Annotated in this window: 33 protein-coding genes, 1 tRNA gene and 6 pseudogenes (1 of these 40 running past the window's edge); 12 read left to right on the top strand and 28 right to left on the bottom strand. The window is 71.5% G+C overall.

Annotation, left to right across the window (positions count from 1 at the left end; all coding sequences use genetic code 11):
• Both TU30_RS04520 and TU30_RS36395 read right to left on the bottom strand, forming a co-directional pair.
• A partial coding sequence (locus TU30_RS04520) for an IS701 family transposase (RefSeq protein WP_234307776.1) occupies positions 1-808 on the bottom strand: 808 nt, incomplete at its 3' end.
• 159 nt (positions 809-967) lie between these two features.
• A pseudogene (locus TU30_RS36395) lies at positions 968-1081 on the bottom strand (IS630 family transposase); the annotation flags it as partial.
• Between the two features lie 1152 nt (positions 1082-2233).
• Between TU30_RS36395 and TU30_RS35915 the strand changes: the two are divergent.
• The 4 genes and pseudogenes from TU30_RS35915 to TU30_RS33655 form a co-directional block, all read left to right on the top strand.
• Positions 2234-3184 carry a hypothetical protein gene (locus TU30_RS35915; RefSeq protein WP_158719301.1) on the top strand — a complete coding sequence of 317 codons (951 nt, stop codon included), beginning with the start codon at positions 2234-2236 and terminating at the stop codon, positions 3182-3184.
• Between the two features lie 85 nt (positions 3185-3269).
• Positions 3270-3812, top strand: a complete 543-nt coding sequence (locus TU30_RS36895) for a DUF6461 domain-containing protein (RefSeq protein ID WP_234307769.1) — start codon at positions 3270-3272, stop codon at positions 3810-3812.
• Positions 3813-4023: 211 nt separating this feature from the next.
• Positions 4024-5112 (top strand): ISAs1 family transposase, encoded by a 1089-nt coding sequence (locus TU30_RS04505; protein ID WP_078878105.1) that lies wholly within the window; start codon positions 4024-4026, stop codon positions 5110-5112.
• Between the two features lie 372 nt (positions 5113-5484).
• A pseudogene (locus tag TU30_RS33655) lies at positions 5485-6435 on the top strand (DEAD/DEAH box helicase); the annotation flags it as partial.
• Positions 6436-6559: 124 nt separating this feature from the next.
• Here TU30_RS33655 and TU30_RS04495 read toward each other — a convergent pair.
• From TU30_RS04495 to TU30_RS04410, 19 genes and pseudogenes are all read right to left on the bottom strand, one after another.
• Positions 6560-6644: transfer RNA gene (locus TU30_RS04495), tRNA-Leu, on the bottom strand.
• A gap of 313 nt (positions 6645-6957) precedes the next feature.
• Positions 6958-8199 carry a sugar phosphate isomerase/epimerase family protein gene (locus TU30_RS04490; RefSeq protein WP_078878104.1) on the bottom strand — a complete coding sequence of 414 codons (1242 nt, stop codon included), beginning with the start codon at positions 8197-8199 and terminating at the stop codon, positions 6958-6960.
• 125 nt (positions 8200-8324) lie between these two features.
• A complete protein-coding gene (locus tag TU30_RS04485) occupies positions 8325-9977 on the bottom strand; it encodes a nucleotide pyrophosphatase/phosphodiesterase family protein (RefSeq protein ID WP_234307768.1) in 1653 nt (550 codons plus the stop codon).
• On the bottom strand, positions 9974-11143 hold the full coding sequence (eboE, locus tag TU30_RS04480) for a metabolite traffic protein EboE (RefSeq protein WP_042164716.1): 1170 nt from the start codon (positions 11141-11143) through the stop codon (positions 9974-9976). Before eboE ends, TU30_RS04485 begins: the two co-directional genes overlap by 4 nt.
• Positions 11144-11146: 3 nt before the next feature.
• Complete coding sequence (locus tag TU30_RS04475; protein ID WP_042164713.1) at positions 11147-12040, bottom strand: TatD family hydrolase; 894 nt, start codon at positions 12038-12040, stop codon at positions 11147-11149.
• Complete coding sequence (locus TU30_RS36890) at positions 12040-12621, bottom strand: EboA domain-containing protein (protein ID WP_042164710.1); 582 nt, start codon at positions 12619-12621, stop codon at positions 12040-12042. The genes TU30_RS04475 and TU30_RS36890 overlap by 1 nt, the downstream gene beginning before the upstream one ends.
• 129 nt (positions 12622-12750) lie before the next feature.
• Positions 12751-13659, bottom strand: a pseudogene (locus TU30_RS36885) (sugar phosphate isomerase/epimerase family protein); the annotation flags it as partial.
• Positions 13656-14762 carry an SCO3242 family prenyltransferase gene (locus tag TU30_RS04460; RefSeq protein ID WP_042164707.1) on the bottom strand — a complete coding sequence of 369 codons (1107 nt, stop codon included), beginning with the start codon at positions 14760-14762 and terminating at the stop codon, positions 13656-13658. The pseudogene TU30_RS36885 and the gene TU30_RS04460, both read right to left, overlap by 4 nt.
• Positions 14759-15934, bottom strand: a complete 1176-nt coding sequence (locus TU30_RS04455; RefSeq protein WP_042164704.1) for an inositol-3-phosphate synthase — start codon at positions 15932-15934, stop codon at positions 14759-14761. The genes TU30_RS04460 and TU30_RS04455 overlap by 4 nt, the downstream gene beginning before the upstream one ends.
• 690 nt (positions 15935-16624) lie before the next feature.
• Positions 16625-17623, bottom strand: coding sequence for a sugar phosphate isomerase/epimerase (locus TU30_RS04450; RefSeq protein ID WP_042164699.1), 999 nt, complete (start codon positions 17621-17623; stop codon positions 16625-16627).
• 16 nt (positions 17624-17639) lie between these two features.
• Complete coding sequence (locus TU30_RS04445) at positions 17640-18857, bottom strand: Gfo/Idh/MocA family protein (protein ID WP_176726319.1); 1218 nt, start codon at positions 18855-18857, stop codon at positions 17640-17642.
• Between the two features lie 80 nt (positions 18858-18937).
• Positions 18938-19987 carry a substrate-binding domain-containing protein gene (locus tag TU30_RS04440; protein ID WP_042164695.1) on the bottom strand — a complete coding sequence of 350 codons (1050 nt, stop codon included), beginning with the start codon at positions 19985-19987 and terminating at the stop codon, positions 18938-18940.
• 17 nt (positions 19988-20004) lie between these two features.
• On the bottom strand, positions 20005-21024 hold the full coding sequence (locus TU30_RS04435; protein WP_042164693.1) for an ABC transporter permease: 1020 nt from the start codon (positions 21022-21024) through the stop codon (positions 20005-20007).
• Entirely contained in the window at positions 21021-22538 is a 1518-nt protein-coding gene (locus tag TU30_RS04430; RefSeq protein WP_042164692.1) for a sugar ABC transporter ATP-binding protein, read from the bottom strand. The genes TU30_RS04435 and TU30_RS04430 overlap by 4 nt, the downstream gene beginning before the upstream one ends.
• Positions 22539-22883: 345 nt before the next feature.
• The gene (locus TU30_RS04425; RefSeq protein WP_042164690.1) at positions 22884-24065 is read right to left on the bottom strand and encodes an ROK family protein; all 1182 of its coding nucleotides are present in this window, start codon (positions 24063-24065) and stop codon (positions 22884-22886) included.
• A 194-nt stretch (positions 24066-24259) separates the two neighbouring features.
• Positions 24260-24505, bottom strand: coding sequence for a hypothetical protein (locus tag TU30_RS04420; protein WP_141713795.1), 246 nt, complete (start codon positions 24503-24505; stop codon positions 24260-24262).
• 97 nt (positions 24506-24602) lie between these two features.
• Positions 24603-25550 (bottom strand): beta-ketoacyl-ACP synthase III, encoded by a 948-nt coding sequence (locus TU30_RS04415; RefSeq protein ID WP_042164686.1) that lies wholly within the window; start codon positions 25548-25550, stop codon positions 24603-24605.
• A gap of 143 nt (positions 25551-25693) precedes the next feature.
• Positions 25694-25849 (bottom strand): hypothetical protein, encoded by a 156-nt coding sequence (locus TU30_RS36380; RefSeq protein WP_199816821.1) that lies wholly within the window; start codon positions 25847-25849, stop codon positions 25694-25696.
• Positions 25818-26171, bottom strand: a pseudogene (locus TU30_RS04410) (MFS transporter); the annotation flags it as partial. The pseudogene TU30_RS04410 and the gene TU30_RS36380, both read right to left, overlap by 32 nt.
• Positions 26172-26440: 269 nt before the next feature.
• Between TU30_RS04410 and TU30_RS36880 the strand changes: the two are divergent.
• From TU30_RS36880 to TU30_RS04395, 4 genes and pseudogenes are all read left to right on the top strand, one after another.
• Positions 26441-26587, top strand: a pseudogene (locus TU30_RS36880) (Fe-S-binding domain-containing protein); the annotation flags it as partial.
• Between the two features lie 29 nt (positions 26588-26616).
• Positions 26617-27465, top strand: coding sequence for a formate dehydrogenase accessory sulfurtransferase FdhD (gene fdhD, locus TU30_RS04405; RefSeq protein ID WP_042164683.1), 849 nt, complete (start codon positions 26617-26619; stop codon positions 27463-27465).
• A 269-nt stretch (positions 27466-27734) separates the two neighbouring features.
• On the top strand, positions 27735-28904 hold the full coding sequence (locus TU30_RS04400) for a DUF4185 domain-containing protein (protein WP_370626553.1): 1170 nt from the start codon (positions 27735-27737) through the stop codon (positions 28902-28904).
• 444 nt (positions 28905-29348) lie between these two features.
• A complete protein-coding gene (locus TU30_RS04395) occupies positions 29349-30170 on the top strand; it encodes an aldo/keto reductase (RefSeq protein WP_176726323.1) in 822 nt (273 codons plus the stop codon).
• 115 nt (positions 30171-30285) lie between these two features.
• Here TU30_RS04395 and TU30_RS04390 read toward each other — a convergent pair whose 3' ends face one another.
• Positions 30286-31191: a trans-aconitate 2-methyltransferase gene (locus TU30_RS04390; protein ID WP_042164679.1), complete on the bottom strand. Its 906-nt coding sequence runs from the start codon at positions 31189-31191 to the stop codon at positions 30286-30288.
• Positions 31192-31368: 177 nt separating this feature from the next.
• The gene (locus TU30_RS04385) at positions 31369-33081 is read right to left on the bottom strand and encodes a glycoside hydrolase family 6 protein (RefSeq protein WP_042164677.1); all 1713 of its coding nucleotides are present in this window, start codon (positions 33079-33081) and stop codon (positions 31369-31371) included.
• A gap of 699 nt (positions 33082-33780) precedes the next feature.
• Between TU30_RS04385 and TU30_RS04380 the strand changes: the two genes are divergently transcribed.
• Together TU30_RS04380 and TU30_RS04375 are read left to right on the top strand one after the other, a co-directional pair.
• Positions 33781-36699 carry a glycoside hydrolase family 48 protein gene (locus TU30_RS04380; protein ID WP_042164675.1) on the top strand — a complete coding sequence of 973 codons (2919 nt, stop codon included), beginning with the start codon at positions 33781-33783 and terminating at the stop codon, positions 36697-36699.
• A gap of 154 nt (positions 36700-36853) precedes the next feature.
• A complete protein-coding gene (locus TU30_RS04375; protein ID WP_042164673.1) occupies positions 36854-39547 on the top strand; it encodes a cellulose binding domain-containing protein in 2694 nt (897 codons plus the stop codon).
• A gap of 68 nt (positions 39548-39615) precedes the next feature.
• Here TU30_RS04375 and TU30_RS04370 read toward each other — a convergent pair whose 3' ends face one another.
• From TU30_RS04370 to TU30_RS04360, 3 genes are all read right to left on the bottom strand, one after another.
• On the bottom strand, positions 39616-41511 hold the full coding sequence (locus TU30_RS04370) for a rhamnogalacturonan lyase (RefSeq protein WP_042164671.1): 1896 nt from the start codon (positions 41509-41511) through the stop codon (positions 39616-39618).
• A 68-nt stretch (positions 41512-41579) separates the two neighbouring features.
• Entirely contained in the window at positions 41580-42365 is a 786-nt protein-coding gene (locus TU30_RS04365; RefSeq protein ID WP_042164668.1) for a class I SAM-dependent methyltransferase, read from the bottom strand.
• Between the two features lie 5 nt (positions 42366-42370).
• Positions 42371-42685, bottom strand: a complete 315-nt coding sequence (locus TU30_RS04360; protein WP_042164665.1) for a 4a-hydroxytetrahydrobiopterin dehydratase — start codon at positions 42683-42685, stop codon at positions 42371-42373.
• A gap of 160 nt (positions 42686-42845) precedes the next feature.
• Here TU30_RS04360 and TU30_RS04355 point away from each other — a divergent pair, with 160 nt between their 5' ends.
• Positions 42846-43703: a helix-turn-helix domain-containing protein gene (locus TU30_RS04355; RefSeq protein WP_042164860.1), complete on the top strand. Its 858-nt coding sequence runs from the start codon at positions 42846-42848 to the stop codon at positions 43701-43703.
• Here TU30_RS04355 and TU30_RS04350 read toward each other — a convergent pair.
• A complete protein-coding gene (locus TU30_RS04350; protein WP_042164662.1) occupies positions 43682-44110 on the bottom strand; it encodes a hypothetical protein in 429 nt (142 codons plus the stop codon). The two genes, TU30_RS04355 and TU30_RS04350, sit on opposite strands and share 22 nt — an antisense overlap.
• A 377-nt stretch (positions 44111-44487) precedes the next feature.
• On the opposite strand from TU30_RS04350, the gene TU30_RS04345 reads away from it, so the two are divergent.
• Positions 44488-45351 (top strand): helix-turn-helix transcriptional regulator, encoded by an 864-nt coding sequence (locus tag TU30_RS04345; protein WP_042164660.1) that lies wholly within the window; start codon positions 44488-44490, stop codon positions 45349-45351.
• Here TU30_RS04345 and TU30_RS04340 read toward each other — a convergent pair.
• Positions 45345-45909, bottom strand: a pseudogene (locus TU30_RS04340) (Hsp70 family protein) (its annotated part continues 420 nt past the right edge of the window); the annotation flags it as partial. The gene TU30_RS04345 and the pseudogene TU30_RS04340 overlap by 7 nt on opposite strands.

Genomic DNA, 45909 nt, shown 5'->3' with positions numbered 1-45909 from the left:
GGACGAGGAGGTGCCGGTGGCCGGGACGCTCGTCGGTGACATGGGCCAGGGCCCAGTCGTAGTGACGGTGGCCCTTGGCTCCGGCTCCTGCGGACAGCTTCTGCCAGGCCCGTTTCGGGATCCGCCGGGCCAGGAGGTCGGCGCGGATCTTTCCGGCAGCGGTGGTGATGTGGTGCCGGCAGGAGACGGCGAGGACGTAGTTCTGGCCGCGTTGCTCCAGGGTGGTCCGCAGGTGGGTGTTGTTGCCGTAGACCTCGTCGCCGGTGACCCAGTCGGCGGTGGTCCCGGCGTCCAGGGCGCGTTCGATCATCCGGGCGGCGAGCTGGGGTTTCGTCGCGAAGGTGTGGGTGTCGGGGATGCCGGCCGAGCGGCAGCGGTCCGGATCGTCGGTCCAGGAGCGGGGGATGTAGAGCTCGCGGTCGATCGCCGTGTGCCCGCGTGGGGCGGAGTAGGCGAGGTAGACGGCGACCTGGCTGTTCTCGATGCGTCCGGCGGTGCCGGTGTACTGGCGCTGGACGCCGACGGTGTGGGTGCCCTTCTTCAGGTCGCCGGTCTCGTCGACGACCAGGACGACGTCGTCGGTGCCGAGGTGATCGGCGACGAAGCCGCGCAGGTCGTCCCGGACTGCGTCGGCGTCCCACTTCGCCCGCGCGAGGAGGTGCTGGAAGCGGTCCGGGGTGGCGTGGCCCGTGTGCTCGGCAAGGGTCCAGCAATTCTTGCGGGGCAGGCCCGCCAGCAGGCCGAGGACGAACTCCCGGGCGTGCCTGCGCGGTTCGACCCGGGCGAACCGGCCGGCGATACCGCCCATCAGGACCTCGAAGGTCTCCCGCCAGCGGGCAGGCTCTATGCTGTGACCCGCGGCCACCAGCTGTTCTTCTGTCTTCACACACCGATGATCACTGGTGGCCGTACGCGTGCCCGCGGCACCCCCTACCAGCAAGATCACGATCTACGGCTGGAGTATTAGTCAGACTGCGGTGCTGAAGGGGCGTCCGCCCCAGCGGATGCCCTTTTCGCTGCGGATGCGGGCGCGTTCCTTGCGTTGGGCGGCGAGTACGTCGGGGTGGCGGGCGTTGGTGCTGCCCCGGCGCACGATCTGCTGCAGCTTCTGTCCCTCCTGGTCGGTCAGTCTGCGTACACGGACAGGCTCAGCCACCGCGCCTCCAGCGATCGGATCGGACGTCACCGCACATCCAACCGTCGCGACCACCAACCCGGCGAACCTTCCCGGCCAGAGCACTAGACAGCGAATCCGCCCCCCGATCCGGTGAAACGCGGAGACGTCCTTCAGGTTGATTCTCCCCGTCACACGATCGACGGGACGGCGGACGGTCTGGACGGCCTGACGACCCGCTGAGGAACGCAGGCCGCCGACCGCACAGACCTTCGGCCTGAGATTCTCCGAGCATCGGCGACCGGTCGCGCATGTCCGGCCTTGGAGCGCCATCTGCTTCCAGGTAAGGGATTTCAGCTGTGTACGGAGCGCTTGCTCATCTCGCGCTCCACGATCACGATGCAGCGGGTGCCTCGTCCGCGCAGGCGTGTGGCGTGGCCGTAGCGGAGTGCGTGGCGTCGCCGCTCACGACGGTGCCGGGCAGGGGTCCAGGGGCCGGAATCGCGTGATCCCGCCGTCGTCCTCCCACCGACGTCCGTCTGCGCGACAACCAGGTCTTGTGAAGGCAATGAATTGTAAACCCCCTGCGACATCATCAGTTCAGTTTCGGTAGCTGTATGCAGCATTGACTGTCCGAAATCAATCGTTGACGCGATGATCGTACCGTGATTGCCTACCACCACCCGAATCACAACCATCCGCTCAAGGAACGGGAAATCGGTGGACAGCAGGCGCAGAATTTAGTTAGCGCTGGCGGTGGCATCAATATTTTTGCTCTTCCCCGTGCAGGCAATGGCCGACAGTCCACTACAGAACAGCGCACCGGCACTCCATTCCCTGGATACGGGTCCGGATGTGGGACCACAAGAAGAAAAGAGGCCGTCGGAGTCTCTTGAGGTGAAACCAGTCGAGGAGTCCTGTACTCCGACGCCTCCGGATTCCCCTGAACGGCACGCGGGAGTCGCGGAGACGTGTACGGCCGTTCTGCCTTCCACATCACAGTCTCCCCGCTCGGCCAAGAAGACCCGCACCTCCGCCGTAGAGGCATTCGGAAGTGTTTGCACCATCACGGATCCGGGATACTGGCATTTCGAAAGGCTGGGCTACCGCCTACGCGAGATGACGGTTGATTTTACTCTTCGCGGTGAGCAACAGCAGGTGCTGGGGACAGCCATCCTCTACGTCAGCTCAAGCGCGACTCGCAACCCTCGTTCAGGTGTGTGGAGCGAAGAGATAATGGTTGAGGCCACTCAGTACACACAACAAGTGAAGAGCCTCAACATTGCGGCCACCATGTCTTGCACCTCGACCTGCAAAGCAACGGATGAGCATCCATGGGATGGTAATTGGACCCTCACCGACGGGCAGACGGCTTTCGGTTCGGTCGCTTATTCCGACGTCCCTTCCGTCGGAGTGGCCGACTCTTCGACCGTCAAGTACAACCTCTACATAACACAGCCGGGAACGATACCGACGCTTCCCAATGTCAACTGGTCGAATCCCCGTGCGGTCCGCTGCGACTCCGCCCTGACCGGAGGCGGCAACACCAGCACCGGCTGCGTACTGCCCAGCATCACGCCCCGGCTGGAACTGCCGGTCAGCCAGTACGGCGCCGCAGCCGTTACGTACGGATGGGCGCAGTGGAATCTCCCGAACAAGTGGGGTCTCTACAGCGGATCCCCGATGACTCGGGCCCTGGACGGCGATGCCAGGAGAAAGTTCACTTGCGAGGAGAAGAGCTCAGTCCCTTTCGTCGCGAAACCTGACGACGTTGCCCTGAAGGACTCGTGTGATGAATTCCCCTTCGCCTCGACCGAGCAAGGGGGGACCGACGGTGGCAAGTGCGCCGAGATCGTACCTCTCTTCGAGGGCGACGGACAATGGAGGGTTTATGAGGCCGACCCTTCCAGACCGGTCACCGGAACAGAGCCCTGTGCACGCGGTCACGTCAATCTTGATCAGAACAAGCTGGCCGGCACCGCGTACAGCAATCTCATACAGAACATGCGTCTGATCGAGAAGGATCCTTTCTACCTCACCGTGCCGGACTACTTCGACGCAGTGGAGTAGCAGTCCCAGTGCACTCTCGTTCATTCAGGGAGATCCATCCGTGAATGAACGAGAGCGGATGTGACGACACTCCCCGGGAGACCGAATGCCCAATCCCTGGCAATGGGAGAAAGCGGAGCAATTCTGCTTGAGCCTTTCCCTTGACAGAACCCCGGAAGAAATAATCGACATCTACGGAGCTGACGTTGAAAAGGCCCGCCGGCTACCTCTGAATACAGCTCCCAGCTCACCCGCCCAGGGCGTTACACTGCGGGCGGGATCACTGGGAAGATGGGCTTTCTGTATGGAGTTCGACAACCCGATCGGCTGCACGGAAAGAATCATGCGCGACCTGTCAGAGCGTACCGAATCGATCACCCTTCTCCGGACAGCGAAAGCACTGAAGACGTTCCACTATGCCGCGAACGGGAAAGTTCACGAATGGTTCGAGCCAGGATATCCACCCAGCGTTCGAGGCCGGAGTCGGTACAACTTCGCACGCAAAGTCCATGCTCTCACCTCGGCAGGTGCGGATACGATCACGGCGTGCTCGCAGGTCATCTCTCTGCACATCGGACAGGAACTCACCACGGAAACCCTTGAAGCAGGGTCTTTGAGAAGTGGCGAAGTGGGCTGGTTCGCCTACTGAGTTCCGGATGTAACGGCTTGTCGACTTCTGTCGGAGGCGACCCTGGACGCAGAACAGGCATGGCCGCTGGTGATCATGTGGGTGTCGAGTCCGTATGAGCACCGAGCGAGTCCATGCCTGCGAACCCATCTTCCCGCATGCCGTCATGCCTCCAGCGACTGGGGGACGCCTCCGGCTCAATCCCGCTGGAGACAGCCGCTGACCTGGGGAGATTCCTGACCCGCGGGCCCGTCGTGGCATCCGCCATCCCTGGCCGGCCCTGCTTACCGCTTCGGCCGCCGCCGTTCTGGCCGGCGCCGCCTCGGTCACGGCGATCGGCGAGTGGATCGCTGACGCGCCGCAGCGCGTCCTGGCCCTGCTCGGGTTCCGCCCCGACCCACTGACCGGACTGATTCGCCCGCCCCATGCCACCACCGTCCGCCTCGTCCTCGCCGTAGCAGACGGCGACGCTCTCGACCGTGCCATCGGCGACTTCCTACAGGAACGCAAGGCCCCGGCCCCGGCCCCGGCCCCGTCCTCGGAACGGAAGGCGATCGCTGTCGACGGGAAAACACTCCGCGGCACCCGGACCGCCAACCGGGCCGCCACCGCTTTGATCGCCGCGATGACCCACAACGGCGAGGTCCTCGCGCAACGGCAGATCGACGGGAAGAGCAACGAGATCCCGGCTTTCGCCCCGCTCCTGGACGGCATCGACCTGACCGGCGCCGTCATCACCGCCGACGCCCTGCACACCCAGCACGACCACGCCGCTTACCTGCACGAACGCGGGGCTCACTACCTGGCCGTCGTCAAACGGAACCATCCCGGACTGCACGAGCGCATCCGCGGCCTGCCCTGGCGCGACATCCGCCTGGACCACGTCGAACGCGCCCGGGCCCATCACCGCGACGAGATCCGCCGCCTGAAGACCGCCGCCTTCGCCCACATCGACCACCCACACGCCCGACAGGCCCTCCAAGTCGTTCGCCGGAGACGCGATCTGGGCACAGGCAAGCTGACGATCGAGCGGATCTACCTGGTCACGAGTCTGCCGCCCGGCGCGGCCGACGGCAGCGAACTCGCCGCCTGGATCCGCGGCCACTGGCGCATCGAGAACCAGCTCCACCACGTCCGCGACCGCACCTTCCACGAGGACGCCTCGCACATCCGCACCCGCCACCTGCCCCGCGTCATGGCCGGCCTGCGCAACCTCGCCATCGGCGTCCACCGCCAGGACGGCCACACCAACATCGCAGCCGCCCTTCGCCACACCGCCCGCGACCACCTACGGCCCCTCACCGCCCTCGGCCTCACATGACAAACCAGGACACAAGATCACTTCTCAAAGACCCTGACCCTTGAAGGCCCCCTGCTGTCCGCGGTTGTCGCCGAGATCGACCGAGCCGGCCTGGATCACCCGGATCCTCTTCTGCGGTATCCGTCATCTCCCCTGAGGAGTTCCGGTCACCTGGGGCGACGGCTGTAGCAGGTGGGTGGCGCTATCCGGGCTTCGACCTCATGACGCCTCTTCGTCACCCAGCGGGGCGGCCGGCCTCCGGGATTCGACCAGGTGGGTGTCGTCGTCCGAGGCGGGCGTTACTTTGGATGCTGATCGTCACAGTGCCTTCGCCTCCTGTCACGGCGCGGCGCGCCCGGCAGTCGCGGTAACCGTCCTGTCCGAAAGGTCCTCGTGAAGCCCACCCCGGCCGCCGCGCAGCTCCGCGGCAGTCTGACGCAGTACCTCACGACGACGTACGCGCTGGCCGACGAGGACACCCGGCTCGCGCTGGAGCGATTCCTCGGGGATCCGGAGACGGGCATCTTCCGGGGCCGTACCTGCGGATCAGGACGCCGTTCCATCCCGCCGACGACGGGTGGGCGGTCGGCGCTGGAGTGGCAGCCGTCGTTCACTGCGTGGCGGCACCGGGCGAAGGCGTGGGAGCAGCTGAGCACGTACAAGGGTGCGGCCGGGCCGACGCTCGTGACGACCGGCACCGGGTCCGGCAAGACCGAGTCGTTCCTGATCCCCGTCCTCGACCACTGCCGGCGGCAGAAGGCGCTGGGCCGGCGCGGGGTGAAGGCCGTGCTGCTGTACCCGATGAACGCGCTCGCCACCGACCAGGCCGGCCGGATCGGCGACTACCTCGCGCAGCCGGAGCTGGCGCAGGTGACGGCCGGTCTCTCCATCGGCGACAAGCCGGACACGGACTTCCGTCGGGTGATGACGCGGCGCGAGGAGATGCGCCAGTCGCCGCCGGACGTGCTGATCACCAACTACAAGATGCTGGACCTGCTGCTGCAGCGGGCCGAGGACCGCCCGCTGTGGGAGAGGGCGGCCCCGGCGTGCGTCGTCCTGGACGAGTTCCACACCTACGACGGCGCTCAGGGCACCGACGTGGCGATGCTGCTGCGGCGGCTGGCGTCCGCCGTGGGCGCCTCGAAGCCGGAGCGGCCGCTCGGGTCGATCTGCCCGGTGGCGACCTCGGCGACCCTCGGTGAGGGCGGGGGCGACGGCAGCGGCATCCTCGCCGTCGCCGAGCAGGTGTTCGGTGTGCCGTTCGGTGCGGACGCGGTGACCGGTGAGGAGCGGCTCAGCGCCGACGACTTCGTCGGCGGCATCAACTACGAGCGGGTGGGTCCGGCGAGTGGTGCAACTCGCCGAACACCCCCTCCAAGAGATCACGCATCACCCTCGGTAACGCAAAAGCAATCGATGGCCTCTACCGAAACGGTAGAGGCCATCGATTGCCTACTGTTGAGCGATGTGTCCGAGGGGGGACTTGAACCCCCACGCCCGATAAAGGGCACTAGCACCTCAAGCTAGCGCGTCTGCCATTCCGCCACCCGGACCAGGTGTACGCCGCCCTGTCAGGGGTGATCCCTGCGGCGACGTGGACAACCATACCAAGGTTTCGCAGCGCCTTTCACCTGCGTTTCCGTGCCTCCGGACGCGGGGCCGGACCGCGGCGGGACCGGCCCTCCCGCCCTCGTCACGGCGTGGGCCGGCACTCCGGGAAACCGCCCGGCAGCCACTCCCCCGCCGGGCCCCGGGGCACGGCGCGGCGGATCCCGGTACGAGGGCTTCGTCCGCACGGGCCGGGCGGTCCCACCCACGGTTCTGCGGGTGGGACCGCCCGGTCCGTGTTCCCGGCCCTGTCCCCGGTCAGCAGCGCCGCTTGCGCAGGGCCGCCAGGTTGTCGTAGCTGATCTTGGCCTCGCGCAGCGACTGCGCGGGGTCGGTGGCGCTCGGGGCGGTGTCGTCCTCGACCATCGGGTTGTGGTGGTTCCGCTGCCCGACCCGGGAGAAGAACGTGGTGTAGTCGATGACGCCGGTTCCGAAGGGCACCATCTCGTAGCCCATGCCGTTGGTCGTGCTGACGACGCCGTCCTTGGCGTGGAACAGCGGGTAGCGCTTGTTGTTGCGGGCGACCAGGCCGGCCGGGTCGAAGACCTTCTTCCGCGTGGAGCCGTCGTGGGCGGTGTACGTGTGGAACTTGTACTGGGCGACATGCGCCCAGAAGATGTCCATCTCCAGCCAGACGGCCTGGGGGTCGGTGACCTCGAGGAAGTACTCCAGCTTCCGGATGCCCGAACTGCGGGTCGGCCGGCCCTGGTCGTCCAGGGGGCCGCCGTCGAGCAGGAAGCCGTAGGCGCCGTCGTGGTTGTGGGTGTAGAGCTTGATGCCCTCGCGGCGGGCGACCGCGCCGAGCGCGTTCCACTTGTCGGCGGCCACGTCCCAGTCGGCGCGGTGGGAGCTGCCGGTGGGGTCGCCGCCGGTGCCCATGTGGTCCAGGCCGAGGATGTTGGCGATCTCGAGGTGCTTCTTGAAGGTGTCCAGGTCGGCTGTGGTCAGCGGCCAGGAGGACGGGATGAAGCCGTGGTTGCCCTGGGCGCGCAGGCCGTAGTCGTCGAGCCAGGAGCGCAGCAGCCTGGCGCCCGCGACGGATTCCAGACCGGCGCCGCCGGGCGCGTTCGCGTGCTGGTGGTAGCCGGCGAACTCCACCTGGCGGTAGCCGTGGCGGGCCAGCTGCTGGAACACCTCGCGGAAGCCCGAGGGCAGGTCGGTGGACAGGGGGTCGCGGCCGGTGGCGTCGCGGACGGTGTAGAGGATGATGCCGCGCTTGTGCGGCGGGACGAGTGTCCGCCCGCGGTGGTCAGGGCCGTGCCCGTGCCCGTGGTCGTGGTCGTGGTCTCTGCCGCGGTCCTGGGCCAGGGCGGGGGCGGCGCCGAAGACGGGGGCCGCGACGGCTCCGGCGGCCACGGCGGTGCAGGTGCTGAGGAAACGGCGCCGGCGCACGCCCAGGGAGCGGCGCAGCGCCTCGTCCGGGGCGTCGGCGGCCGGGATGGGGGTGGGGGTGGGGGTGGGGGTGGCCTCGGTGCGGGAGGGGTCGGAGTGCGAGGTCACGGGGGCCTGCCTTCTGGGTCGTGGCCGGTTCCGGTGCCGCCCGGACCGGCCGTTGATGTCAGTGCCGTGTGTTTCACTCTCGGTAGCTGGATGCCGGCTCTCGTCGGGGCGTGCGTGGTGGTGCGTCAGCCGAGTCCGGCGAGGTGGAGCAGGAGTTGCTTGACATCGGTGGCCGCGACGCGGTCTCCGACGACACGGGGGGTGGAGCAGATGAGGAGCGGACCGTCGTCGTCGCTCGCCGGGAGGCGGCCGTGGCTGCCCCGAACAGGCGACGGGTCGAGGGGCACGACCGCCATCCGGTAGCGCATGCCGAGTTTCTTGCGCGCCAGTGCGGTGGCCGCCTTCACCTTGACGTACGGGTCGAGGGGGTCCATGAAGAGCTCGACCGGGTCGTAGCCGGGTTTGCGGTGGATCTCGACGAGCTGTGCGAAGTCGGGCGCGCGGTCGTCGTCGAGCCAGTAGTAGTAGGTGAACCAGGCGTCGGGTTCGGCTACGGCGACCAGTTCGCCGGCGCGCGGGTGGTCGAGGTGGTGGGCCTTCTTGCCCTCGTCGTCGAGGAGTCGGTCGATGCCGGGCAGTCCTTCGAGGGCTGCCCGGGTGGCGTCGAGGTCCTCGGGGCGGCGCACGTAGACGTGGGCGATCTGGTGGTCGGCGACGGCGAAGGCCCGCGAGGCCATCGGGTCGAGGTACTCCATGCCGTCCTGCGTGTGCACCTCCAGCAGACCCGCGCGGCGCAGGGCGCGGTTGATGTCCACGGTCCGGTGCACGCGGGTGATGCCGTACTCGGACAGGGCGACGACGGTACGGCCCTCGGCGCGGGCGTCGTCGAGCAGCGGGGCCAGGGCGGCGTCCAGGTCTGCGGCCGCTTTCAGGGAGCGCGGGTCGTCGGGGCCGAAGCGCTGCAGGTCGTAGTCGAGGTGGGGGAGGTAGCAGAGCGTCAGGTCGGGGTGGCGGGTGCGGTTGATGTGGCGGGTCGCGTCGATGATCCACTGGCTGGAGACCAGGTCCGCGCCGGGGCCCCAGAAGTGGAAGAGCGGGAAGGTGCCGAGTTCGGCGGTGAGTTCGTCGTGCAGGGCCGGGGGCCGGGTGTAGCAGTCGGGTTCCTTGCGTCCGTCGGCGTGGTAGACCGGGCGGGGGGTGACGGTGATGTCGGTGTCCGCCCCCATGGCGTACCACCAGCAGATGTTGGCGACGGTGTAGCCGGGGTGCGCGCGGCGGGCCGCGTCCCAGAGCTTGTCCCCGGCGACGAGACCGTTGTGCTGGCGCCACAGCAGGACGTCGCCGAGTTCGCGGAAGTACCAGCCGTTGCCGACGATGCCGTGTTCGGAAGGGAGGCTGCCGGTGAGGAAGGTGGACTGGGCGGCGCAGGTGACGGCGGGCAGCACGGTGGAGAGCGGGGCGCGGGAGCCGGACTGGCCGAGCCTCTTGAGGTGGGGCATGTGGTCGAGGAGACGGGGGGTGAGGCCCACGACGTCGAGGACGAGGAGGGGGGTGGGGCCGGTGGCCGCGGGTTCCTGGACGCGTGCTGGGACGGGTTCCGGGGCGGATGCCGTGACGGGTTCCGGGGCGGGTTCCGCGACGGACGCCGGGGCGGATGCCGAGGCGGAACCCGCGACGGACGCCGGGACGGGTTCGGCGACGGAACCCGAGGCGGATGCCGGGACGGACCCCGCGACGGACCCCGGGGCGGATGCCGCGACGGAACCCGAGGCGGATGCCGAGGCGGGTTCGGCGGTGGGGTCCGCGTGGTCGGCGTCGGCCGCACGGTCTGTGGTCATGGGAGTTCCTTCAGGCCGAGGTCCGACAGCAGGTCGCGGGCGAGGGCGAGTTCGGCGGCGATGCCGTCGGCGAGCTGGGCGCGGCCCCTGGGCCGCAGCTCGGGTGGGAGGGCCTGCCAGGTGTAGGTCTCGACCTCCAGGTGGCGGGTGAGCGGCTGCGGGCCGCCGACGAGCTTGGTCAGGGCGGTCTTCAGTACGGGCAGCGTGGAGGTGAGGGGTGCGGCGGGGGCCGCGTGCAGCGGGACGTGGAAGTGGGCGCGCCAGGGCGCCCCCTCGGGCAGGGCGTCGCCGGCCAGGGCCTCGTCGAGGTCGTCGGTGCCGCGCAGTCCGGCGGCGGTGGACGTGCGGGTCTGGTGCAGGAAGCGGGGCTCGGCGAAGGCGCGCAGGGCCTCGCGGACCTCGGGCAGGTGGGGCTGCTCGGCGTGCAGGGCGGCCGAGAGCTGGGACTTGACCACGGGGACGTTGGCCCGGGTGAGGTCGTCCAGGGCGGTGTCCGGGTCTTCGAAGGAGGTGGCGAGGTGGCAGGTGTCGACGCAGACGCCGATGCGGTCGTGGCCGATCGCGGTGAGCGGTGCGATGGCGTCGTGGGTGGTTTCGACGACGCAGCCGGGTTCCGGTTCCAGGGCGATGCGGAGGGAGCGTCCGGTCAGTTCCTGGAGTGCGTCGAGGCGTTCGGCGAGGGTGCGCAGGGCGGTGCGGGAGGCTTCGGCGTGCCGCGCGTCGTGGACGGTGCGCCAGGCCAGCGGCAGGGTGGAGATGCTGCCGTCGGGGACGTCGTCGGGGAGCAGTCCGGCGAGGAGGCGGGCCAGGGAGGTGGTGTACTCCAGACGCTCGGGGTCGGCCCAGTCCGGTGTGTAGACGCGGTACTTGACCTCCTCGGCGCCGAATCCCTCGTAGGGGAAGCCGTTGAGGGTGACGACCTCGAGTCCGCGCCGGTCGAGTTCGCAGCGCAGGCCGCGCAGGGCGGACGGGTCGGTGACGAGGGCGCGCGCGGCGTCCTTGGCGAGCCACAGGCCGATGCCGAGCCGGTCACGGCCGAGCCGTCGGCGGACGGGTTCGCAGTGGTCCCTCAGCTGGGCGAGGACACCGTCGAGGGTCTCGGCGGGGTGGACGTTGGTGCAGTAGGCGAGGTGGACGGTGGACCCGTCGGGGTGGCGGAAGCGCATGGCTCACGCCCCCGCGGCGGCGACGCCGGCCGTCCGCGGGAACTCGTCCCTCGGTACGCCGCGCTGGATGGAGTTGCCCTCGTGGGTGGTCTCGGGGGCGGTGACGTCGAGGGTGAGCCGGCCGCCGAGTCCGTAGAAGGCGACGGGGTTGCGCCACAGGACGCGGTCGACGTCGTCCTCGGTGAAGCCCTCGGCGAGCATCAGGTCGGCGACCTTGCGGGTCTTGAGCGGATCGCTCCTTCCCCAGTCGGCGGCGGAGTTCACCAGGATTCGCTCGGGGCCGTGGGCGCGCAGGATCGCGACCATCCGTTCCTCGTCCATCTTGGTGTCGGGGTAGACGGAGAAGCCGAGCCAGCAGCCGCTGTCCTTGGCCTCCTTGACGGTGGTCTCGTTGAGGTGGTCGACCAGGACGTGGTCCACGGGCAGCGCGGACTCCCGGACGACGTCGAGGGTGCGGCGCAGTCCGGCGAGCTTGTCGCGGTGCGGGGTGTGCACCAGGGCGGGCAGGCCGTGGTCGGCGGCGAGCTGGAGCTGGGCGGCGAGCGCGGTGTCCTCGGCGGGTGTCATGGAGTCGTAACCGATCTCGCCGACGGCCACGACGTTGTCCTTGACGAGGTACCGGGGCAGCAGGTCGAGGACGGGGGTGCAGCGCGGGTCGTTCGCCTCCTTGGGGTTGAGGGCGATGGTGCAGTGGTGGGCGATGCCGTACTGGGCGGCGCGGAAGGGTTCCCAGCCGAGGAGGGAGTCGAAGTAGTCGGTGAAGGAGGCCGGCGAGGTGCGGGGCTGGCCGAGCCAGAAGGCGGGCTCGACGACCGCGCGGACGCCCGCCCCGTACATGGCCTCGTAGTCGTCGGTGGTCCGCGACGTCATGTGGATGTGGGGGTCGAAGAGGCGCATCAGGACTCCTTGCCGTGGGGGTCGTCCGTGGTGTGACTCGGGGTGGAGGAGGCGGAGTCGGCTGCGGGGGCGGGCTCCGCCGGGTCCGGCTGCGGGTCCGGGTCCGGGGCCAGGGCCAGGGTCCGTACGCGGTGGAGGTCCTCCGGGACGGGGCGGCCGGCGGCGGTGCGCTCGTCGGCGTAGTCGCCGAGCATGCGGGCGAGTTCGCCGTCGCCGCGGGCCCGCCGGGCCAGGTCCGCCACCCGGTCCAGGGTGACGCCGGTGAACAGGCACTTCAGGACGGCGTGCCGCCAGGCGTGGGCGTCGAGGTGCCGGGCGCAGTAGGGGCCGACGGCGGCGGCGACGAGCCGGGTGTCGTTGGTGCGCAGGGCGTCCTCGACGAGCGGGCGGGCCTCGGGGCCGGGCACGAGGTGGGGCAGGGCGTGCAGGACCGCCCGGCGTTCGTCGGCGGTGCCCTGGTGGTAGACCCGGGCCAGCGCCTCGGCGTCGGCCCGGGCCGCGTGCAGGATCAGGACGCGGGCGGCGTCGGCGTGGGCGGCACCGCAGCGCCGGCCGGCCTCGGCCAGGCGCAGTTCCCACACGGAGATGGGGCCGTGGGCGCCGGGGTGGGCGGCGGCCGCGTCGAGGGCCTGGTCCAGCCAGGCGCGGGCGGCTCCGTCGAGACGGGCGGTGAGGAGGCGGTGCAGTTCGGTGGTCGGGAGGGCGGCAGGGGTGGCGGGGGCGGAGGTGGTCGCCGCGGTGCGGGCCGCGGTGTGGAGGAACGGGAGGGAGTGGGCGGCGAAGTGGGGGCCCGCGTGGGAGTGGCGGGGCAGTTCGACGACGGTCAGGCCCTGGTATCCGGTGGCGGCGAGGGCCGCGAGGACGGGCGGGAAGTCGATCTCGCCGTCCCCGAAGGGCAGGTGTTCGTGGACGCCGCGGCGCATGTCCTCGATCTGGACGTGGCGCAGCCAGGGGGCGGCGGCGCGGACGCAGTCCGCGGGTGGGAGGGGCTCGAGGCACTGGCAGTGGCCGATGTCCAGGGTGAGGCCCAGGGGTTCGGGGTCCCCGAGGGCGCGGCGCAGGCGGTGGAAGTCGGCGAGGGTGGCGAGGAGGTGACCGGGTTCCGGTTCGACGGCGAGGGGGACGCCCGCGGAGGTGGCGGCGTCCAGGACGGGGGTGAGCGCCTCGGCCAGGCGCTTCCACGCGGTGTCCTCGTCCGTGCCCACGGGGGCGGTGCCGCTGAAGCAGTGCAGGGCGTGCGCGCCGAGGTCGGCGGCGACCTGGACGGCCCGGACGAGCAGGTCCACGCGGCGGGCGCGGTCGTCCGGGTCGGGGTCCAGGAGCGAGGGGCCGTGTTTGCGGCGCGGGTCCAGCACGTAGCGGGCGCCGGTCTCGACGGTGACGCCCAGGCCGAGGTCGTCCAGGCGCCGGGCGACCCGGCGGGTGCGGGCGGCGAGGTCCGGAGCGAGCGGGTCGAGGTGCATGTGGTCGAGGGTGAGCCCGACACCGTCGTAGCCGAGGTCGGCGAGCAGGGCGAGGGCGTCGTCGAGACGGAGGTCGGCGAGGCCGTTGGTGCCGTAGCCGAAGCGGAGGGGGAGGGGGAGGGGGAGCGGAGGGGCGCCGTCCGGGGTGCGGTTCACGTGATGCTCACCTTCCTCATGCCGGACCTCCTCGCGAACATCCGGCCGGCCGGGGCCAGGGCCGCGACGAGCAGGGCGGTGCCGGCCGAGCCGGAGCGGGCGGCGAGCGCGGCCTGGAGCGGGATCGTGGCCCGGATGCCGCCGCCGACGGCGCGTTGGGTGAGCGGGGGCGAGGGGTTGAGTGCGGCGTGGAAGTAGGGCCGGGCGGCCGTGGCGGCGTAGGCGGCGCCCAGGGCGGTGGCAAGGACGCCGGTGGCGCGGGGTGGGCGCCCGGCCGGGCCGGGGCCCGGCAGGCCGGGGGCGGCTGCTGCCCGCCGGCCTGCCGGGAGTCGGGTGCGGCGGTGGGTGACCAGCCGGGTCAGCGCCCCCGTCGTCGCGAGGGCGGCCAGCGGGGTCAGGACCGAGCCGCCGGTGGTCTCCCGGCGGGAGACGGCCGTGACCACGAGGGTGTGGGTGCCGAGCAGCGCGGCCGAGGGCAGCGCCGTCCGGATGCCGCCGCCGGCGGTGGCCGCGCCCAGGAGCAGGTCCAGTGCGCGGGCGGCGGCCATGGCCGCGGGACCGGCGGGTGTGTGCTTCAGCGCGAGGTCGTAGGCCCAGACGGTCGCCGTCAGGGGTGCGGCCACCGCGAGGGCGGGGCGTCCCGCAGCGGCGGCGAGCGCCAGTCCGGCGCCGGTGAGGGCACCGGCGGCGGTGAGGGCGGCGGCCGGACGGATGCGGCCGGACGGAAGCGGGCGGTGCGGGCGTTCCGCAGCGTCCTCGGTGCGGTCCGCCCAGTCGTTCAGGGCCATGCCGGCCTCGTACAGGCACAGAGAGGATCCGATGGCGAGCAGAGTGCGGGGGCCGGGGCGCGAGTCGGACGCCGCCGCACCGGCCAGGGCGTCGCCGGGGACGGTGAACAGCGCGGGCAGGCGCAGCAGTTCGGCCCAGGCGCCCGCGCGGGCGGTGCGGGTGCGGGTGCGGGAGGCGCGGGGCGCGGGGCCGGGGAGGGGAGTGGCGGCGCCCCTGGGTACCGCCCCGGGTGCCGCCCCGGGTGCCGGGTCGTCCGCCGCCGTCGGCCCGGCCGGAGTGGGTGTGTCCTGCGCCGGGGCGCCCGTGCGGCTCACCGCTGCGCCCCGCGGTCGCCGGCGTCGTCCCGTAGCCGCCCGGCGAAGCGCCTGAGCTCCGCGTACTGTTCGGCCAGCGAGGACGGGCCGTCCCCCACCGGGTCCTTGAAGTAGAAGCCCAGTTCGCCCAGCGGGCCGGACAGGCCCCTCTCCCGGGCGCGGGCGACCAGCCGGGCCAGGTCGAGGACGAGGGGCGCGGCGAGCGCCGAGTCGCAGCCCTGCCAGGTGGTCTGCAGGACCATGCGGGCGCCGAGGAAGCCGTCGAAGGCGATGTGGTCCCAGGCTGTCTTCCAGTCGCCGAGCGCGGGTACGTCGTCGATGTGGACCTCGCCCTCGGGGGTGGTGCCGAGGGTGTCGGCGAGGACGCGTTCCTTGCCGGCGTTCTTGGCGGCGGCGGCCGCGGGGTCGGCGAGGGCGGCACCGTCGCCGCCGCCCAGGAGGTTGGTGCCGGACCAGGCGCGCACGGCGAGGGCGCGCTGCAGGAACATCGGGCCGAGTACGGAGCGCAGCAGGGTCTGCCCGGTCTTGCCGTCGCGGCCCGTGTGGGGGACGGAGGCCGTCGCGGCCTGCCCGGCCAGCGCCGGGTGGTGCAGGCCTGCGGAGGGGGTGAAGTTGACGTAGGGGAAGCCGGCGCGCAGGGCGGCCGCCGCGTAGAGGGAACTCGGTGGCAGGGAGCCGTCGGTGGGGGCGGGCTCGGTGGAGGCGACGTTCACCACGACGGCGCCCGTGAGGCCCTGGCGGTGCGCGAAGTCGCGCATGTCGGCCGCGAACACGTCGATCAGTTCGTCGTCGTGGCGGCCCGAGCCGTCGTCGGTGTCGCCGGGCAGGGGGCCGCCGGGCCTGATCTCCCGGTCGGCGGCGACGAGTTCGGCGTGCACGGCGGAGGGCAGGCCGTGCGGCAGGACGCCGCCGGCGACGAGGTGTTCGGCACGTTTGGGCAGCGGGCAGTCGACGGTGTCGTGGCCGCCGAAGACGAGGGACGACAGTGGCGGCAGGCCGCACGAGGTGAAGTCGGGGGTCTCGGTGACCATGCCGGTGGGTGGGCGGAGTCCGGCGGTGACGGCGGCGCAGCCCGCGATCGCGGTGGTGGCCACGGATCCGCGCGCCCCGATGAACCAGACGCCGAAGCGGGGAGCCGGGGAGGGGGTGGGGAGGGACGGTTCGGCGGACATGGGCAGCCTCCTTGTCGTACGCGAACCGGGTGCGGGTGCCGGAGGGGGACGAGCGGGGTGCCGGGCACGGGGCCCGGCGGGGGCGGCGGGCGGAGGTCCGGCGTCCTCCGCCCGCCGCCGTTCCGGTCACCCCTGGGAGGGGAGTTCCTTCAGCCGGATGTCGCGGAAGGAGACCTGGTCGTCGGCGCCGTGGTTCTGGAGGCCGATGTGGCCGTCGGTCAGGCTCCGCTCGGGGTCCTTGTTGGTGAAGCGGTACCTGCTGGAACCGCCCCTCGGCGGCTGCCGGTTCGGCGTGTTCCGGATGCCCGGGGTGGGCGCCGGCGACGGTCGCCGGGGTCCCTGCTGCCAGCATCAGGCCGGTGAGCAGGGCGAGGGCGGTGCGGAGTCCTGGACGCCTCGTGGGGGCGGGTACGAGTCTGCTTCTGTGCACGAAGTCCCTCCGGGAACGGGGTGGGGCCGTACGGAACGGGTGCGGGGACGTGCGGTGCGGGCGCCGGGGTGCGCCGTCACCCCGGAGGCGTGGATGTCATGAGCACTTCAGGGACGGTAACCGCGTTCATCCGGGGCGAACACCCCTTGGGACGGGACTGGCCGAGCTTTTCCCCACCCTGGGACAAAGCGGGATCCGGGCAGGCCGGGGCCGGGGGCCGGCGGACGTTCCGGCCCCCGGCCTGCCGTCGGGCGTGCGGTTCAGCTGGTGAACGCCGCGTCGAAGGAGGCCGACGGCGGGTCGAAGTCGTACGCCTTGAGCCGGGTCAGCGCCTCGGGGGCGCCCTGGAGCCGGTCCATGCCGGCGTCCTCCCATTCGACGGAGACGGGGCCCCGGTAGCCGATGGAACGCAGCATGCGGAAGACGTCCTCCCAGGGGACGTCCCCGTGGCCGGCGGAGACGAAGTCCCAGCCGCGCCGGGGGTCGCCCCAGGGCAGGTGGGAGCCGAGGCGGCCGTTGCGGCCGTCGAGGCGGGTGCGGGCCTCCTTGCAGTCGACGTGGTAGATCCGGTCGCGGAAGTCCCACAGGAAGCCGACCGGGTCGAGGTCCTGCCACACGAAGTGGGAGGGGTCGAAGTTGAGCCCGAAGGCCGGCCGCCGGCCGACCGCGTCCAGGGTGCGGACGGTGGTCCAGTAGTCGTAGGCGATCTCGCCGGGGTGGACCTCGTGTGCGAACCGCACGCCCTCGGCGTCGAAGACGTCCAGGATCGGGTTCCAGCGCGTCGCGAAGTCCTCGTAGCCGCGGTCGACCATCGACTCGGGCGCGGGCGGGAACATGGCCACCAGGTGCCAGATCGCCGATCCGGTGAACCCGATGACGGTGTCGACGCCGAGGAGGGCCGCGGCGCGCGCGGTGTCCTTGATCTCGGCCGCGGCCCGCTGCCGTACGCCCTCGGCCTCGCCGTCGCCCCAGATCCTGGCGGGCAGGACGGCCTGGTGGCGTTCGTCGATGATGGCGTCGCAGACCGCCTGGCCGACCAGGTGGTTGGAGACCGCCCGGACCTCGAGGCCGTACGTGTCGAGCAACTGACGCCGGGAGTCCACGTAGGACGGGTCGGCGAGTGCCTTGTCGACCTCGAAGTGGTCTCCCCAGCAGGCGAGTTCGAGTCCGTCGTAGCCGAAGTCGCGGGCGAGCCGGCAGACCTCCTCGAGGGGCAGGTCCGCCCACTGGCCGGTGAACAGCGTGAAGGTGCGGGGCATGCGTGTCTGCCTTTCCTCAGGCGGCGATCGGTGTGTAGACGGAGTTCTTCGCGGCGCTCTCCTCCACGGCCGCCAGGACGCGCTGCACCTGCAGCCCGTCGGCGAAGGAGGGTTCGGGGGTGCGGCCCTCGGCGACGGCGTGGACCAGGTCGCGGGCCTGGTGCACGAAGGTGTGCTCGTAGCCGAGGCCGTGGCCCGGCGGCCACCAGGCGTCCAGGTAGGGGTGGTCGGGTTCGGTGACCAGGATGCGGCGGAAACCCGCGTGGGCGGCGGGCTCGGTGCCGTCGTGGTAGGAGAGTTCGTTGAGCCGCTCCAGGTCGAAGGCGAGCGATCCCCGCTCACCGTTGAGTTCGATGCGCAGCGCGTTCTTCCGTCCGGTGGCGTACCGGGTGGCCTCGAAGGAGGCGAGGGCGCCGGAGGTGAAGCGGCCGGTGAACAGGGCGGCGTCGTCCACGGTGACCTCGCCGGTGCCGGCGCTGTCGACGGCGGCCGGACCGCCGGCGGGCGCGGCGGGCAGCGGCCGCTGCCGGACGAACGTCTCGGTGAGCGCGGAGACGCCCGCCAGCCGCTCCCCCGCCAGGTACTGGGCGAGGTCGACGATGTGCGCGCCGAGATCGCCGAGCGAGCCGGAGCCGGCCTGCTCCCGGCGCAGGCGCCAGGTCAGCGGGAACGCGGGGTCCACCAGCCAGTCCTGAAGGTACGACACCCGTACGTGCCGCAGGGTGCCGATGCGGTCCTCGGCCACCATCCGCCGGGCCAGCGCGGTCGCGGGGACCCGGCGGTAGTTGAAGCCGACCATCGCCAGCCTGCCCTGCCGCCGGGCCCGTCCGGCGGCGTCGGCCATCGCCTCGGCCTCGGCGACGCTGTTGGCGAGGGGTTTCTCGCACAGGACGTGCTTGCCCGCGGCGAGGGCGGCCAGGGCGATCTCGGCGTGGCTGTCGCCGGGGGTGCAGATGTCGACGAGGTCGATGTCGTCCCGTTCGACCAGGGCGCGCCAGTCGGTCTCGGTGTCCGCCCAGCCGTGGCGGTCGGCCGCCGCACGCACCGCGGTGGCGTCCCGGCCGCAGATGACGGCCAGTTCGGGGCTCAGCGGCAGGTCGAACACGCGGCCCGCGGTGCGCCAGCCCTGGGAGTGGGCGGCGCCCATGAAGGCGTAGCCGACCATGCCGACGCGCAGTGGCGGCTTTCCCGTCCCTGCGCCGTCTGCCCCGTCTGACTGCTGCGGCTGTGCCATACGGATGTCCTCCTCGTCGTCGTGGCGGGCGGGGGTGGGCCCCGCCCGGTGGGCTGGTCAGGCCCGTGGGGCGGGGCTGCTCACTTGAAGCCGGTGGACATGTACTGGTCGACGTTCTCCTTGTCGACCACGGCCGAATAGCAGGTCAGCGAGGTGGGGATCTCGAACTCGGCGAGGCCGCCGACGCCCTTGCCCTGGCCGAGGGCGCGGGCGAGGTCGATCGCGGAGGCGGCCATCGACGGCGGGTAGAGCACGGTCGCCTTGAGGACCCCGTCGTCCGCCTTGATGGCTTGGAAGGCGGAGAGCGCGCCCGCGCCGCCGACCATGAGGAAGTCGTCACGTCCGGCCTGTTCGACGGCGCGCAGCGCGCCGACGCCCTGGTCGTCGTCGTGGTTCCACAGCGCGTCGAACGCCGACTGGGCCTGCAGGAGCTGGGCCATCTTGGCCTGGCCCGACTCGACGGTGAAGTCGGCGGCCTGGCGGGCCACCTTCTTGATGTTGGGGTAGTTCTTCAGCGCGTCGTCGAAGCCCCGGGTGCGCTGCTTGGTGAGCTCGAGGTTGTCCAGTCCCGCCAGTTCGATGACGCGGGCGTCGGGGGTGTCCTTGAGCTTCTCGCCGATGTAGTGCCCGGCGTTCAGTCCCATGCCGTAGTTGTCGCCGCCGATCCAGCAGCGGTACGCCTGCGGGGAGTTGAAGATGCGGTCGAGGTTGACGACGGGGATGCCGGCGCGCATCGCCTTCAGCCCGACCTGGGTGAGCGCCTTGCCGTCGGCGGGGAGCACCACCAGGACGTCGACCTTCTTGTTGATGAGGGTCTCGATCTGGCCGATCTGCTGGGCGGTGTCGTTGGAGCCCTCGGTGATCTCCATGGTGACGTCCGAGTACGTCTTGGCGCGCTTCTCGGCGTTGTCGTTGATGGCGTTGAGCCAGCCGTGGTCGGCCTGCGGTCCCGCGAAGCCGATGGTGACCGGCTTGCCGGGCTTGTCGGCGGCGGCCGGCCGGTCGCTCGCGGCCGGCTCGGCGTCGCTGGGCTCGTTGCTGGTGCAGCCGGTGACGAGGACTCCGGCGGACACGGCGGCGGCTCCGAGGAACAGCCCTCTGCGGCTCGTGAGAGGTGTCGGCTCTGGCATGGCGGTGAACCCTTTCGTCAGGTCGTGCTCGCGGTGCGCCGCTGGACCAGCACGGCGGCGACGATGATCGCGCCCTTGGCGATCTGCTGGACGTCGCTCTGCAGGTTGTTCAGGGCGAAGATGTTCGTGATCGTGGTGAAGATCAGGACGCCCAGCACGGAGCCGACGACGGTGCCGCGGCCTCCGGTGAGCAGGGTGCCGCCGATGATCGCGGCGGCGATGGCGTCGAGCTCGTAGAGGTTGCCGTTGGTGTTCTGGCCGGAGCCGGACAGGACGATCAGCAGGAAGGCGGCGATGCCGCAGCACAGCCCCGACAGCAGGTACAGGTACAGGCGTTGGCGGCGGACGTCGATGCCGGCGAGCCGGGCCGCCTCCGCGTTGCCGCCGACGGCGACGGTGCGGCGTCCGAAGGTGGTCCGGTTGAGGACCAGCCAGCCGATGACGGTGACCGCCGCGAACACCAGGACCAGGGGCGGGATGCCGAGGACGTAGGCGTCGCGTTCGCCGAGGTCGAGGACGCCGTCGATGGTGACGACCTGGGTGCGCCCGTCGGTGATCTGCAGGGCGAGGCCGCGGGCCGAGGCGAGCATGGCGAGGGTGGCGATGAACGGGACCATCCCGCCGTACGCGATCAGCACCCCGTTGACCAGTCCGCAGCCCACGCCGACGAGGACGGCGGTGAACAGGATGCCGGCGAACCCGAACTCCTGGGTGGCGACCGTGGTCGCCCACACCGAGGCCAGGGCGACGATCGCGCCGACCGACAGGTCGATGCCGCCCGAGGTGATGACGAAGGTCATGCCGACGGTGACGACACCGATGACGGAGGCCTGGGTGAGGACGAGCTGGAGGTTGCGGGTGTCCAGGAACTCGTCCGGTCTGGTGATGCCGCCGATGAGCAGGAGCGCGGCGAGGACGCCGAGCAGCGTCAGGGTACGGACGTCGGCGCGGAACAGCACGGTGCGCCAGGCGGGCGGTTCGCCGACCGGGGGCGCCTTGTCGGTGCTGTCCCGGGGCGGGGAGACGGGCTGCGTCATGACGCCGGGCTTCCTTCCATGACGAGGTCGAGTACACGGTGTTCGTCGAGCTCCCGGGCGGGCGCCGTGTGGACGACGTCCCCTTCCCGGAGCACCAGGACGCGGTCGGCGAGGCCGAGCACCTCGGGCACCTCGCTGGAGACGAGCAGCACGGCGAGGCCTTCGTCGGCCAGCCGCCGTATGACTGCGTACAGTTCGGCGCGGGCGCCGACGTCGACACCGCGGGTGGGTTCGTCGAGCAGCAGCACCCGGCAGCCGCGCAGCAGCCAGCGGGCGAGCACGGCCTTCTGCTGGTTGCCGCCGGACAGGGTGCGCACGGGCACGTCCGGGTTGTCCGGCCGCAGCGAGAGTTCGCGGGTGGCGGCGCGGGCCGCGCCGAGTTCGGCGCCGCGGTCGATCCAGCCGGCCCGCGAGAAGCGGGACATGGCGGAGAGCGACACGTTGCGGGTGACGGACTCCAGCATGAGCAGGGCCTGCGCCTTGCGTTCCTCGGGAGCGAGTCCGATCCCGGCGCGCACGGCGGCGCGCACGCTGCCCGGCCGCAGGGGGCGTCCGCCGACCAGGACCCGGCCGGAGTCCGGTGTGCGGGCGCCGTAGACCGTCTCCAGGATCTCGGAGCGGCCCGAGCCGACGAGACCCGCGAGCCCGACGATCTCCCCGGGGCACAGGGTGAGGTCGAGGGGGGCGAACTCGCCTTTGCGGGACAGTCCTTCGACGGTCAGCACCGGTTCGGCCGGCGGCGGGGAGGCGGGGCGCCCGGGGAAGACGTACTCGACGTCGCGGCCGGTCATCAGGGCGACCACCTCGCGGGTCGGGGTCGACTCGGCGGGCAGCCCGCCCGCGACGGCGCGGCCGTCCTTGAGCACGGTCACCCGGTCGCCGATGCGCCGGATCTCCTCGAGACGGTGCGAGATGTAGACGACGGCGACCCCGTCGGCGGTGAGGTCGGCAACGATGCGGAAGAGGTTGTCGACCTCGTCCGGATCGAGCGCGGCCGACGGTTCGTCCATCACGATGAGACGCACGTCGTGCGAGAGCGCCCGCGCCATGGAGACGATCTGCTGCTGTGCGGCCGACAACTCCCCGACCGCCCGGCCCGGTTCGATCTCGGGGTGGCCGAGCCGGGTCAGCAGCCCGGCCGTCGCTTCCCTGGCGGTCCTGGGACGGACGACGAACCCGGCGGTCGTCGGTTCCTGACCGAGGTGGACGTTCTCGGCGACCGTCATGTGTTCCACCAGGTCGAGTTCCTGGTAGATGGTGGCGATCCCGAGGCGCATGGCGGAGATCGGCGAGCGCAGGGTGACGGCTTCACCGCGCCAGTGGATGGTGCCGGTGTCGGGCTGGTGGGCGCCGGCCAGCACCTTGATCAGGGTGGACTTGCCGGCGCCGTTCTGGCCGAGCAGACAGTGCACCTCGCCGGCCTGGACGTCGAGGTCGACACCGTCCAGGGCCCGGACGCCGGGGAACGACTTGGTGATGCCGGACATGCTGAGCAGCGGTGGTTCGGGTGCCATGCGGATTCCCCTCGGCGGGCGTGCGGGCCGGTGTCAGGGCGGTCCCCCTGCGGGGAGGGTGTTTTCGGACAGGCGGGAGCGCCGGGACGGTGCGGCGTCGTGTGGGAGGGACGGTGCGGGGGCGTGCGCGGTGCGGGGGTGGTGCGGGTGGTGCGCTGGCGGTGCGGGGCCGTACGTGTGGCGGGGTGGGGTACGTGGTGCCGGTGCGCTGTTCCGCGGGTGGATGAGGCGGGCCGCTTCGTGCGGCGGAGGGCGGAGCTGTTCCGTGCGGCGGAGCCGGACTTGCCGTTCCGTGCGGTGGAGCCGGGTGACGTGCTGCCGTGCTGCGGTGCTGCCGTGGGTTGTTTACGCGGGTGAGAACAGGTGGTCGCTGATGAGCCGGGCCGCCCCGATGACTCCGGCGGTGGGGCCCAGCTCCCCGAGGACGATGGGCAGGTTGCCGGTCGCCAGGGGCAGCGACTGGCGGTAGACCTGGGTGCGGATGGCGGCGAGCAGGGTGTGGCCGAGACCGGTCACCCCTCCGCCGATCACCACCAGGCCGGGGTTGAAGAAACTGACCAGGCCGGCGATGACCTGGCCGGTACGGCTGCCGCCCTCGCGGATCAGGTCGATCGCGGTGGCGTCCCCCGCGGCGGCCGCGGCGGCGACGTCGACGGCGCTGAGCGTGCCGTTCGCCTCCAGACGGCTCGCGAGTTCGGCGGAGAGCTGCTGCTGGGCGGCCTCCAGCGCGTCCCTGGCGAGGGCCGCGCCGCTGAAGTGGGCCTCCAGGCAGCCCCGGTTGCCGCAGGCACAGGGGCGGCCGTCGGGTACGGCCTGGATGTGTCCGATGTCGCCGGCGCTGCCCGTCGTACCGCGGTAGACCTCACCGCCGACGACGATGCCGCAGCCTATGCCGGTACCGATCTTGACGCAGAGGAAATCGGGGACGGTGCGGGCGACGCCCGCGTGCTGCTCCCCCATCGCCATCAGGTTCACGTCGTTGTCGACCATGACCGGGCAGCCGAGGTCCTGGCTGAGCGCCTCCCGCACGGGGAAGCCGTCCCAGCCGGGCATGATCGGCGGCGCCACCGGGATGCCCTCGGGGAACCGGACCGGGCCCGGGACGCCGATACCGGCGCCGTCGAACCCCTCCACGAGTCCCGAAGCCCTCAGCTTCGCCGCCATGGACAGCACCTGCTCGAAGACCGCGACCGGTCCGTCGCGTACGTCCATGGGCTGGTTGATGTGCCCGAGGATCTCCAGTTCGGCGTTGGTGACGGCGACGTCGACCGAGGTCGCGCCGATGTCGACGCCGAGGAGCCGCAGGTGCGGGTTGAGACGGATGTTGTGGGAGCGCCGGCCGCCGCGCGAGGCGGCGAGTCCGTCGGCCACGACGAGTTCCGTCTCCAGTAGCCGGTCCACCTCCACGGCCAGCTTCGACCGGGAGAGGTCGACCTGGTCGCCCAGCTGGGCACGGGAGTTGGGTCCACCGTCGCGCAACAGCCTGAGCAGTCGGGCCTGGTGGGCGTTGGCGGGCCGTGCCGTCATACGTCTCACGAACCCCTCCCCGCCTCGATCGGCCTCTGCGCGCCGGATTCCGGCCACGTGTGAGGCGTGCTTTCGAAGGGAACGTAGCAGCGGCTGCCGGAGGTGGGAAGAAGTCGCGCAGGAATTGCCCCCTACTTTTTCCACTCACAGGACAAAGGGGCTCGCGCGGAGCCGCTCGCCCCGGGCACGCACCGTCAGGACTTCGGGGACTCCGCCTGGCCGAGGTCCGAGCGGCGGGTCCGCTCGGTGTGTCCGCGCACGAGCCGCTCGGCCGGCCGCTCGTCGCGGTTCACGAGGGCGGTGACCAGGTCACGGTGCTCGGCCCAGGACTTCCCGCCGCGCTGCCGGGCGACGGGGGTGTGCTGCCGGCGCACCCGCCCGGCCGCAGGGCCGCCCGGCCGCTCCACGGGCACCGCCGGCAGTGACTGCCTTTCGTCCACGGTCCGCGGCGTACAGGCGCCGCACAGAGGGGGTGACCGCATCACACCCGTACGAGGGGCGTCCGCACGGAGGGCTGAGGGCGGCGTACGAGAACCGTCAGGGGCAGCGGACGACCTGCCCGGCGTAGGACAGGTTTCCGCCGAAGCCGAACAGCAGGACCGGGTCGCCGGAGGTCACCTCGCCCCGCTCGACGAGCTTGGCGAAGGCGAGCGGGATGCTCGCGGCCGAGGTGTTGCCCGACTCGGTGACGTCCCGCGCGACGACCGCGTTGACCGCGCCGATCTTGAGCGCGAGGGGTTCGATGATCCGCAGGTTGGCCTGGTGCAGCACGACCGCGGCGAGGTCCTCCGGGGCGTACCCCGCCTTCTCGCAGGCCTGGCGTGCGATGGACGGCAGCCGTGTGGTCGCCCAGCGGTACACGCTCTGGCCCTCCTGGGCGAACCGCGGCGGTGTCCCCTCGATCCGCACCGCGTTGCCCATCTCCGGTACCGAGCCCCACAGCACGGGCCCGATCCCGGGCTCCTCGGGTGCGTCGGTCGCCTCGACGACCGCGGCGCCCGCCCCGTCCCCGACGAGCACGCAGGTGGTGCGGTCGGTCCAGTCGGCGACCTCGGACATCTTGTCGGCGCCGATCACCAGTGCGCGGCGCGCGGATCCGGCGCGTACCGCGTGGTCGGCGGTGGCGAGCGCGTGGGTGAATCCGGCGCACACCACGTTGATGTCCATCGCGGCGGGGCCGGGGATGCCGAGGCGTGCGGCGACCCGGGCCGCCATGTTGGGCGAGCGGTCGATCGCGGTGGAGGTGGCGACCAGCACCAGGTCGACGTCGCCGGGGGTGCGGCCGGCCGCCGCCAGCGCCTTGGCCGCGGCGTGCGCGGCCAGCTCGTCGACGGGCTCCTCGGGGCCCGCGATGTGACGGGTGCGGATGCCGACCCGGCTCGTGATCCACTCGTCGCTGGTGTCGACCATGCCCGCCAGGTCCTCGTTGGTGAGCACCCGGGCGGGCTGGTAGTGGCCGACGGCGGCGATGCGCGAGCCGATCATGAATGGGTTCCCCCTCGTGTGGTGGTTGCGGGATGCACCAGTCTGATCAGTGACTCGCGGGTACGCCGACAGGTGATGCGACAGGATTCGGGCGCCGCGCTTGTCGGCTTCGGTCAGGCCCCCGGAGGGGCCGGGGCGCGGTGTCACCCGGTGAACAGCTGGGTCGCCTTCCGTACGAGTTCGTACAGGCCGTAGGCGAGCGGGACGCCCACCCACAGCCAGGCGAAGAAGGTCAGCCCGCGGCGGCCGGGGCCCGCCGTGGCCGGGTCAGGCGGACTCGCGCTGTTCTCGCCGCTCATCGGCGGCCTCCTTCGCCTCGTCGGGGCGGGGTACGTGGTGCCGGGGGTGTACGGGACGGACGAGTTCATTGGCGACGAAGCCGACCACCAGCAGGCCGATCATGATCATGAAGGACAGTCCGTACAGCGACGAGCCGTGCCGTCCCGCCTCCTCCTGCCGGTCGGCGACCCAGTTCACGATGAGCGGGCCGAGCACACCGGCCGTGGACCACGCGGTGAGCAGCCGCCCGTGGATCGCGCCGACCTGGTGGGTGCCGAAGAGGTCCTTCAGATAGGCCGGGACGGTCGCGAAGCCTCCTCCGTAGAAGGAGAGGATCACCAGGCCGATGGAGGGGTGGACCGCGAGAGCGGCGGGCGGTACGAGCCAGCGGCTCCACCCCGGGGGGCGCGACGGGAGGACTCATGAAACCCGGACGGTAGGCAGACCACGCGTGTTTGAGAACCTGCGGATCGCTCGTATGCGGTGAACGGTACGCGGTCTGCGGCGAACGGTCGGACCGACCGGTTTCCCGGCGCGGGCCGTGCGGCGGGGCCGAGGACCGGCCACTCCCTGTGAGCACGCGGCCCGGGCCGGCGCGCGGGTGCCGCACGGTGGGCTGCGGCCTCATCCTGCACGTGCGGGACCCCGTGCAGGACAATGAGATCGTGAAGGTCACCTCACCGCACGACGGTCCGGTGACGCACCGCACCCTGTGCGTCAGGGGCCGATGCGGCCGTCAGCACGTACGGAGCCGGGACCGACCACGGACCGACCAGGGACTGGGGACATGGGACGAGTCACAGAACGACGCAAGGTGGTCCGCATCCGGGACGGGGTGGTCTCCAGCCGCCCGGACACGCTCGTCACCGAGGAACCCCTGGAGATCCGGCTGAACGGGAAGCCGCTGGCGATCACGATGCGCACGCCGGGTGACGACTTCGCGCTGGCCGTCGGCTTCCTGGTCAGCGAAGGGGTCCTGGCGACGGCGTCCGACCTGCGGAACGTCGTGTACTGCGCGGGCGCGACCGCGGAGGGGGTGAACACCTACAACGTGGTCGACGTGCAGACCGCTCCCGGCGTGCGGACCCCGGACATCACGCTCGAGCGGAACGTGTACACGACCTCGTCCTGCGGCCTGTGCGGCAAGGCGAGCCTGGACGCGGTGCGCACCACGACCCGCCACCCCGTCGCCGACAGCCCGCCGCTGCGCGTCACCCCGGAACTCCTGTCGAGCCTGCCCGACCGGCTGCGCGCCTCCCAGCGGGTCTTCGACCGGACGGGCGGCCTGCACGCGGCGGCCCTGTTCGACGAGGACGGGGAACTGCTGGACGTCCGGGAGGACGTGGGGCGGCACAACGCGGTCGACAAGCTGGTCGGCCGCGCCCTGCAGGGCGGGAACCTGCCGCTGTCCCGGACCGTGCTGATGGTCTCCGGCCGTGCCTCTTTCGAGCTGGCGCAGAAGGCCGTCATGGCCGGCATCCCCCTGCTCGCGGCGGTCTCGGCGCCGTCCTCACTGGCCGTGGACCTGGCGGCGGAGACGGGGCTGACGCTGGTCGGGTTCCTGCGGGGCAGTTCCATGAACGTGTACGCGGGTGAGGACCGCATAGCCCTGCGGGCCGCGGCCGCCCAGGGCTGACCGGTCCCCCGCCGCCGTGCGGCGGGGCCCTCCCTCCGGCCCAGGGCCACCACGGCAGGCGTCAGGGCGTCAGGGCGTCAGGGCGTCAGGGCGTCAGGCACCATGGACCCGCTCCCCTCCGGCCACTAACGTCCCGGAGCGTGCCCGACGACGCAGCACCAGCACCCGCGGAAACCCGCGTACCGCCACGGACACCGCCACGACCACAGCCACGGACACCGCCGCGGCGGGGACCAGGGACCTGGATCGGCCTGGTCCTGGTCCTGCTCCTGGGGACCGTGCTGGTCACGGGCCTGCCGGACCGCGACGACGACGGGCGGCCGGACGGTGGTGCCTGCACGCCGCGCACCGTCGCGTCCTGGGCCGAGGACGACGCCCTCACCTCCGAGTTCGCCCGCTACGGCGACGACGGCGCCCGCGTAGACGACTGGACGGGCGGTGACGGCACGCACTCGGTGCGGCTGCCCGACGGCCGGCTGCTGTGGCTGTTCTCCGACACGTTCCTGGGCCGCGTGCACAGCCCGCCCAACCCGGTCGGCGAGCCGTACGCCTGGCGGGACACGAGCGCGCCGATGGTGCGCAACTCGGCCGTCCTGATGCGCGACGGCCGGCTGGAGTCCACGCTCCCCGCCCCGCTCTTCCCCGATCCGGCCCCGGACCAGTGGCGCTGGCCGGTCGGTGCCCGGGTCGAGCCCCGCTCCCCCGGTTCCACGGAGCAGGTGGTCCGGGTACTGCTGTGGGTGCGTGCGGCGGGGCAGTCCCCGTGGATCTACGGGGTGCCGACCGCCACCGAGGTCGCCACGCTCTCCCTGTCCGATCTGCGCCTGGAGTCGGTGGAGACGGTGCTGGACCAGCGGGATGTGCCCGACCCGTCCCGGCGGGTGCTGTTCGGCACCACCCTGGTCGAGGAGGGCGGGTGGACGTACGTCTTCGGCGGCGACGACGGCCGGGCCGTCTCCCGCGAGGCCTCGCAGGCGTACGCGGCGCGGGTACCGGAGGGCGGGCTCGGCGACCCGGCGGCCTGGGAGTACTGGAACGGCACGGCGTGGCAGACCCGCGCCCGCCCGCGCCCGGTGCTCGGCGACGGACACCGCACGGGTGTCGGCAGCGCCTTCTCGGTGGTGCGGGAGGGCGGGACGTACGTCCTGTTCACGATGGCCACGGGCGTCAAGGGACTGACCACGGTGGCGGCGTACTGGTCCTGCTCCCCCGCCGGGCCGTGGCACGGCCCGGCGGAGGAGTTCAGCCCCGCGCTGCCGCACGGCGGGACCGGCGCGTACAACCCGCAGACGCACCCGGAACTGAGCGGCGACGGGCGGCTGGTGCTCAGCTACGACGTGAACCTGCTCGAGCAGTCCGGCGCCGCGGTGGCGCTCAGCCGGAACGTCTCCCTGTACCGGCCCCGGTTCGTGACGGTCCGGCTGGGGCCGGGGCGGTGACCCTCCCGGCCGCCGCCCCGCCGACGGAGAGGTCCGGTGCACCGTCGGTGCGCGGCTCGTGCCGGTCCGTCCCACTCCGTCCGCGGCGCAGTGCCGCTGGATGCTGTACGACGCCGAGGTGACGGCGGCGGGCGGCCGGCGCCCTCGTCCCGCAGGCGGAGGCGATCCGGGCCTTCCGCGTTCCGGCGCAGCCGTCCGCCGAGGAGCACGGGCCGCTCACGCCGTCGCTGAAGCCGAAGCCGAGGCGCAGGGCGGTCGAGAAGGCCTACGCGGAAGAGGCCGAGGCGCTGTACCGCGCGTGAGGTCCGGCGGACGGCGGTGTTCGACGCCCCGGCGGCGCGCTGACCGTGCATGAAATGTGCCGTCCGGAATGCATGACGGGCGATGATCGTTGACCATGGGAGTTCCACCGGACACCGACCGAAGGATCGAGAGCTCGTGAGTATGGTCCCCCCGATCACCCTGAACAACGGCGTCACGATGCCCCAACTGGGTTTCGGCGTCTGGCAGGTACCGGACCCCGAGGCCGAGACGGCCGTCACGGCGGCACTGGAGGCGGGCTACCGCAGCATCGACACCGCGGCGGTGTACGGCAACGAGGAAGGGACCGGCAGGGCCGTCGCCGCCTCGGGCGTCCCCCGCGAGGACCTCTTCGTCACCACCAAGCTCTGGAACGACGACCAGGGGTACGACACCACCCTGCGCGCTTTCGACACCTCCCTGTCCAAGCTCGGTCTGGACTACGTGGACCTGTACCTCATCCACTGGCCCATGCCGGCCCGCGGCCGCTACGTCGACACGTACCGGGCGTTCGAGAAGCTGCACGCCGAGGGCCGGATCCGTGCCATCGGCGTGTCCAACTTCCTGCCCGAGCACCTGGAGCACCTGCTCGAGGAGACGTCGGTCGTCCCGGCCGTCAACCAGATCGAGCTGCATCCGCATCTCCAGCAGTCCGCCGCGCGGGAGTACCACGCGGAGCGGGGCATCGCCACGGAGGCCTGGTCGCCGCTCGGCTCGGGCAAGGGCCTGCTGGAGGTCCCGGCGATCGTGGCCGTCGCCCGCAAGCACGGGCGCACGCCGGCACAGGTCGTCCTGCGCTGGCACCTCCAGCTCGGCAACGTCGTCATCCCCAAGTCGGTGACGCCGTCGCGGATCGAGGAGAACATCGACGTGTTCGACTTCAGCCTGGACACGGAGGACCTCGCGGCGATCAACGCCCTGAACGAGGACCGCCGCCTGGGATCGGACCCGGCGACGGTGAACTGACCTCTGGTCTTCCGGGTCTTCCGGGTCTTCCGGGTCTTCCGGGACAGGGCGCGGCGGTCTTCCCCCGCGCACGGGGAGACCGCCGTCCGTATGGTCCCGCCGGCCCGGACCGGCTCTACACCGGGCGGACGGCCGTATGCACCGTGTGAGCCGTCAGGAAGAAGACGTCCGAGCGGTGGTGCAGGCTCGCCTCGTCGGCGGGGTCGAGGAGGCGGTCGATGGTGGCGCGGTCCTCGGCGTCCAGTTCCCCGGCGAGTCTGCCGCGGGTGCGGGCGAGCGTCGTGACCACGTGTGTCCGGACACGCTCGGTGGCCGGGCCGGGAAGGTCGAGGAGGAAGGTTCGGGAGCGGCTGTGGTGCAGTCCGGCCGAGGTCAGCAGGGCCGGCCAGTCCTCGGTGTGTGCGACGGAGCCCGGCAGTTCGGTGCGCATCCGGGTGAACCAGTCGGCCTCCACCGCGTCGACACGGCTCTGGAGCCCTGGCCGGCCGATGCCGATGTCGCGCGGCAGGTAGCGGGTGGGCAGTCCGCCCTCCAGGACGGCCAGCGTGCCCCCGGGCGCGAGCCGGGCGGCGTAGGCGGCGAGCGCGGCGCGCTGGTCGCCGAGGTGGTGGACGCTGCGGCTGGCCCACAACAGGTCGGCCGGGTAATCCAGTTCGTCGAGCACGCCGGGGAGTTCACCGGCGAGGGTTCCGAAACGGTCACCGGCGCCGTGCCGGGCGGCGCGGTCCGCGGCCCGTTCGAGCAGTGGGGCGGAGCCGTCGACCGCCACGATGCGGGCGCCCTCGAAGACCTCGGCGAACAGGCACGAGACAACGCCCGGCCCACTGCCCGCGTCCACGATCAGCCCCGGCTCGGTCACCTCCTTCGCAAGCCAGCCGAGGGCCCGTTCGTACAGGGGGGTGAAGAGTTCGGCCTCCGATTCGAGCAGGGAGGCCATCTCCGCCCAGTCGATCTCGGTGTCCGTCGCCCCGTGGTCGTGGTGGTGCCCGGGGTGGTGCTGGTCGTGGTCGTGCTGCGCCATGGGGGTCACCCTCTCCGCTCGGATGCGGACAGAGTGCGCCGACGCGCCCGGCAGAGGCCAGTATTGTTGCCGCTCCGGCAAGGCGGTTTCCCGGAACCGCCCCTACGGGCGTGAGCGATCCGCCGGGGCCGGGCACGCGGCCCGGTCCCGGCGGATCGGGGTCGGTCGGTCAGCCGGTCACGGCAGCGGCGGGTACGCGTTCCGCATGAGCTCCTGGAACTGTGCCGAGAACCAGTGACCGGAGATCGGGGCGTCCGGCAGGGCACCGGTGAGGTTGTTCCCGTTGCGCGGGGTGCCCGTGTAGGTCGGGTCGCACATCCGGTCGAAGCCCTTGCCCTCTTCGTTCGGGATCTCCTTGCTGGCCCCGTCGGACTCGCCCGGGGGCTTCACCCACACGTAGGCGTCGATGCCGTTCTCGGGTGCTGTCTGCGGGCGTTCGCCGAGTCCGGCGCCCGACTGGTTGCACCAGTTGCCGATGTGGATGCGGCGGTCGTAGCGTCCGCCCTCGACGTAGGCGTCGACGCTGGTCGTCGCGCCCGGTCCGGTGGGCCGGTCACCGCCGCCCCAGCCGTTGCGGGAGGTGTCGATCAGCATGCCGATGTTCGTGTCGAAGCCGGTCGAGACGAGTTCGGTCCGGAAGGCCTGGGCGAAGCCCAGCTCGTCGACGTAACGGTTCCAGTCGACCCACCCGGACTCGCGGACGGACTTGCCGGCCACGGAGTCGTTGATGGAGAAGTTCTCCTCCTTCAGCGCGCTGTAGTTGGCGGTGTTGGTGATGAAGCCGTGGACGTCGGACGGAGTCGCGCCCTCGGCGGTGGCCGCGTCGTGGAAGACGTCGGCGGAGGCGCCGAAGTTGTCGTCCCAGCCGATCCAGCCGTGGTGGCCGGCGTCGACGTAGTTGTACACGTTCCCCACGTCGCCGAGCTTGTTCAGGGCGTAGCCGACGCCCTTGACGTAGTTGCCGTTGGCCTTCATCACGTCGCACTCGGGCGTGGCGGTGGGCCGGCTGCCGGTGTTGGTGACGAGGTTGGGCAGGGAGTCGATCTCGACGGTGGTGACGATCCGCAGCGGGGCGTACTTCTCCTCACCGAGGATCTCGGCGATCGGGTCGATGTACTCGGTCTTGTAGCGGCCGATCTCCGTCGGGCCGAGTTCGCCGTTGGAGGCGAGGGCGGAGCAGTCGCGGCCGGGCAGGTTGTAGATGACCAGCTGGACGACGAGTTCGTCCGAGCCCTTCTGCGCGAGCGCCTCGTCGAGGTGGTCGCGCAGGCCCATGCCGCCGTTCACACCGTTGATGGCGGCGATGCGGTCCAGCCAGACTCCGGTGGGCTGGTCGGCGATGCGGTCGCCGCCCGGCTCGGCGGCGGCCTTCGCGGACCACTCGGGGTTCACGTACACCTTGGCACCGCTGTACGGGTTGTCGACCCGGTCACCGGGGTCGGTCGGGTCCGTGGGGTCGGTCGGGCCTCCGTCGTCGACGTTGCACGTGACACCGTCGAGGGTGAAGGTGGCGGGGATCGCGTTGCTGCCGCTATAGGTGCCCTGGAAGCCGAAGCTGGCCGAACCGCCGGTCGCCAGCGTGCCGTTGTAGGACTCGTTGACGGCGGTGACGTTGCTGCCGGACTGGGTGACCTTGGCGTTCCAGCCGCTGGTGACCCGCTGGTTGCCGGCGTAGGACCACTTCAGCGACCAGGACGACTTGGCGGCACCGAGGTTGGTGACGGTCACGGCGGCGGTGAAGCCGGTGCCCCACTGGTTCTGCACCTGGTAGTCGACGGTGCAGGGGACGGCGGCGGCGCCGACACCGTCGGGTACGACGGCGTACGCCGTGCCGGTGGCACCGGCGACCAGCGCCATGGCAGCGAGGAGCGCGGTTCTCGTGCGACTCATGAGTGCGGGTTTCCTATCCGTTGGGGGTGTACGGGTCGCGCTGTCCGAAGAGGTCTGTCCCTAGGAGAGTTGACGGTCGGCAGTGATCTCACCGGGGCGCGCGTGGGGCGCGCCCCGGTGTCGTAGGGCGTGGACGTGGGGGGCACCTCGGGGCGGAGGATCAGGACGAGGCCCGGTCCGCGGTCCGGGACGTGCGGGGGCCGGACCGGCCACGAGGGGTCCCCCGGGAGTGCGCTGCCCCCGCGCCGGGGGTGCGGGTGGTGCCGTCGGGCGGGAACACCGCGACTGTGGTGCCGGCGTCCCGCGGGGAGGCCCTGACGGAGGGCTCCGCCGTGCACACGGACGCTGACTCGTGCGCCCCGACGACCGGGGCGTCCGGGGCGCCCGCACGGGGCACGGACGTACCGGCGACAGGACGTAAAAGTACTGAACGCGGGGGGTGCCACATGAGCGACTCCTTGCAGTTCGGGCGTGCCGTGACGGACGCGTCGACTGATGGAACCGCTCCCACTGGTGTCCATGACGCTAGCGCCAAGTGACGGCAAAGAACAGGGGAGTTACCGAGATTCGCTGAACTTCGGTCATCGAATCTTTTCGACTCTCCACAAGCCTTGACCGCCCTGGGCCCCGTCCTCACTATGGGAGCGCTCCCACTGGTTCAAGTCTTGACATCTCCGAGTCGCAGGAGGAACCAGCACCATGCATCCCCCACCCAGAAGACGCCGCGGCCTCCGGCGACTGTGGACGGCCGCCGCAGCAGCCCTCGCACTTCCGCTGACGATGCTCTCCTCAGGATCGACTCCCGCTCAGGCAGCGGCCGTCCAGTGCAGCGTGGACTACCGGACCAATGACTGGGGCTCCGGTTTCACCGCGGATCTGACCCTCACCAACCGCGCCGCGGCGGACATCGACGGCTGGACCCTGACCTACGCCTACGCGGGCAACCAGCGGCTGGTGAACGGCTGGAACGGCAGTTGGAGCCAGTCCGGCTCCACCGTGACCGTGCGAAACGCCGGACACAACGCGCGGATCCCGGCCGGCGGCGCCGTCACCACCGGTGCGCAGTTCTCCTACAGCGGCAGCAACGCCGCACCCTCCTCCTTCGCCGTCAACGGCACCACCTGCACGGGGGCACACCAGCCGCCGATCACCGTACTGACCAGCCCCGAGGCCGGCGCGGTCTACACGCGGGGCGAAACGGTTCCGCTCGCGGCGACCGCGGCGGCGGCCGACGACGCGACGATCACCAAGGTGGAGTTCTACGACGACACCGAACTGCTGGGCACGGACGAGAGCGCGCCCTTCACGCTTTCCGCCGCCGGCTTGACCGTGGGCAGTCATTCGCTGACGGCGAAGGCCTACGACAGCCTGGGCGCCTCCGCGAGCTCGACCCCGGTCGGCATCACCGTCGCCTCCGGTCCGGTCGTCGTGGCCACCCCGTCCCACCTGGGGGTACGACAGGGAGAGTCGGGCACGTACGAGGTGAAGCTGTCGACACGGCCGAGCGCGAACACGACCGTCACGACGACCCGCGCGAGCGGCAACCCGGGGCTGTCGGTCACCGCGGGCGGCTCGCTCACCTTCACGCGGTCGAACTGGGACACCGCGCAGAAGGTCACGATCGGCGCCGACGCGTCGGGGACGGGTTCGGCGGTCTTCGAGTCGTCGGCCCCGGGGCACACCGAGGCGGCGGTCACGGTGACGCAGCTGGGCGCGACGAAGGCGTACGACGCCCGTTTCCTGGAGCTCTACGGGAAGATCACCGACCCGGCGAACGGATACTTCTCGCCCGAGGGCATCCCGTACCACTCGGTGGAGACGCTGATCGTCGAGGCGCCGGACCACGGCCACGAGACCACCTCGGAGGCGTACAGCTACCTGCTGTGGCTGCAGGCCATGTACGGCAAGGTGACCGGTGACTGGTCGAAGTTCAACGGGGCCTGGGACATCATGGAGCGGTACATGATCCCGACTCACGCGGACCAGCCGACCAACTCCTTCTACAACGCCTCGAAGCCGGCGACGTACGCGCCCGAGCTCGACACCCCCGCCGAGTACCCGGCGCCGCTGGACACCGGCGTCCGCGTCGGAACGGACCCGATCGCCGCCGAGCTGAGGTCCACGTACGGCACGGACGACGTCTACGGTATGCACTGGCTGCAGGACGTGGACAACACCTACGGCTACGGCAACGAGCCCGGCCGGTGCGAGGCGGGTCCGACGGCGACCGGGCCGTCGTACATCAACACCTTCCAGCGCGGCGCGCAGGAGTCGGTGTGGGAGACGGTGCCGCAGCCCACCTGCGACGCCTTCAAGTACGGCGGTAGGAACGGGTATCTGGACCTGTTCACCCAGGACGCCTCCTACGCGAAGCAGTGGAAGTTCACCAACGCCCCGGACGCCGACGCGCGCGCGGTGCAGGCCGCCTACTGGGCCGACCTGTGGGCCAAGGAGCAGGGCAACGGCGGTGACATCTCCACCACCGTCGCCAAGGCCGCCAAGATGGGCGACTACCTGCGCTACTCCATGTACGACAAGTACTTCAAGAAGGTCGGGAACTGCACGAGCCCGTCCTCCTGCCCGGCCGGTACCGGCAAGGACGCCTCGCACTATCTGATGTCCTGGTACTACGCCTGGGGCGGAGCCACCGACACTTCGGCGGGCTGGGCCTGGCGCATCGGCTCCAGCCACGCGCACGGCGGCTACCAGAACCCCCTGGCGGCCTACGCCCTCAGCTCCTACGACGCCCTGAAGCCGGATTCGGCGACGGGTGCGGCGGACTGGGGCAAGTCCCTGGACCGGCAGCTGGAGTTCTACCGCTGGCTGCAGTCCGACGAGGGCGCGATCGCGGGCGGCGCCACCAACAGCTGGGCGGGCCGCTACGCGACGCCGCCGGCCGGGACGCCGACGTTCTACGGCATGTACTACGACGAGAAACCGGTGTACCACGACCCGCCGTCCAACCAGTGGTTCGGCTTCCAGGCGTGGTCCATGGAGCGGGTCGCCGAGTACTACCAGCAGACGGGCGACGCGGACGCGAAGGTCGTCCTCGACAAGTGGGTGGACTGGGCGTTGTCCGAGACGACCGTCAACCCGGACGGCACCTTCCGTCTCCCGGCGACACTCCAGTGGTCGGGCAGCCCCGACACCTGGAACCCGTCCTCCCCCGGCGCCAACAGCTCGCTGCACGTCACCGTCAGCGACTACACCAACGACGTCGGTGTGGCCGCGGCCTACGCGAAGACGCTGACGTACTACGCGGACCGCTCGGGCGACACCGAGGCCGCGGACACGGCGAAGGCACTCCTCGACGGCATGTGGGACAACCACCAGGACGACCTCGGCATCGCCGTCCCGGAGACCCGCGCCGACTACAACCGCTTCGACGACCCCCTCCACGTGCCGAGCGGCTGGACCGGCACCATGCCCAACGGGGACACGATCGACTCGTCGTCGACGTTCGACTCGATCCGTTCCTTCTACCAGGACGACCCGGCCTGGTCGAAGATCGAGTCCTATCTGGCGGGCGGTGCCGCGCCCACCTTCACGTACCACCGGTTCTGGGCCCAGGCCGACATCGCCCTGGCCATGGGCTCGTACGCGGAGCTCCTCGAATAGCCCCCGCCGGCGCTCCGCGTGCCGGCCCCGGCACCTGACGCCGGGGCCACAGCGGCCGGGCGGATCCCTCGCGCACGGGGGTCCGCCCGGCCCTCGCACACCCTCCTCCCCGCACCCTCTCGCTTTCCCCCCACCCCCGAGGAAGGACTTCACCGTGCGAAGAACCCGCGCCCTCACGGCCGTGCTCGCCCTGGCGGCCGGCCTGCTCACGGGTGGCCCGCCCGCCCTCGCCGCCGCTCCCCCCGACCGGTCCGCCGCGGCCGACGCCCCGGCGGGGTCCGCGCTCGCCGCGGACACGTACACCTGGAAGAACGCCCGGATCGACGGCGGCGGTTTCGTCCCCGGCATCGTCTTCAACCGCAGCGAGAGGAACCTGGCGTACGCCCGCACGGACATCGGCGGCGCCTACCGGTGGCAGGAGGGGACGAAGACCTGGACGCCGCTGCTGGACTCGGTCGGCTGGGACGACTGGGGGCACACCGGCGTGGTGAGCCTCGCCTCCGACCCGGTCGACCCGGACCGCGTGTACGCGGCGGCGGGCACGTACACCAACGACTGGGACCCGAACAACGGCGCGGTACTGCGTTCCGCGGACCGGGGCGCCACCTGGCGGAAGGCCGACCTGCCGTTCAAGCTGGGCGGCAACATGCCGGGGCGGGGCATGGGCGAACGCCTCGCCGTCGATCCCCACCGCAACAGCGTGCTGTACCTGGGGACGCCCAGCGGGAACGGCCTGTGGCGCTCGACCGACTCGGGCGCGAGCTGGTCGGAGGTGACGGCCTTCCCCAACCCGGGCACCTACGTGCAGGATCCGGGTGACACCTCCGGGTACGCCAGTGACAACCAGGGCATCGTCTGGGTCACCTTCGACGAGTCGACGGGCACGCCGGGCAGCGCGACGCGGACGATCTACGTGGGGGTCGCCGACACGGAGAACGCGGTGTACCGGTCGACTGACGCGGGGGTCACCTGGGAGCGGGTGGCCGGGCAGCCGTCCGGGCACCTGGCCCACAAGGGCGTCCTGGACACCGAGAACGGTCACCTGTACATCGCATACAGCGACAAGGGCGGTCCGTACGACGGTGGCAAGGGCCGGCTGTGGCGGTACGCGACCGCGACCGGAACCTGGACCGACATCAGCCCGGTCGCCGAGGCCGACACGTACTACGGCTTCAGCGGACTGACGGTGGACCGGCAGAACCCGGGCACTCTCATGGCTACGGCGTACAGCTCCTGGTGGCCGGACACCCAGATCTTCCGTTCCACGGACAGCGGTGCGACGTGGACGCAGGCGTGGGACTACTCCCCGTACCCGAACCGGGAGAACCGCTACACCATGGACGTCTCGTCCGTGCCGTGGCTGACCTGGGGCGCCAACCCGTCACCGCCCGAACAGACTCCCAAACTGGGGTGGATGACCGAAGCGTTGGAGATCGACCCGTTCGACCCGGACCGCATGATGTACGGGACGGGTGCGACGGTCTACGGCACCGAGAACCTCACGAACTGGGACGGCGACACCACGTTCACCATCGAGCCCATGGTGCGGGGCCTGGAGGAGACGGCGGTCAACGACCTCGTCTCTCCCCCGTCGGGCGCGCCGCTGATCAGCGGGCTCCTCGATGTCGGCGGCTTCCGGCACACGGACCTGACGAAGGTCCCGTCGATGATGTTCACCCAGCCGAACTTCACCGGTACCACCAGTCTGGACTTCGCCGAGTCCAACCCCGATACGGTGGTCCGGGCGGGTGACCTGGACTCCGGTCCGCACATCGCGTTCTCCACGGACAACGGCGCCACCTGGTTCGCGGGCACCGACCCCGAGGGCGTCAGCGGCGGCGGCACGGTCGCGGCGGGCGCCGACGGCAGCGGCTTCGTGTGGAGCCCGCAGGGCGCCGGGGTGCACCACACCACCGGCTTCGGCACCTCCTGGTCGGCGTCGAGCGGCATTCCCGCGGGGGCGGTCGTCGAGTCCGACCGGGTGGATCCGAAGACGTTCTACGGCTTCACGTCCGGGACGTTCTACGTCAGCACGGACGGCGGCGCCACCTTCACCGCCTCCCCCGCGACCGGCCTGCCGAGCGGCGACAGCGTGCGGTACAAGGCGCTGCCGGGCGCCGAGGGCGACATCTGGCTGGCCGGCGGGGAGAGCGGCGGGGTCCACGGTCTGTGGCACTCCACCGACGGCGGACAGAGCTTCACCAAGCTGCAGGGCGTCGAGGAGGCCGACACCGTCGGCTTCGGCAAGGCGGCCCCCGACGCCTCGTACCAGACCGTCTTCACCAGCGCCAGGATCGACGGCGTGCGCGGCATCTTCCGCTCGACGGACCAGGGGCAGAGCTGGACGCGCATCAACGACGACGCGCACCAGTGGGGTTGGACGGGTGCGGCGATCACCGGTGACCCGCGGGTGTACGGCAGGGTGTACGTGGCGACCAACGGCCGCGGGATCGTCTACGGCGACACCTCGGACACCGGGGGCGGGGACGACGGCGGCGGAGGCACCGACCCCGATCCGGAGCCGACGGGGGCCTGCGCGGTGACCTACGAGATCACCAACCAGTGGTCCGACGGTTTCCAGGCCCAGGTCCGGGTGAACAACACCGGGTCGGACCCCTGGAACGGCTGGTCACTGACCTGGTCGTTCGCGGACGGACAGCGGGTGTCCCAGCTGTGGAACGGGGCCCACGCACAGTCCGGTCCGGCGGTGACGGTACGCAACACCGACTGGAACGGCACCGTGGCGGCGGGCTCGTCGGTCGGGTTCGGCTTCACGGCGAGCCGTTCGGCGACGAACTCGAAGCCGGTGGCCTTCGCACTCGGCGGGCGGGCCTGCACGGTGACGTGACCGGCCGGAGGCGGTGAGCCCGCGGGGCACGTACGGCCGGAGCGGCCGTACGTGCCCCGCGGTCCTGCTCAGGGGGTGTGGACCGCCGGACGCGGCGGGGTCGGCATGCCGTCGCCGATGAAGAAGCCGGTGTGCGGCGGCTGGTTGTAGGCCGTGTTCTGCCACGCCAGCGAGGTGCGGTACAGGGTGTCGTGGAGCAGCGTCGTGATCTTGACGTCGGTGTCGTGCGGAGTGGAGTAGATGCGCAGCGCGGTGTTGTTGCCGGTGCGCCAGACGACCTCCTCGCGCCAGTCGCCGAGGATGTCGCCGGACAGTACGGGGGTGGCCTTGGTGCCGTTGTTGGAGACGACCCCGGACCCGGTCAGCAGGCGGGTGTCGGAGGAGGTGCCGTACTTGTCGATGCGGGTGCCGTCGAGGAGTTCGCGCACCGGGTCGCCGTCCCACCAGGAGAGGAAGTTGGCGGAGGACGGCTTGCGGCCCTTGGTGCCGCCGCCCTCGTCGCGGACGGAGCCGTCGGAGGAGGACCACATCTCGGGGCCGGAGTTGCCCGACCAGATGTCACCTGCGACACCGCGCCCGTTGTCGCAGCAGGCGGACAGCTTCCAGCGGACCGATCCGTTGGCCGGGTCGATGTACAGGGCCGCGGGCTGTGAGGTCGACTCGGAGACCTTGTAGTACTCCAGGCCCGAGGTCGACGCGTCGAGGTCGCCGAGATGCTGGGCGTCCCCGTGACCGGTCCTCGTGGTCCACAGTCCGCTGCCGTTGTCGTCGACGGCCATCGCGCCGTAGACGATCTCGTCCCTGCCGTCGTTGTCGACGTCGCCGACGGAGAGGCTGTGGGAGCCCTGGCCGTCGTAGCCCTTGCCGCTGTTGGTGGAGGAGTTGGTGTCGAAGGTCCAGCGGCGGGTGAAGGCGCCGTTCCGCCAGTCCCAGGCGGCGACGACGGAACGGGTGTAGTAGCCGCGGGCCATGATCAGGGAGGGCCGGGCGCCGTCGAGGTAGGCGGTGCCGGCGAGGAAGCGGTCGACGCGGTTGCCGTAGGAGTCGCCCCAGGAGGAGACGGTGCCGCGGGCGGGGACGTAGTCGACGGTGCCCATGGCCCTGCCGGTCTGCCCGTCGAACATGGTCAGGTACTCGGGGCCGGACAGGATGTAGCCGCTGGAGTTGCGGTGGTCGGCGGAGGAACTGCCGATGACGGCGCCGGTGCCGTCCCGGGTGCCGTCGGCGGTCTTCATGGCGACCTCGGCCCTGCCGTCGCCGTCGTAGTCGTACACCTGGAACTGGGTGTAGTGGGCGCCGGAGCGGATGTTGCGGCCCAGGTCGATGCGCCACAGCCGGGTTCCGTCGAGCCGGATGCCGTCGACGATCGTGTTGCCGGTGTAGCCGGACTGGGAGTTGTCCTTGGCGTTGGTGGGCTGCCACTTGAGGACGAACTCGAGGGCGCCGTCGCCGTCGAGGTCCCCGACGGAGGCGTCGTTGGCCTCGTAGGTGTAGGAGACGCCGTCCGGGGTGGTGCCGCCGGCCGGCGGGGAGATGGGCACGTCCTTGTAGCCGCCGCGGAACTGGACGGCGTGCACGGAGTCGCCCTGCTCGACGCCGTTCACGACGGCGCGGACGGTGTAGTCGGCGTGGGACGGGGCGCCGGAGTGGAAGAACGTGGTGGAGCCGGTGACGGGGGTGGAGTTGACCTTGGTACCGGCCCGGTAGACGTTGAAGGAGACGTTGTCCGGGTCGGTGCCGAGCCAGCGCCAGCCGACCAGGTTGCCGCTGCCGTTGTGCACGCTGACCACGCCCCGGTCGAGTGCCTCGACCTGGCGTGCCGTGGCGGCTTCGGCGGTGTCGGCGCCGAGCCCGGTGAGTCCGGCCCCGGCGAGGGCCACGGCGGTGAGGACCGCGGGAAGGACGAACCGGCGTCTGCGTGACCTGTGCGCGTGTTTCCACGGGTGCGGGTGCGGGTGCTTCACGGGACGAACCTCCAGGGAGGGCGGGGGGATTCCGCCTTTCAGTGGTCACCGGTCCCGGTTTGGTTGCCTCACCCCGCAAGGGCCGCCGGCGGCTTCGGTGGATGCGGCTGATGCGGCGGTTTTCGGAACGCCCGTAGCTGGAAGACCGGGTCGGGGCGGGGGCGGTCCTGGTCGGGGAGGGCGGCGAGGCGGGCGGCGAAGGCGTCGGCGAGGGGGGAGCCGGGGGGCAGGGTGACGAACCAGCCGCGGCGCAGGTCGGCGATGGTGCGGCGAGGGCTGCGGCCCTGGCCGTGGCCCCGGAAGACGGTCTGTCCGGCCGGGACGAGGCCTTGTTCGGCGGCGCAGGCCACCACGTCGGCGGCGACGTCGCGCACCGGACCGCGCGGGCGGGTGGAGAGGACGGCGTCGATGTCGCTGCCCACGTTGTGCGAGGCGGCCTTGTCGACGGTGGTGACGTAGACCCCGCCGGGCCGCAGCACCCTGGCGCACTCGCCGATGAGCGCCCGCACGTCCTCGGGGCCGGACTGGAGGTGCAGCAGCCACACACTGACGGCGGCGTCGAACCGGGCGTCGCCGAACGGCAGACGACGGCTGTCCGCGCGGACCACGGCGCCGGGCAGACGGGTTGCCGCGATGCGGGTCATCGACGGGGCGAGGTCGACGCCGGTCACCCGCAGGCCGGTACGGACGGCGGGGAAGCGCCGGGTCACGTTGCCGGTGCCGCAGGCGATGTCCAGCAGGTCGTGCGCCCCGAGGGGGATCAGGTCGAGCACCGCCCGCGCGGCGGCCGCGGCCCGGGGCTCACCGCCCCGTGAGGCGTCGTAGCGCCCCGCTTCCTCGTCGTAGTCGAGCACACACCTCAGTGTGCACCGTGACCGGGAGCCACGTCCTCTATCCTGCGCGCCAGTTCGACATCCTTCGCGGTGACGGCGCCACCCGCGCTGTGCGTCTGGACGGCGACGGACACGGTGTGGTGGCCGAGGGTGAGGTCGGAGTGGTGGTCGAGTTCCTCCTGCACCCGGGCGACGTGGACGACCATCGCCGTCGCCGCGAAGTGGGAACCGAGCCGATAGGAACGGGTGAGCCGGCCGCCGTCGAGCGACCAGCCCGGCAGACCGGTCAGCCTTTCCTCGATCTCCTTCGGCGACAGCGGTGCGGCGGATGCGGCGGACATGGATCGGCTCCTCCTCTGCCCGTGGCGGTCGGGGTTTCTCTTCGCCCAGCGTGCCACAGGAGGTGCCGCCGGACCCTGCGCAGGAGGCCGGGCGTGGTCGCAGGGTGGTCCCGCAGCGGGTACGGCCCGCGTGCGGCGCCTTCTCGGCTACCGTCCGGGCATGAGCACTCCCACGCCCGCCACCGCCACCGCCACCGCCACCGCCACCGAAAGCGTGGGTCCACTGCTGCGGGCCTGGCGGGAGCAGCGGCGGATCAGCCAGCTGGAGCTCGCGCTGCGCGCGGATTCGTCCGCCCGGCACATCAGCTTCGTCGAGACCGGCCGCTCCCGGCCCAGCGAGGAGATGGTGCTGCGGCTGGCCGAGCACCTGGACGTCCCGGTGCGGGAGCGCAACGCACTGCTGCTGGCGGCCGGTTACGCACCCCGGTTCCCCGAGACTCCCCTGGACGACCCGGCGCTGGAGGCGTTGCGCGAGGGCATCGGGCGGCTGATCGCCGGATACGAGCCGTATCCGGCGCTGGTGGTGGACGCGATGTACGACGTCGTGGCCGCCAACCGCGGGATCATGATGCTGTTCGACGGGGTACCGGAGTCGCTGCTGGTACCGCCGTTGAACGCGGTGCGGCTCACGCTGCACCCGCGGGGTCTCGCACCCCGGATCCGGAATCTGCGGGAGTGGCGCGGTCATCTGCTGGAGCAGATGGAGCGGCAGATCGCGCTCCGCCGCTCCGCACCGCTGCGGGCGCTGTACGAGGAGGTCGCGGCGTTCCCGGTGCCAGAACCCGAGCCGGACTCGACCGAGGGGGCCGGGGCAGCGGACGGTGAGGAGTCGGCGTCCGTGGCGTACTTCGCGCTGCCGATGCGCATCGAGCACGAGGGCCGGATCCTGTCGTTCGTGTCGTCGATCTCCACCTTCAACACACCGATGGACGTGACCGTCGCCGAGCTGGCCGTGGAGACCCTTCTCCCGGCCGATCCGGCGACGGCCAAGTACCTTCACTCATGGCTGAGTCGATGAGAAATCCGCAGTGCCATGTACTGGAGCAGGGCGAAACCGGCCACGACGAGCGACTGAAGGACCGTCCACACCGCGCCCGCCGTGCTCGGCTCGAGCCACAGCACGAGGGCGACGCAACTCACCACCGCCCAGGCGATGTTGATCTCGACGACGGCCCGGACGCCGAGCGTCGGCGGATACCGGCGCGCGGCCAGCAGGGCCACGCCGGCCGCGTACGCCGCGAGGAAGGCTCCGAGCCCGGCCAGCAGGCCGGAGCCGACGCCGAGGAAACGGCCGAGCGGGCCGGAGAGGGCGAGGTAGGCGAGTGCGTTGACGCCGGTCACGGCGGCGTCGAGGACCACGAGGCGGCGCAGCGCCGACCGCGGGTCAAAGGTCCGGGTGAGTGCGGCGAGCTGGGTCGCGGACATGACGCATCCCCTCCGTCGGGGTCGGGGTCGGGGTCGGGCCGGTTCGATCAGCTCGGTGACGGGCTGAAGGCCACGGTGCACCGCACACCGCATACCTTCCCGTCGACGAGGGCACTGGACGAATCCGGTCCGGGGCCCGGGCCGGAGTGCGCCGGCCCGGGCTCGGGGCGTCCACGATTCCGCCCGCGGCGGGTCGCGGTCGATTGCCCCGGACGTCATGGCCCGGACGCCATGGCCCGGACGCCATGGCCCGGACGCCATGGCCCGGACGCCATGACCCGGGCGCCCGGAACAGGGGCGCCCGGCCGTCTCCCGTGAGAGGGTCGGGCGGGCATGGCAGACTGATCGTGTGTTGGGGGGCGTTGGGGAGACGTGGCGTGAGTGAACGGCGGGCCGCACCCACGGTGGGCCAAGTGGTACTCGGCAGGCGGCTGCAGGAGCTGCGGGAGAAGGCGGGCCTCACCCGCGAGGAGTCCGCCCGGGTCCTGCGGGTGGCTCCTGCGACCGTCCGGCGCATGGAAACGGCCGAGGTCGCGCTGAAGATCCCGTACATCCAGATTCTGCTGACGGCGTACGGGGTGTCCCGGAGCGAGGCCGCCACCTTCATCGGGCTCGCGGAGGAGGCGAACCGTCCTGGCTGGTGGCAGCGGTTCCACGACGTGCTGCCCGACTGGTTCAGCCTGTACGTGAGCCTCGAGGGTGCCGCCCGGGTCATCCGGTCCTACGAGCCGCACTTCGTGCCGGGGCTGCTGCAGACGGAGGACTACGCGCGTGCCGTCATGGAGGCCGGGACGATCGGGAACCAGGGGCCGGAGGCCGTCGAGCGGCATGTGTCGCTGCGGCTGGAGCGGCAGCGACTCCTGGAGCGCCGGGATCCGCCCCACCTGTGGGTGATCGTGGAGGAGACGGTCCTGCGGCGCCCGGTGTCGCTCGACGGCCGGGTGATGCGCGAGCAGTTCGACAAGCTGCTGGAGTGGTCCGAGCGGGACCGGATCACACTCCAGGTGGCCGAATTCACCGACGGACCCCACCCGGGGACGTACGCGCCCTTCTCACTGTTCCGGTTCGCCGAGCCGGAGCTGCCCGACATGGTGTTCACCGAGTACCTGACCGGCGCCCTGTACCTGGACTCCCGCAAGGAGGTCTCGGTGCACCTGGAGGTGCTGGACCACATGACGGCGCGGGCCGCCTCCGCCCGGCACACGCAGAAGCTGCTGCGGGAGTTCCGGGACGGCTACTGAGCGCCCCCGCGCCCGCTCCTCCCGCCGCTCCCTGCTCCCCCGTCGTTCCCTTCGTCGACGATCTCCGCGTCGACGACACCGTCCTCGCCGCCCTGTTCCCGCGGCGCCCCAGGGGGGCCTGCGTCGTCCGCGGACGACCGGGCTTCGCTCCCGGCCCCGCTCCGTGCGTCGGCCCGGGCGTACATCGCCTGGCCCATCCGCCGGCTGACCTCGGCGAGCTTCTCGACGCCGGCGCGCAGAGCGGCCGTGTCGGCGGGCCGGTCCAGCAGCGGCTTCAGCCCGGCGACGGCGCCCTCCACCTCGGCCCTGGTCTCGGCAGGGATCCGGTCCTCGTTGTCCTGGAGGAACGTTTCGGTCTGGTAGACGAGTTGCTCGGCCTGGTTGCGGGTCTCGGCGGCCTCACGGCGCCTGCGGTCCTCGTCGGCGTACTGCTCGGCCTCGCGCATCATGCGGTCGATGTCGTCCTTGGGCAGGGCCGAGCCGCCGGTGACGGTCATCTTTCTGTTCCCGGCCGGTGGCGAGGTCCTTGGCGAAGACGTGCATGATCCCGTTGGCGTC

The sequence above is a fragment of the Streptomyces sp. NBRC 110035 genome (genome assembly GCF_000829695.1).
Lineage (GTDB): Bacteria > Actinomycetota > Actinomycetes > Streptomycetales > Streptomycetaceae > Streptomyces.
The sequence above is the reverse complement of the archived record's forward strand: the minus strand, read 5'-3'. Positions and strand labels throughout refer to the sequence as shown.

Coding starts and splice junctions, on each gene's coding strand:
- TU30_RS04475 (WP_042164713.1), bottom strand. CDS start 12,040: ATGCGCCTCTTCGACCCCCACATCCACATGACGTCGCGGACCACCGAC.
- TU30_RS04385 (WP_042164677.1), bottom strand. CDS start 33,081: ATGAGTCGCACGAGAACCGCGCTCCTCGCTGCCATGGCGCTGGTCGCC.
- TU30_RS04395 (WP_176726323.1), top strand. CDS start 29,349: ATGGTCCCCCCGATCACCCTGAACAACGGCGTCACGATGCCCCAACTG.
- TU30_RS04350 (WP_042164662.1), bottom strand. CDS start 44,110: ATGTCCGCGACCCAGCTCGCCGCACTCACCCGGACCTTTGACCCGCGG.
- TU30_RS04455 (WP_042164704.1), bottom strand. CDS start 15,934: ATGTCCGCCGAACCGTCCCTCCCCACCCCCTCCCCGGCTCCCCGCTTC.
- TU30_RS04485 (WP_234307768.1), bottom strand. CDS start 9,977: ATGACCACAGACCGTGCGGCCGACGCCGACCACGCGGACCCCACCGCC.
- TU30_RS04425 (WP_042164690.1), bottom strand. CDS start 24,065: ATGACGGCACGGCCCGCCAACGCCCACCAGGCCCGACTGCTCAGGCTG.
- TU30_RS36895 (WP_234307769.1), top strand. CDS start 3,270: ATGCCCAATCCCTGGCAATGGGAGAAAGCGGAGCAATTCTGCTTGAGC.
- TU30_RS04355 (WP_042164860.1), top strand. CDS start 42,846: ATGAGCACTCCCACGCCCGCCACCGCCACCGCCACCGCCACCGCCACC.
- TU30_RS04390 (WP_042164679.1), bottom strand. CDS start 31,191: ATGGCGCAGCACGACCACGACCAGCACCACCCCGGGCACCACCACGAC.
- eboE (WP_042164716.1), bottom strand. CDS start 11,143: ATGCGCTTCCGCCACCCCGACGGGTCCACCGTCCACCTCGCCTACTGC.
- TU30_RS04435 (WP_042164693.1), bottom strand. CDS start 21,024: ATGACGCAGCCCGTCTCCCCGCCCCGGGACAGCACCGACAAGGCGCCC.
- TU30_RS36380 (WP_199816821.1), bottom strand. CDS start 25,849: ATGAGCGGCGAGAACAGCGCGAGTCCGCCTGACCCGGCCACGGCGGGC.
- TU30_RS04430 (WP_042164692.1), bottom strand. CDS start 22,538: ATGGCACCCGAACCACCGCTGCTCAGCATGTCCGGCATCACCAAGTCG.
- TU30_RS04445 (WP_176726319.1), bottom strand. CDS start 18,857: ATGGCACAGCCGCAGCAGTCAGACGGGGCAGACGGCGCAGGGACGGGA.
- TU30_RS35915 (WP_158719301.1), top strand. CDS start 2,234: ATGACGGTTGATTTTACTCTTCGCGGTGAGCAACAGCAGGTGCTGGGG.
- fdhD (WP_042164683.1), top strand. CDS start 26,617: ATGGGACGAGTCACAGAACGACGCAAGGTGGTCCGCATCCGGGACGGG.
- TU30_RS04415 (WP_042164686.1), bottom strand. CDS start 25,550: ATGATCGGCTCGCGCATCGCCGCCGTCGGCCACTACCAGCCCGCCCGG.
- TU30_RS04440 (WP_042164695.1), bottom strand. CDS start 19,987: ATGCCAGAGCCGACACCTCTCACGAGCCGCAGAGGGCTGTTCCTCGGA.
- TU30_RS04360 (WP_042164665.1), bottom strand. CDS start 42,685: ATGTCCGCCGCATCCGCCGCACCGCTGTCGCCGAAGGAGATCGAGGAA.
- TU30_RS04450 (WP_042164699.1), bottom strand. CDS start 17,623: ATGCCCCGCACCTTCACGCTGTTCACCGGCCAGTGGGCGGACCTGCCC.
- TU30_RS04380 (WP_042164675.1), top strand. CDS start 33,781: ATGCATCCCCCACCCAGAAGACGCCGCGGCCTCCGGCGACTGTGGACG.